The organism is Leucobacter sp. USCH14 (assembly GCF_037619215.1).
Taxonomy (GTDB): Bacteria; Actinomycetota; Actinomycetes; order Actinomycetales; family Microbacteriaceae; genus Leucobacter.
Genome location: NZ_JAQPZP010000006.1, coordinates 56,980 through 113,880, shown reverse-complemented (window position 1 = coordinate 113,880; position 56,901 = coordinate 56,980). Strand labels below are relative to the sequence as shown.

Annotated in this window: 54 protein-coding genes, 1 pseudogene and 1 riboswitch (2 of these 56 cut by a window edge); of the genes and pseudogenes, 30 read left to right on the top strand and 25 right to left on the bottom strand. The window is 68.8% G+C overall.

Annotation, left to right across the window (positions count from 1 at the left end):
* On the bottom strand, nt 1–393 hold the start of the coding sequence (locus PQI23_RS08140) for a trypsin-like serine protease (protein WP_339973355.1). 1,758 nt of this gene lie to the left of the window's left edge; the window shows 393 of its 2,151 coding nt (coding positions 1–393); the start codon lies at nt 391–393; the stop codon falls past the left edge of the window.
* A gap of 310 nt (nt 394–703) precedes the next feature.
* On the opposite strand from PQI23_RS08140, the gene PQI23_RS08135 reads away from it, so the two are divergent.
* Nucleotides 704–1,126, top strand: coding sequence for an META domain-containing protein (locus PQI23_RS08135; protein ID WP_339973353.1), 423 nt, complete (start codon nt 704–706; stop codon nt 1,124–1,126).
* Here PQI23_RS08135 and PQI23_RS08130 read toward each other — a convergent pair.
* Nucleotides 1,111–2,220, bottom strand: a complete 1,110-nt coding sequence (locus PQI23_RS08130) for an N-formylglutamate amidohydrolase (RefSeq protein ID WP_339973350.1) — start codon at nt 2,218–2,220, stop codon at nt 1,111–1,113. The genes PQI23_RS08135 and PQI23_RS08130 overlap by 16 nt on opposite strands.
* Before the next feature lie 54 nt (nt 2,221–2,274).
* Nucleotides 2,275–2,754: an ATP-dependent zinc protease family protein gene (locus PQI23_RS08125; protein WP_339973348.1), complete on the bottom strand. Its 480-nt coding sequence runs from the start codon at nt 2,752–2,754 to the stop codon at nt 2,275–2,277.
* 25 nt (nt 2,755–2,779) lie between these two features.
* Here PQI23_RS08125 and PQI23_RS08120 point away from each other — a divergent pair, with 25 nt between their 5' ends.
* Nucleotides 2,780–3,973, top strand: coding sequence for a RimK family alpha-L-glutamate ligase (locus PQI23_RS08120; protein ID WP_339973346.1), 1,194 nt, complete (start codon nt 2,780–2,782; stop codon nt 3,971–3,973).
* Between the two features lie 18 nt (nt 3,974–3,991).
* Here the strand turns inward: PQI23_RS08120 and PQI23_RS08115 are convergent, their stop codons facing one another.
* Together PQI23_RS08115 and PQI23_RS08110 are read right to left on the bottom strand one after the other, a co-directional pair.
* A complete protein-coding gene (locus PQI23_RS08115; RefSeq protein WP_339973344.1) occupies nt 3,992–4,723 on the bottom strand; it encodes a YceI family protein in 732 nt (243 codons plus the stop codon).
* A gap of 167 nt (nt 4,724–4,890) precedes the next feature.
* Nucleotides 4,891–5,481 (bottom strand): hypothetical protein, encoded by a 591-nt coding sequence (locus PQI23_RS08110; RefSeq protein ID WP_339973342.1) that lies wholly within the window; start codon nt 5,479–5,481, stop codon nt 4,891–4,893.
* 59 nt (nt 5,482–5,540) lie between these two features.
* Between PQI23_RS08110 and PQI23_RS08105 the strand changes: the two genes are divergently transcribed.
* Nucleotides 5,541–7,160, top strand: coding sequence for a deoxyguanosinetriphosphate triphosphohydrolase family protein (locus tag PQI23_RS08105; RefSeq protein ID WP_339973340.1), 1,620 nt, complete (start codon nt 5,541–5,543; stop codon nt 7,158–7,160).
* Nucleotides 7,153–7,791, top strand: coding sequence for a class II aldolase/adducin family protein (locus PQI23_RS08100; RefSeq protein ID WP_339973338.1), 639 nt, complete (start codon nt 7,153–7,155; stop codon nt 7,789–7,791). Before PQI23_RS08105 ends, PQI23_RS08100 begins: the two co-directional genes overlap by 8 nt.
* A 146-nt stretch (nt 7,792–7,937) precedes the next feature.
* On the opposite strand, the gene PQI23_RS08095 is transcribed toward PQI23_RS08100, so the two are convergent.
* The 7 genes from PQI23_RS08095 to PQI23_RS08065 all read right to left on the bottom strand — a co-directional run bounded on the left by PQI23_RS08095 (nt 7,938) and on the right by PQI23_RS08065 (nt 16,170).
* Complete coding sequence (locus tag PQI23_RS08095) at nt 7,938–8,927, bottom strand: hypothetical protein (RefSeq protein ID WP_339973336.1); 990 nt, start codon at nt 8,925–8,927, stop codon at nt 7,938–7,940.
* A gap of 195 nt (nt 8,928–9,122) precedes the next feature.
* A complete protein-coding gene (locus PQI23_RS08090) occupies nt 9,123–9,809 on the bottom strand; it encodes an NUDIX hydrolase (RefSeq protein WP_339973334.1) in 687 nt (228 codons plus the stop codon).
* Between the two features lie 24 nt (nt 9,810–9,833).
* On the bottom strand, nt 9,834–10,148 hold the full coding sequence (locus tag PQI23_RS08085) for a hypothetical protein (RefSeq protein WP_339973332.1): 315 nt from the start codon (nt 10,146–10,148) through the stop codon (nt 9,834–9,836).
* Between the two features lie 47 nt (nt 10,149–10,195).
* Nucleotides 10,196–11,788, bottom strand: coding sequence for an acyl-CoA carboxylase subunit beta (locus PQI23_RS08080; protein ID WP_339973330.1), 1,593 nt, complete (start codon nt 11,786–11,788; stop codon nt 10,196–10,198).
* A gap of 86 nt (nt 11,789–11,874) precedes the next feature.
* The gene (locus PQI23_RS08075) at nt 11,875–13,215 is read right to left on the bottom strand and encodes a hypothetical protein (protein ID WP_339973328.1); all 1,341 of its coding nucleotides are present in this window, start codon (nt 13,213–13,215) and stop codon (nt 11,875–11,877) included.
* 120 nt (nt 13,216–13,335) lie between these two features.
* A complete protein-coding gene (locus PQI23_RS08070; protein WP_339973325.1) occupies nt 13,336–14,070 on the bottom strand; it encodes a PspA/IM30 family protein in 735 nt (244 codons plus the stop codon).
* A gap of 75 nt (nt 14,071–14,145) precedes the next feature.
* Nucleotides 14,146–16,170, bottom strand: coding sequence for a TPM domain-containing protein (locus PQI23_RS08065; protein ID WP_339973323.1), 2,025 nt, complete (start codon nt 16,168–16,170; stop codon nt 14,146–14,148).
* A 65-nt stretch (nt 16,171–16,235) separates the two neighbouring features.
* On the opposite strand from PQI23_RS08065, the gene PQI23_RS08060 reads away from it, so the two are divergent.
* Nucleotides 16,236–17,120, top strand: coding sequence for a biotin--[acetyl-CoA-carboxylase] ligase (locus PQI23_RS08060; RefSeq protein WP_339973321.1), 885 nt, complete (start codon nt 16,236–16,238; stop codon nt 17,118–17,120).
* Nucleotides 17,121–17,134: 14 nt separating this feature from the next.
* On the opposite strand, the gene PQI23_RS08055 is transcribed toward PQI23_RS08060, so the two are convergent.
* Both PQI23_RS08055 and PQI23_RS08050 read right to left on the bottom strand, forming a co-directional pair.
* A complete protein-coding gene (locus tag PQI23_RS08055; protein WP_339973319.1) occupies nt 17,135–18,799 on the bottom strand; it encodes an amidohydrolase in 1,665 nt (554 codons plus the stop codon).
* 76 nt (nt 18,800–18,875) lie between these two features.
* Nucleotides 18,876–20,309, bottom strand: a complete 1,434-nt coding sequence (locus PQI23_RS08050) for an APC family permease (RefSeq protein WP_339973317.1) — start codon at nt 20,307–20,309, stop codon at nt 18,876–18,878.
* Between the two features lie 176 nt (nt 20,310–20,485).
* Between PQI23_RS08050 and PQI23_RS08045 the strand changes: the two genes are divergently transcribed.
* Nucleotides 20,486–21,217, top strand: a complete 732-nt coding sequence (locus PQI23_RS08045) for a TetR/AcrR family transcriptional regulator (RefSeq protein WP_445238415.1) — start codon at nt 20,486–20,488, stop codon at nt 21,215–21,217.
* Nucleotides 21,218–21,243: 26 nt separating this feature from the next.
* Here the strand turns inward: PQI23_RS08045 and PQI23_RS08040 are convergent, their stop codons facing one another.
* On the bottom strand, nt 21,244–22,656 hold the full coding sequence (locus PQI23_RS08040) for an APC family permease (RefSeq protein WP_339973313.1): 1,413 nt from the start codon (nt 22,654–22,656) through the stop codon (nt 21,244–21,246).
* 40 nt (nt 22,657–22,696) lie between these two features.
* Nucleotides 22,697–24,373 (bottom strand): amidohydrolase, encoded by a 1,677-nt coding sequence (locus PQI23_RS08035; RefSeq protein WP_339973310.1) that lies wholly within the window; start codon nt 24,371–24,373, stop codon nt 22,697–22,699.
* A 162-nt stretch (nt 24,374–24,535) separates the two neighbouring features.
* Here PQI23_RS08035 and PQI23_RS08030 point away from each other — a divergent pair, with 162 nt between their 5' ends.
* Nucleotides 24,536–25,222 carry a TetR/AcrR family transcriptional regulator gene (locus PQI23_RS08030; RefSeq protein WP_339973308.1) on the top strand — a complete coding sequence of 229 codons (687 nt, stop codon included), beginning with the start codon at nt 24,536–24,538 and terminating at the stop codon, nt 25,220–25,222.
* Between the two features lie 3 nt (nt 25,223–25,225).
* On the opposite strand, the gene purU is transcribed toward PQI23_RS08030, so the two are convergent.
* Nucleotides 25,226–26,113 (bottom strand): formyltetrahydrofolate deformylase, encoded by an 888-nt coding sequence (purU, locus tag PQI23_RS08025; protein WP_339973306.1) that lies wholly within the window; start codon nt 26,111–26,113, stop codon nt 25,226–25,228.
* Nucleotides 26,114–26,240: 127 nt separating this feature from the next.
* Here purU and PQI23_RS08020 point away from each other — a divergent pair, with 127 nt between their 5' ends.
* The 9 genes from PQI23_RS08020 to ccsB all read left to right on the top strand — a co-directional run bounded on the left by PQI23_RS08020 (nt 26,241) and on the right by ccsB (nt 35,185).
* Nucleotides 26,241–28,511 carry a carbon starvation CstA family protein gene (locus PQI23_RS08020; RefSeq protein ID WP_339973304.1) on the top strand — a complete coding sequence of 757 codons (2,271 nt, stop codon included), beginning with the start codon at nt 26,241–26,243 and terminating at the stop codon, nt 28,509–28,511.
* A gap of 9 nt (nt 28,512–28,520) precedes the next feature.
* Nucleotides 28,521–28,715: a YbdD/YjiX family protein gene (locus PQI23_RS08015; protein WP_339973303.1), complete on the top strand. Its 195-nt coding sequence runs from the start codon at nt 28,521–28,523 to the stop codon at nt 28,713–28,715.
* A gap of 72 nt (nt 28,716–28,787) precedes the next feature.
* Nucleotides 28,788–28,875: riboswitch (ZMP/ZTP riboswitch) on the top strand.
* A gap of 47 nt (nt 28,876–28,922) precedes the next feature.
* Nucleotides 28,923–30,206: a serine hydroxymethyltransferase gene (gene glyA / locus PQI23_RS08010; protein WP_339973301.1), complete on the top strand. Its 1,284-nt coding sequence runs from the start codon at nt 28,923–28,925 to the stop codon at nt 30,204–30,206.
* Nucleotides 30,207–30,209: 3 nt separating this feature from the next.
* On the top strand, nt 30,210–31,085 hold the full coding sequence (locus tag PQI23_RS08005) for a bifunctional methylenetetrahydrofolate dehydrogenase/methenyltetrahydrofolate cyclohydrolase (protein ID WP_339973299.1): 876 nt from the start codon (nt 30,210–30,212) through the stop codon (nt 31,083–31,085).
* A 115-nt stretch (nt 31,086–31,200) separates the two neighbouring features.
* The gene (locus PQI23_RS08000; protein WP_339973297.1) at nt 31,201–31,944 is read left to right on the top strand and encodes a DedA family protein; all 744 of its coding nucleotides are present in this window, start codon (nt 31,201–31,203) and stop codon (nt 31,942–31,944) included.
* A 7-nt stretch (nt 31,945–31,951) separates the two neighbouring features.
* Nucleotides 31,952–32,614 carry a DedA family protein gene (locus tag PQI23_RS07995; RefSeq protein WP_339973295.1) on the top strand — a complete coding sequence of 221 codons (663 nt, stop codon included), beginning with the start codon at nt 31,952–31,954 and terminating at the stop codon, nt 32,612–32,614.
* Between the two features lie 59 nt (nt 32,615–32,673).
* Complete coding sequence (locus PQI23_RS07990; protein WP_339973293.1) at nt 32,674–33,054, top strand: ArsR/SmtB family transcription factor; 381 nt, start codon at nt 32,674–32,676, stop codon at nt 33,052–33,054.
* A gap of 56 nt (nt 33,055–33,110) precedes the next feature.
* On the top strand, nt 33,111–34,103 hold the full coding sequence (locus tag PQI23_RS07985) for an SRPBCC family protein (RefSeq protein ID WP_339973291.1): 993 nt from the start codon (nt 33,111–33,113) through the stop codon (nt 34,101–34,103).
* A gap of 134 nt (nt 34,104–34,237) precedes the next feature.
* Nucleotides 34,238–35,185 (top strand): c-type cytochrome biogenesis protein CcsB, encoded by a 948-nt coding sequence (ccsB, locus tag PQI23_RS07980; protein WP_339973467.1) that lies wholly within the window; start codon nt 34,238–34,240, stop codon nt 35,183–35,185.
* 36 nt (nt 35,186–35,221) lie between these two features.
* On the opposite strand, the gene PQI23_RS07975 is transcribed toward ccsB, so the two are convergent.
* The 6 genes and pseudogenes from PQI23_RS07975 to PQI23_RS07950 form a co-directional block, all read right to left on the bottom strand.
* Nucleotides 35,222–35,869, bottom strand: coding sequence for a chlorite dismutase family protein (locus PQI23_RS07975; RefSeq protein WP_339973289.1), 648 nt, complete (start codon nt 35,867–35,869; stop codon nt 35,222–35,224).
* A gap of 46 nt (nt 35,870–35,915) precedes the next feature.
* Nucleotides 35,916–36,818: pseudogene (gene ppk2 / locus PQI23_RS07970) on the bottom strand (polyphosphate kinase 2); the annotation flags it as partial.
* Between the two features lie 148 nt (nt 36,819–36,966).
* Nucleotides 36,967–37,281 carry a metal-sensitive transcriptional regulator gene (locus tag PQI23_RS07965; protein WP_339973286.1) on the bottom strand — a complete coding sequence of 105 codons (315 nt, stop codon included), beginning with the start codon at nt 37,279–37,281 and terminating at the stop codon, nt 36,967–36,969.
* Nucleotides 37,282–37,300: 19 nt separating this feature from the next.
* Entirely contained in the window at nt 37,301–38,209 is a 909-nt protein-coding gene (gene rarD, locus PQI23_RS07960; protein WP_339973284.1) for an EamA family transporter RarD, read from the bottom strand.
* A gap of 3 nt (nt 38,210–38,212) precedes the next feature.
* Entirely contained in the window at nt 38,213–38,665 is a 453-nt protein-coding gene (locus PQI23_RS07955; RefSeq protein WP_339973283.1) for a GNAT family N-acetyltransferase, read from the bottom strand.
* Nucleotides 38,666–38,783: 118 nt separating this feature from the next.
* The gene (locus tag PQI23_RS07950) at nt 38,784–39,866 is read right to left on the bottom strand and encodes an ABC transporter ATP-binding protein (RefSeq protein WP_339973281.1); all 1,083 of its coding nucleotides are present in this window, start codon (nt 39,864–39,866) and stop codon (nt 38,784–38,786) included.
* Nucleotides 39,867–40,130: 264 nt separating this feature from the next.
* On the opposite strand from PQI23_RS07950, the gene PQI23_RS07945 reads away from it, so the two are divergent.
* Nucleotides 40,131–41,345, top strand: coding sequence for an NADP-dependent isocitrate dehydrogenase (locus tag PQI23_RS07945; protein WP_339973279.1), 1,215 nt, complete (start codon nt 40,131–40,133; stop codon nt 41,343–41,345).
* A 164-nt stretch (nt 41,346–41,509) separates the two neighbouring features.
* Here the strand turns inward: PQI23_RS07945 and PQI23_RS07940 are convergent, their stop codons facing one another.
* Entirely contained in the window at nt 41,510–42,559 is a 1,050-nt protein-coding gene (locus PQI23_RS07940; RefSeq protein WP_339973278.1) for a LacI family DNA-binding transcriptional regulator, read from the bottom strand.
* 172 nt (nt 42,560–42,731) lie between these two features.
* Here PQI23_RS07940 and PQI23_RS07935 point away from each other — a divergent pair, with 172 nt between their 5' ends.
* The 7 genes from PQI23_RS07935 (at nt 42,732) to PQI23_RS07905 (ending at nt 50,005) form a co-directional block, all read left to right on the top strand.
* Nucleotides 42,732–44,396, top strand: coding sequence for an ABC transporter substrate-binding protein (locus tag PQI23_RS07935; RefSeq protein WP_339973276.1), 1,665 nt, complete (start codon nt 42,732–42,734; stop codon nt 44,394–44,396).
* 29 nt (nt 44,397–44,425) lie between these two features.
* On the top strand, nt 44,426–45,376 hold the full coding sequence (locus tag PQI23_RS07930; protein WP_339973274.1) for an ABC transporter permease: 951 nt from the start codon (nt 44,426–44,428) through the stop codon (nt 45,374–45,376).
* Nucleotides 45,373–46,308, top strand: a complete 936-nt coding sequence (locus PQI23_RS07925; protein WP_339973272.1) for an ABC transporter permease — start codon at nt 45,373–45,375, stop codon at nt 46,306–46,308. The genes PQI23_RS07930 and PQI23_RS07925 overlap by 4 nt, the downstream gene beginning before the upstream one ends.
* Complete coding sequence (locus PQI23_RS07920) at nt 46,308–47,153, top strand: ABC transporter ATP-binding protein (protein ID WP_339973270.1); 846 nt, start codon at nt 46,308–46,310, stop codon at nt 47,151–47,153. Before PQI23_RS07925 ends, PQI23_RS07920 begins: the two co-directional genes overlap by 1 nt.
* Nucleotides 47,150–48,016 carry an ABC transporter ATP-binding protein gene (locus PQI23_RS07915; RefSeq protein WP_339973268.1) on the top strand — a complete coding sequence of 289 codons (867 nt, stop codon included), beginning with the start codon at nt 47,150–47,152 and terminating at the stop codon, nt 48,014–48,016. The genes PQI23_RS07920 and PQI23_RS07915 overlap by 4 nt, the downstream gene beginning before the upstream one ends.
* Nucleotides 48,017–48,077: 61 nt before the next feature.
* Nucleotides 48,078–49,142 carry a C45 family peptidase gene (locus PQI23_RS07910; protein WP_339973266.1) on the top strand — a complete coding sequence of 355 codons (1,065 nt, stop codon included), beginning with the start codon at nt 48,078–48,080 and terminating at the stop codon, nt 49,140–49,142.
* Nucleotides 49,143–49,351: 209 nt separating this feature from the next.
* A complete protein-coding gene (locus PQI23_RS07905; RefSeq protein WP_339973264.1) occupies nt 49,352–50,005 on the top strand; it encodes an FMN-binding negative transcriptional regulator in 654 nt (217 codons plus the stop codon).
* Nucleotides 50,006–50,011: 6 nt separating this feature from the next.
* Here the strand turns inward: PQI23_RS07905 and PQI23_RS07900 are convergent, their stop codons facing one another.
* Complete coding sequence (locus PQI23_RS07900) at nt 50,012–51,031, bottom strand: LacI family DNA-binding transcriptional regulator (protein WP_339973262.1); 1,020 nt, start codon at nt 51,029–51,031, stop codon at nt 50,012–50,014.
* A 207-nt stretch (nt 51,032–51,238) separates the two neighbouring features.
* Here PQI23_RS07900 and PQI23_RS07895 point away from each other — a divergent pair, with 207 nt between their 5' ends.
* The 6 genes in view from PQI23_RS07895 to PQI23_RS07870 are tightly spaced (at most 12 nt apart) and all read left to right on the top strand, a layout consistent with a single transcriptional unit that may run on beyond the window.
* Nucleotides 51,239–52,885, top strand: a complete 1,647-nt coding sequence (locus PQI23_RS07895; RefSeq protein WP_339973260.1) for an ABC transporter substrate-binding protein — start codon at nt 51,239–51,241, stop codon at nt 52,883–52,885.
* Between the two features lie 12 nt (nt 52,886–52,897).
* A complete protein-coding gene (locus PQI23_RS07890) occupies nt 52,898–53,869 on the top strand; it encodes an ABC transporter permease (RefSeq protein ID WP_339973257.1) in 972 nt (323 codons plus the stop codon).
* Entirely contained in the window at nt 53,866–54,738 is an 873-nt protein-coding gene (locus tag PQI23_RS07885) for an ABC transporter permease (RefSeq protein ID WP_339973255.1), read from the top strand. The genes PQI23_RS07890 and PQI23_RS07885 overlap by 4 nt, the downstream gene beginning before the upstream one ends.
* Nucleotides 54,735–55,559 carry an ABC transporter ATP-binding protein gene (locus PQI23_RS07880; protein WP_339973253.1) on the top strand — a complete coding sequence of 275 codons (825 nt, stop codon included), beginning with the start codon at nt 54,735–54,737 and terminating at the stop codon, nt 55,557–55,559. Before PQI23_RS07885 ends, PQI23_RS07880 begins: the two co-directional genes overlap by 4 nt.
* On the top strand, nt 55,556–56,326 hold the full coding sequence (locus PQI23_RS07875; protein ID WP_339973250.1) for an ABC transporter ATP-binding protein: 771 nt from the start codon (nt 55,556–55,558) through the stop codon (nt 56,324–56,326). The genes PQI23_RS07880 and PQI23_RS07875 overlap by 4 nt, the downstream gene beginning before the upstream one ends.
* A protein-coding gene (locus PQI23_RS07870; RefSeq protein ID WP_339973248.1) for an endo-type 6-aminohexanoate oligomer hydrolase crosses the window boundary here: on the top strand, nt 56,323–56,901 show its 5' portion. The gene runs 501 nt beyond the window's last position; the window shows 579 of its 1,080 coding nt (coding positions 1–579); it begins with the start codon at nt 56,323–56,325; the stop codon falls past the right edge of the window. Before PQI23_RS07875 ends, PQI23_RS07870 begins: the two co-directional genes overlap by 4 nt.

Below are 56,901 nucleotides of genomic sequence, written 5' to 3'. Positions count from 1 at the left end.
GCCGACCTTGCCCGGCTGGCCGGACACTGCGCCGAAGTAGCCCGCGCCGCCGACGATATCTGTGGATGCGTGAGGGACAATGTTGCCCACGATGGCAACGTTCTCAACGCCTTCAGCCTTTGCTAGATTCTCGATCGCGTCGACCTTTGCGTCGGGCGCTTCACTCACCAATACGATGGGCTCACCATTGCTCAAAGTGCCGGCGCCAACGGCGAGGTCATCGCCGATCTCCTTGTTGGAGTTGATGTTCTTGGCTGCAGCCATGGCTGAAGCAGTCGTGTCGATCTGTGCACCGGTGGTGCCGTCTTCTGCCATCGCCGGAGTGGCGACGAAGAGACTGCCGAGACCGAGCACCGCTGCCGCGCCGAGCGCGAGTGGGCGACGTTGTGTCACGTGTGTTCCCCTATGTGTTCGAATGGTCAAATAGGCCACTGGAGCAGGTCGAGGTGGAAGCCGGTCGGATGCACGCGCATTATCCCCGCGCGAGCACCCTGGTCCGACGCCAGGGGCCTCGGCAAACGTAACCTGATAATTAGCACCATGCAAGGGGCGAGACCCCTGAATGCGGGGGCGTTTCGCAAGAAAACCCAGATGCCCGATCGATTCGAGAAATTCGGATGGAGTCCGCATCTGATCTCGTTAGCATGGCCCCATGCGCAAGATGGCGGGCGCGACCAGCAACACCAGGTGATGGGGGAGAGCGATGAAGCGACGCACGAGTATTGCGGCAGGCATCTTCGCCCTGGCCGGCGGGATCGCTCTCTTGACGAGTTGCGCGTCTCTGAACGGCAGTGGATCCGGCACGGACGCGGGAACAGGGGACGCAGAGATGATGGAACAGGCCGAAGTAGTGGGAACGTGGGTCTCAGACGAGAAGGGCAAGCCGACGCTCACGTTCGACGAGTCGGGCAAGGTGTCGGGCACTGACGGCTGCAACGGCATCGGGTCGACCTACACGATCGACGGCGATCGGGTGCTCATCGAGAGCTTCGTCTCCACGATGATGGGATGCCCGGGCGTCGACGACTGGCTGCGCAAGGTGCGCGAAGTGCAGCCGAACGGCGATGAGCTGCGAATCTTCAACAGCTCGGGCGAAGAGATCGGCACGCTTCAGCGCGAAGCCTGAGCGCGATCGCGGAACGCGTCCCACGCGCGCTTGCACGCGTAGGCGAGGAAGTCGATGTGCTCCGGGTTCTCAGCGACCCAGACTCGACCAGACCCGCGCAGCTCGCGCATCGCTTCCGGGCCGAGGAGGTATTCGCGCGAGAACTCTACTTGTACGGCTGCCGGTGAGAAGCTCGCCGCGGCCGCTTCGTCGGCAATACTGCGGAATTGCGCAGCGGCGCCGAAGATCTCGTGGCTGCCGCGATACGGCTGATTCAACGTCACGGCCTCGGGCTGGGCGATCTCGAACTCCGTTCGGTGCGCCTCGGCCAGTTCGCGCAGGGCGGCGGGGAGCATCGTCACCGGCGAGGCGGGATCGCGCTTCTCTCCATCGGCATCGCCGCCGTTCGACAGCGTGACCACCGCGGGCATGTCGACCGACTTCGAGGGCTCCGTCTTCAGCGCGCCATCCGCGCGCATGGTCGTGCGCATCGAATCGTGGAACGAAAGACGGGTGAAGGCGCCGCCGTGCGCGAGTCCCTTCGTGATGAAGAGCTCGGTGAGCTCTTCGCGCATCGCCTCATACACGTCGAGGCCCTGCGCAGCGACCGCTTCGAGTGTGTTCACGAGTGCGTCGAGTCGCTCGCTCGTTGCGGGCCGCTCGAAGATCGGGATGTTCGAGTGCGTCACCGGTCGGATCGCGTCGACCCCCGAGAGATCTGCCTGCTGGTCCGGGCCCGCGGCGTGCACCCGCTCGAAGGCCTGCTGCAGCTCGGCACGGAGATCAGCGGGCCGATCCCGGTTCGGATCCCGCATCAACCGGGGGTGAGGGTTCACCAGAGCGACGACGCGCGGGTCGATCTGCGCCCACCGCTGCACCACGCTGGCCGCGGCGGCATCCGAGAAGTCGACCTGGAGACGCGGGGACAGCGCCGGGGAGAGGAACTCGGCAAGTTCCTCGGGGATCGCGGCGCCCGCGTGCGGAACGGTCACGAGCACGTCGGCCTCGGCGATCGCCTGCGCGAGATCTCGCATGTCGGGGTCGGCGTAGTGGATGATCTCGGACGGCGCGAACACCGTACCCGCCGGAATCACATCCAGATCATGCGCGCTCATGAAACCAGAGTACTGGCCCCGTGATGGGGCGAGAAGACGGTTGCGCGAGGGGGATCAGGCCCGGCCGCGATTGCGTCGCCTCGTGTCGCGGGGAGGCCTGCCCCCGAGATACGAGGCCGCTGAGTCCACGATGAACCCCTGTCGCAGCGCTTCGCGGCCGATGAGCATGCGGAAGACCATCTCCTCGCGATCCGTCAACGTGACTTCGGCCTCGATCTTGCGGCCCGCGAGCGAGATGGTCATGAGCACGACCGGACGCAGCTGAGCATGGCCCGACGAGCTGCGCACGGTGCGCCGATCGTGCACCGGAAGCTCGACCTCGACGGCGTCGTCGTCGGTCACCTGCCAGGGCTGCACGAGGAACCTGACCCACGGCGCGCCCGAGCGTTCGAACTCGGTGATCTCGGTCGCGTGCATCGCGGAAGTCTGGGCGCCGGTGTCGATCTTCGCCTTGATCCACGGCACGCCGATGCCATTCAGCTTCACCCATTCACGCCACCCCGTGAGAGTGCTTGAATGGTCGCGTACGGTCACGCATCTATTTTGGCAGGAAATCACGATGAAACTCGCGATTCTTTCGCGCGCCCCGCAGGCGTACTCGACTCAGCGCCTGCAGTCCGCGGCTCTTGAGCGCGGGCACACGGTGCGCGTGCTCAACACCCTGCGATTCGCGATCGACCTCGCGGGCGAGGACCCCGACCTGCTGTACCGCGGAAAGCAGTTGAGCGACTACGACGCGATCCTGCCGCGCATCGGGAGCTCGATCAGCTACTTCGGCACCGCGGTCGTGCGGCAGTTCGAGCAGATGGACGTCTACACCCCGAACACCTCGAACGGCATTGCGAACGCGCGCGACAAGCTGCGCGCGAACCAGATCCTCTCCCGCCACAACATCGAGATGCCGGCCACCGCGTTCGTGCGCAATCGTGCCGACGTGCGACCCGCGATCGAGAGCGTCGGCGGCGCGCCCGTGGTCATCAAGCTGCTCGAGGGGACGCAGGGCATCGGTGTGATCCTCGCTCCGCAGGTGAAGGTCGCCGAGGCGATCATCGAGACCCTGCACTCGACCCGGCAGAACGTGCTGATCCAGCGGTTCGTCTCGGAGAGCCGCGGCCGCGACGTGCGTGCGCTCGTCATCGGCGATCGAGTGGTCGCCGCCATGCGACGCACCGCGGGCGGTGACGAGTTCCGCTCGAACGTGCACCGCGGCGGAACCGTCGAGCCGGTGCAGCTCGATGCCGTCTACGAGCAGACCGCGGTGCGCGCCGCTCAGATCATGGGACTGCGCGTCGCCGGCGTCGACATGCTGGAGGGCGAAGAGGGCCCGCTCGTCATGGAGGTCAATTCCTCGCCGGGCCTGCAGGGCATCGAGAGCGCGACGGGGCTGGACATCGCGGGTGCGATCATCGACTTCATCGCGAACCAGGTCAACTTCCCCGAGATCGATCTGCGACAGCGGCTGAGCGTCTCGACCGCCTACGGTGTCGCGGAGCTCACCATGCACGGATCGGAATACGTCGGGAAGACGCTGGGGGAGCTCGGTCTCTGGGATCGGGACGTCACGGTGCTGACGCTGCATCGCGGCGTGCAGGTGATCCCGAACCCGCGCAAGAGCCTCGTGCTCGAGGCGGAGGATCGGCTGCTGTGCTTCGGCAAGCTCGAGGAGATGCGCTCGATGCTCCCCGAGCGTCGCCGACGCCGAGCCCGGGTGCGCAAGCTCTCGAAGGCCGCGCGCGAACTCGCCGACGGCTGAGCGGCTGAGCCGCGGCCGTTACGACTTCGACGCAGTCAACTGGAACTCGACTGCGCCGCTGTCTTCGACCGATACGAACCCGAGGTTGGGCGCTTCGACGCCGAAATCGGAGAACGTGATCGGGATCGAGCCCGCGATCTCGGCGGTCTCTCCGTCGCTGCGCACCTCGGTCTCCGCGGTGACGGTCTGCGTCTGCCCCGCGATCGTCAACTCGCCGGTCGCCTCGGTCTGCACGATGTCACCCGACGCCGGAGCGCTCTCGAGGGTGACCGGATCGCTGAGCACGAAGGTCGCCTCCGGGAACTCATCCGTGCGCAACGCCTCGCTGCGGAAGTACTCGTCCCGATTGCTGCTGTCCGTCTCGATGCTCGCGACGTCGACGGTGAGCTCAGCGGCCTCGAGCGTGAGCCCGGTGTCATCGATGGTGAACGAGCCGGTGACATCGTCGGTGCGCCCGGTGACCGTCACGTCCGTGCCGTTGAGCACCTCGTCGACGCGGTAGCCGGCTTCGGAACCGTCTGCCACACTCCAGTCGCCGACGAGGAAGCGGGGGTCGAGCTGTGCGACGGCGGCGTCGCTCTCGGAGTTCTCCTCGCCGCCGTCGCTCTCGTCGGATGCCAACGACGGAGCGTCGGCCGCAGGGGCGGCGATCACGTCCCGGTAGATCATGGGCCCGGCGATCGCCGCGACCGCTGCGAGTGCGAGCACTCCTGCGCCGGCTCCGATGAGGATCTTCTGGGACTTGTTCACGTCGTCTCCCTGGGGGTCGGAGCGGCGGGGAGGCCCGCGCTGCGGTCGGCGGAATCGCGCTCTCGCGGATGCCGCCCTGGTGAGACCCACTTTGGCAGCGCGGTCCATGAGGACCCCGGGGAAGACCGGGAAGAAGCTGGGAGCGGGGCGGAACGGCGGCGGCCGTGTCAGAGTGCGGCGAGCAGCGACTTCCAGTGCGCGCGCCACTCCTCGATGCGCTCACCGTCCGCGAGGCCATCCTGACTCACCGTGAGCGAGGTCTTCTCGCCCTTGGGCGTCGCCGATACCTCGACCTTGCCCGCGCCCTCGAGCTCGAAGCGCCAGAAGCTGCGCTTCTCCGTGCGCGACGGCCGGGCGGCGGAGGCAGCGTGTCCGAGGTGCTCCGAGCGGGAGCCGTGCGCCGAGCCCCAGGCGTCGATCGCGTCGTCGCGATCCAGCGGCAGCGTGCGACTCGCGCTCACACCGACGGTTCCCGCCGATGACTGGCCGGGCACGCGCAGGCCGGCATGCTGCTCATAGGCGATCGCGATCGCCTGCGCCCACCACTCCGGATTGCGGAGGTCGTCGGCGAGCGCGGCGCGGGCAATCTTCGCAATCGCGCGATGCTCGAGCGTCGGTGCGCCCTGAGCCTCGAAGAGGGCGACCCAGGCGCTCCACTCCCGCCCGGTCGCCCGCTCGATCGCGGGCACGTTCTCGGGTCGTGTGCGGTTCGTCCCCTCCGAGCCGCCCTGCGATGATCTCTTCGCTGCACCGGTCATGAGCCGCCTTTCGCCGTTGCGCACAGTGTAGCGGCGCGTCGCGTGCTTGAATAAGGTGCATGCAGGCATCTGGGGCAGGGCGCGAGGGGAGGCGCCACGTCGAGCATGTGTCGTCGCAGCACCGCTCCGCGGGCATCGCGGACTCGCAGTGGCCGGCCGACGTCGACGGCCCTTCGGCCGAACCGCAGGAGTATCGTGTCGACCTCGAACGCATCCGCTTCTCGTCGTACTTCGCCCGGCTCTCGGACGTGACTCAGGTCGTGCCGCAGTCGGGCGTCGGTCCCGTGATGCACAATCGACTCACCCATTCGCTCAAGGTGAGCGCCGTCGCCCGCGTGATCGCAGCGCAGCTGGCGGGGCGCGCGGCTCGGCACGCGGAATTCGTGCGGGGAGAGCGCGGAGAGGATGACCCGGTCGGAGCGATCATCGCGCGCCTGGGCGGCTGCGACACGATCGTCGCGCAGGCCGCGGCGCACGCCCACGACCTCGGGCACCCGCCGTTCGGGCACCTCGGCGAACGCGTGCTCGATCGCGTGGCCCGCGAGCGGCTCGGCTTGGCGGAGGGCTTCGAGGGGAACGCGCAGAGCTTCCGCATCCTCACTCAGCTCGATACGCTCGGGCGCGATTTCCCGGGCTTGAATCTCACGGCCGCGACGCGAGCGGCGACGCTGAAATATCCCTGGACCCGAGGAGCCTGGGTCGGGGTGTCGACGAGTGAACGACCGGCGCCGGATCGCCCACGCGGCGTCGGAGTCGACGCCGACGGCGGTGCTGAGAAGTTCTCGGTGTACTTGCTCGACGTCGTCGAGATGGAGACGGCGCTCGCTCCGTTTCCGCATATCGCGGACGGCGTGCAGACGGTGGAGTGCGCCGTCATGGACCTCGCAGACGACATCGCCTACGCCGTGCACGATCTCGACGACTTCACCCGAGCAGGGGTGCTGCAGCAGTCGTCGATCTCCGGCGAGTTCCGCGCGTGGCTGGATCACGCGGGGGCGCTGGCGACCGAAACGGACGATTCCGTGGCGGCGGAGTGGCGCACGCCCGGCCGCTCGCTCGAACTGCTCTGGCGCAGACTCCACGCGAAAGACGGCTGGATCGCGGATCGAGATGCGTTCCGCGCCGCCGTGCGCCGCGTGAGCGAGGAAGTGGGGCAGACCCTGCTCGCCGCTCCATATGACGGCGGCATCGACAGCGAGCGATCGGTCTCCGACTTCACCCGGCGCTGGATCGACCACCTGCGCACCTCGATCGTCGTCGAGGAGTACCCCCACGTGCGCAGCGGACACGTGCGCCTCAACACGCAGGCGTGGCACGAGGTGATGGTGCTCAAGTTCGTGCACGCGCACTTCGTACTCGAACGGCCCGAGCTCGCGCAGCCGCAGCGCGGGCGGGCGCGCGTCGTCGAGCAGCTCGCCCTCGGGTTCGACGCCTGGCTCGCCGACCCCGACGACGCCGGGCGCGCTCCCCGTCGCCTGCTCGAGTGGGCCGACGAGGCGACCGATGCGGCGTTCGCGGTACGGCGCGAACGCCCCGAGCTGCTGATGGGCGACACGAGCGAGGCCGGCATGCGTCGACAGGGGCGCAGTCGCGCGATCCTCGACTATGTCGCTTCGCTCAGCGACCAGCAGGCTGTGACGACGTACCGCGCCCTGACCGGAGGAGTGACCAGTGAGTGAGCACGAGCGAGACCGCGACCGGCTCGTCGCCGAACTGATCGAGGTCGGCCGCGACGCGGTCGGGCGCGGCCTGGTGCTCGCGAGCGCCGGCAATCTCTCTGCGCGCATCTCGGATCGCGAGTTCGTGGTGACCGGGTCGGGGACGTGGCTCGACCGGCTGACGCCCGACGACTTCGCGGTGCTCTCGCTCGACGAATCGGAGACGGGAGCGGCTCGCGGTGCGGGGCCTCGGCCGTCGAGCGAGTGGAAGCTGCACCACCGCGCCTATCGGGCGCGACCGGACGCGGAGTGCGTGCTGCACCTGCACCCCCGAACGGCGGTCGTGCTCGCGAGCGTCGGCACTCCCATCCGGCGCCTCACCCTCGATCACGCCTACTACCTCGGGCAGATCGCCGTCGTGCCGTTCTATCACAACGGCACGGACGAGCTCGCCGACACGGCTGCCGAGGCGCTGCGCGATCACAACTGCGTCGTGATGCAGCACCACGGCTGCTCGGTGGTCGCCGACACCGTGCAGATGGCGTATCGGCGGGCGCTCAATCTCGAGGACGCCGCGCAGGCGACCGCTCTCGCCGTGCAACTCGGCGACACGGGCACGGTCTTCCCCGACGACGCCGCCTCGCACGCGTAGGACGCTCGGCCTGCTCGACGTGCCGTTCTGCGAGGGGGCTGCTGAGATCCCTGTTGCCTGCCGAGTTCCCATCGACCGCGCGCTCAATGCATGGGATCTCGGCGATCGGATGGGAAGTCGGCGGGTCCCGCCCGTGCGTTCTCCAATCATGACTCGCGGCGGCGCAGCGGGACATGGACGCCGTACCGCCGCAGTACCTGCGCGAAGGTGTCCGTCGTGCGCACGTCGCGAGCGCCCCAGTGAATCATGCGACCGCGCGTGTAGCCGCTGATCCAGTCATCCCGGCGCTTCTCGCGCAGAACCGCCTCCCCCGGTGTGCGTGCTCCGAGCATCTGCGGATCCAGGTACTTCTGCGCCCCGTCGCACTCACCCAGTATGTTCTGCCCGAGAAGGCGGAAGTCGACGTAGTAGGTGCCGCCCCCTTCGTTCGGTATCTCGAATTGCGGCTCCACGTCGATGTCGAGGCGATGGAAGTGCAGTCGGCTCACGCTTTCGAGGGGAGAGTCAGCGCGTGGATCGGCGAGACCCACGATCCGCCGGAACTTCTGCACACCGCGCCTGCCACTCGACCGCTGCGCATGCTCGAGCATCTGTCCGCGCCAGTCCAGAACGACCGCCTCGTCCACGCGGCGCGCCGACCTCGCGAGACCTCGTACATGTGCGTCGGCGACTCCCACGAGGAGCTCCTCGCGCTCGCGCGCTGCCAGGTCGAACAGAGTGCGATCCGGCGCCGTGCAGCGAATGCCCGCGATCTCGACGAGCTCTGCCTCCGACACCGGCATGACGTGTCTCGCGAGTGCGCCAGTGCGCGCGTGCGTCGATCTCGCGAGGACATGCGGGACGCTTCCACGGAACCCCCAGAGAGGCAGTCCGAGCAGTGCGGCCGCGGAGACGTGAGAGAAGATCGGTGCGCTTCGGCTCTCGCGATGAGCGACGAGCACGGCGGCGAGGTGACGCTGCTGCGGGTGCCATTGGCTCCAGACCTCGGATTCGGCCAGACCGCTCCTTCCGATTCTGATCACGTGGCCGGTGCGGATGCGCTCGGCGAGGCGCCGTTTCGAGAGCTCGCCTCTGAGGCGATGCTCGGCGCGGTCGAGCGCGGTGATGATCGTCGCGATATGCGCAGGAAGGCTCATGAAACGAGGAGAGTCCATGAGGCGGCTCGGCGAGGCTGCAGAAGTTCGATCTGTGGATAACGTGCGAGCGCATCCGTGCGCACCGGAGTGGGGACGAGCACTGCAAGTGCGCCGAGATCCTACTTGGTGGCCGAGTTCCTATCGAGATCACGTTCGGGGGATGGGATCTCGCCAACCGAGTAGGAAGTCGGAGCGTCACGGCGCGACGGGGAACTCCTGCCGCGGGTTCCAGGGCACCGACCAGCCGAGCTCGTCGAAGAGGCTGGCGAGCGTCATGCCCGTGAACCCCCAGACGAGGTGCCCGCCGAGGTGCGGGCCGAGCGCGAACGCGGCGCCACGATAGGTGGTGCCTCCGTGCCGCAGCACCGAGGTTCCGCGGGCTGCGGGGTCGAGCATCTCGGCGACGGGTGCCCGGAACACCTCGACCGATTCCGCGTGGTCGGCGGCGACCGCGCTCGCACGCCGCCACCACCCCACGACCGGGGTGACGAGATTGTTGCTCACCGGAATGTGCACGGGCTGCAGCGACCCGAGCACGTCGACGCCGCGCGGGTCGACTCCCGTCTCCTCGGCCGCTTCGCGAAGCGCGGTGTCTGCGGCGTCGCGATCCGCGGGTTCCGCCCCTCCGCCGGGAAACGCGATCTGGCCCGCGTGATGCCGCATGCCGTCGGCCCGTCGAGTGAGCAGCACGTCGAGCTGCGGGGGTACGGTGTGCGCTCCATGCGCTGCGGGCTGCCGGTCGAGCGCGCCGAACAGGATCAGCACAGCTGAGCGACGCAGGGGCCGATCCGAACGCGGAGCCTGCGGCTCGAACGTCACCGAGACGCGGCCGCTCACGAGCGCTCGCAACTCGCGTTCGGCGTCGGCGACGGTTCGGGGCATACCCGACACCCTACAACCGGGCGCTCAGACCTCGGCGAGCAGGTCGAAGATGCTGTCGGGCACGCGCTGCGAGCGCGCCCACGGTTCCCGGTCGCGTCGTGCGACGCGCTTGACCTGCTCGGACTCCTCGGAGCGCACCTGCGTCAGCACCGCGACGACCGCGGCGCGCTCCGCATCGTCGACGCCCCGCGTGATGAAGCGGATGTCGTCTCCGCGCAGCACGTCGTCGTCGGCGATCGTCTCGCGCTTGGCCGCGTCGCGCGCCGCGGCGTCGGGGGGCAGGATCGCGCCTCCGGCGCCGTTCTCGACGTCGTCGGGCGCTGCTGCATGCTTGGCCACGGCGTGCTCGCTCTCGGTACTCGTACTCGTGCTTCGGGTCTCGCGGCTCACAGCGGGATGTTGCCGTGCTTCTTCGCGGGCTGCTCGGTGCGCTTGCCGCGCAGGCCGCGAAGCGCCTTGATCACGGCGAGGCGGCTGCCTGCGGGTTCGAGCACGTTGTCCAACTCGCCGCGTTCGGCGGCCAGGAACGGGGAGGTCACGTCGGCCGTGTACTTCGCGGTGAGCTCGGCGCGCAGCGCCTCGACGTCGTCGCCGCGCTCAGCGGCTGCGGCGAGCTCCTTGCGGTAGAGGATGTTGACCGCTCCAGCGCCGCCCATCACGGCGATCTCCGCGGTCGGCCACGCGATGTTGAAGTCGGCGCCCATCTGCTTCGACCCCATCACGATGTACGCGCCGCCGTAGGCCTTGCGGGTGATGATGGTGACGAGCGGCACCGTCGCCTCGGCGTAGGCGTAGAGCAGCTTGGCGCCGCGACGGATGACCCCCTGGAACTCCTGATCGGTGCCGGGCAGGTACCCGGGCACGTCGACGAGGGTGAGGATCGGGATGGAGAACGCGTCGCAGAATCGCACGAAGCGCGCGGCCTTCTCGCTCGCGTCGATGTTCAGGGTGCCGGCCATCTGGCTCGGCTGGTTCGCGACGATACCGACCGTGCGGCCCTCGACGCGGCCGAAGCCGATGAGCATGTTCGGTGCGAACAGCGGCTGGACCTCGAGGAAGTCGCCGCTGTCGAGAATCGCCTCGATGACGGTCTGCATGTCGTACGGCTGGTTCGGGCTGTCGGGAATCAGCGTGTTCAGGCGTCGATCCGCGTCGGTGATCTCGAGCGCCGTGTCGGTGTCGTAGATCGGCGCTTCCGCGAGGTTGTTGTCGGGAAGGTAGCTGATGAGCGCACGGGCGTAGTCGAGCGCGTCGTGCTCGTCGCTCGCGAGGTAGTGCGAGACGCCGCTGGTCTTGTTATGGGTGAGCGCGCCGCCGAGCTCCTCGAAGCCGACCTCCTCACCGGTCACGGTCTTGATCACGTCGGGTCCTGTGACGAACATGTGGCTCGTCTTGTCGACCATGATGACGAAGTCCGTGAGCGCGGGGGAGTACACGGCGCCGCCGGCCGACGGTCCCATCACGATGGAGATCTGCGGGATCACTCCCGAGCACATCGTGTTCAGCCGGAAGATGTTCGCGTACTTGGAGAGGGCGACGACGCCCTCCTGGATGCGCGCCCCGCCCGAGTCGAGGATGCCGAGCACCGGGGCTCCGGTCTTCAGCGCGAACTCCATCGCCTTCACGATCTTCTCGCCGGCCACCTCGCCGAGCGACCCGCCGAATGTGGTGAAGTCCTGCGAGTACACGACCACCTGACGGCCGTGGATCGTGCCCGCACCCGTCACGACAGAATCGCCGAAGGGGTGCGACTGCTCCATGCCGAAGCCCTGCGAGCGGTGCTTCACGAACTTGTCGAACTCGACGAACGAGCCGGCATCGAGCAGCGCAGCGATGCGCTCGCGGGCGGTCATCTTGCCCCGCGCGTGCTGCTTCGCTGCGGCTGCCGCGTCGCGATCGCCGACCGCTTCCTGGTACTTGCGGCGGTGATCCGCAATACGGTCGGCGGTCGTCGCGGGCGCGATGTTCTCTGCAGTCACGCCTGCCAGCCTAGCGCGGAGGGCATGCCATCACCCTCCGAACCTCTCCAACGGAATCGAAACTCCTTGGTGCGATTCCTACGAAATCAGTCGAAGATGTCGCCCAGCAGTCCGCCGAGCAGCACGCCCCCGATGACGGGTCCGAGCACGCCGCCTCCGCCGCCGCCCATGCCGCCGCGACCACGGCCGCCGCCGCCCCACGGGCCGCCGCCATTGCCACCGCCGCCCCACCCCCAGTCGTCGTCGTCGGGCCGCGATGAATCGATGTCGCGCTGTGCGAGCCGCAGTGATTCGTCTGCGAGCTCGGAGGCGCGGCGCGCGAGCTGCAGCACCTGCTCTCGCGAGTCCTCGGTCACGGGCATCGACGAGATCTCGCTGCGGTGGCGGCGCGCTTCGGCGAGCCGCGTGCGGGCGTCGGCACCGATCCAGCCGCGGTGGCCCTCGATGAGGCTGGCCGCGATGCCGATGGCGTGGTCCGCGGCCGAGATGCCGTGCTGCACCTGGGCGGCAGAGGGCACGGGCTTCGCGGCCCGAGCCCGGGCGGCGTCGAGCGCGGAGTTCGCCGAGGAGACCAGGGCGAGGTCGGCGAACGGATCCCGCTGCCGCCCGGCGCTCACCTCGGCGAGCGCGCTCTCGAGTCGTTCGACCGCGGCGTCGACCGCGTTGTTCCGCGGTTCGGTGCGGGCTGCCGCGATGTCGCTGCGCGAATCGTCGATGACATCCGCGAGCGTGTTCTGAGCGCGCAGCGCCTCGATCTCGAAGCTGTCGACGCCGTCGAGAATCGAGGCGGCGCGGCGTACCGTCTCAGTAGCCGTCTCGAGCGCGAGGTTCGCGTCGGCGAGGGCGCCGGCGGCGCGGCGGCGATCCGAGAGTTCGGCGGAGTGCTCTGCGAAGTCGAGCAGCTGCTCGACGTCCTCGGAGTGCAGGCGCACCCGCTGCAGCGCCGACGGGCTGTACCGTTCGGCGAGCCGCGCGGCGGCCTGCTGAGCCTCGGGTACGCGCTCGCGCAGCGCCGCGGCGTCGGCGCGCACGCGCTGCACCATCTCGGGCGCGCGACGGGCGCGCTCAACGCGCGCCTGCAACGCGGCTGTGCGCTCGTCGAGTACGGACTCCGCCCACTCGCACAGCTGCAGGATGCGCGCGTTACGGGTGCGCACCTCGTCGGGCGTATCGGGAATGTGGTCGTGGTTGAGCTGGTGCAGCTGGAATGCCTCGCTCATGTGCTGCCGCACGGAGTCGAGGCCCGCCTTCAGTTCCGCGGTGGCATCTTCGCCGAGCTCGGCTGTCGCGAACGCCAGCTCGTCACCGGTCGCGCGGATGCGCTCGTCTGCGGCGACGATCGCACTCCGCGCGCGCTGCGATTGCTGTGCGTCGGAGGCGTCCTGTCGCTCCTGCGACTCGCGGTCTCGGCGTCCCCAAAATGCCACGGTGTGTCCTGTCTGCTTCGTGCGATGCCTTCGCCCGAGGCCGCTGAGCGACGACCTGGTGCGATTCGATGGGAGAGCGGAGCGAACCCGTCTCGATTCGCTCCGCTCCGTGCTCCGAACTTACTGCTCGAGCGCCTGGGGCGAGCGGCCCGCCTTCAGCGCGGCGAGTCGCGCCTCGACCTCGGTGACCGCTTCGAAGTTCTCGAGCTCGTTGAACTGCGCGTCGAGCGTGGAGGCCGCGATCTCCTGCTTGCCGCGGGCCAGCGCCTCCTGGCGACGGATCTTGTCCTCGAACCGGCCGAGATCGCTCGTCGGGTCGAGCACATCGATCGACTTCACCGCGTCGGCGACGCGGTTCTGCGCTTCGGCGGTCTTGGCGCGCGCGACGAGCTCCGAGCGCTTCGTCTGCAGCTGCTGCAGCTTCTCGCGCATGCCGTTGAGGCCGTCCTTGAGCTTCGCGGTGACCTCGCGCTGCGAAGCGATCATGGGTTCGGCTGCGCGCGCCTCGTTCTCCTCGGTGATCTGGCGCTGCAGCGCCACCTTGGCGAGGTTGTCGAACTTGTCGGCGTCGACCGAGTTGCCCGCGGAGCGCAGCTCGTCGGCCTTCGCGCTCGCGGCGATCGCCTTGCGCTCCCACTCGCGCGCGGTGCGCACGTCCTCGTCGTAGTCCTGCTCGAGCAGTCGCAGGTTGCCGATGGTCTCAGCGATAGCTGCCTCGGCGTCGGAGATGTTCGAGGAGAAGTCGCGGATCAGCTGGTCGATCATCTTCTCGGGGTCTTCGGCCGAGTCGAGCATCGAGTTGACGTTTGCGCGGACGAGGGTGGTGATGCGCCCGAGGATGGACTGCTTCGACATGTGAGTTCCTTTCGGCGGAGCGGTTTGGATTGAGTGTAGGGATCGGTACTGGGGAAGCGCCGAGTCGGCGACGGGTCAGAAGCGACCTCCGCCGCGGCGCCCGGAGCGGCCGCCGCGCGAGCGCCGGGAGGATCCGCCCGAGCGGCGTGAAGACCGGCCCGAACTGCGCGAGAACCCGCCCGACCGGCTGGAGGATCGACGGGAGGATCCGCCGCCCCAGAACCCTCCGCCCGAGCCGCCGTAGCCGATGCCTCCCCCGCCATTGCCTCCGAGGATGCCTCCGAGCACGGCGGCGAGATCACCGGTGGACGACTGCCCGCCGCCGTACCCGAAGCCGGAGACATCGGACTGGGCCGCTGAGAGCGACTCGGCGGCGAGACTGTTCGCCCGCTGCGCCTCGGCGAGTGCGTTCTCGGGACTCGCGGCGCGCGCCGCCTCGGCGCGCGCGAGCGCCGCGCGGGCTTCCGCCGCGCGCGTGCGCGCCCGCGATCCGATCGCGCCGCGCCGCGCGTCGATGAACGCCTCCGCCTGCCGCACCTGGCCGTCCGCCTGGGCGATCTGGGCGTCGAGCAGCCGACGCGCTCGTTCTGCCTGTTGCGCGGACTGCACGACCCCGTCGATGTGCGTGTTGGCCGCTTCGAGGGCCTGCACTGCGCGCGACGGCCGCCGCACGCCGCCCGAGAGGTCGTGTCTCGCCTGCGCGATCCGCTCCTGGGTCGCCGTGACGGCCGCCGCGATCCTGCCGTCCGCATCCGGAAGGGCCTGGGCGCCCGCGATGTCGGCCTCCAGTTCGCCGATGAGTTCGGCGCACCGTGCTTCGATGCTCGCGAGTTCCGCGCCGCGCGATGCGATCGTGCGATGGATCTCCTCGGCCCCCGCAAGCGCCGCCTCCGCCTCGCGAATCGCCACTGCCGCAGCTCCGGAGTCGGGGGACGCAGTGCTGAGAGCACTCGCCGCGGCGCGCTCGCGCTCGGCGCCGAAGGCGAGCAGCGCCTCCGCCTGCTCGGCCGCTCCATCGAGGGCGCTCAGTTCGTCGGCGGCGTACGCCGCCGCGAGGCGATCGATCTCCGCCCTGCTCTGCGCACCCTGCGCCGCGACCTGCTCCCTGCGAGCGGCAGCGGCGGTGAGCGCTGCGGGGGCGTTCTGCTCGATCGCGCGCAGCCGTTCGAATGAGTCCGCCTGGGCGTCGAGAACGTCATCGACCGCGGCGCAGAGCTCGATGACGCGCTGCAGCCATTCCCGCCGCTGCGCCTCGGTATCGGGCGTCGCGTCGTCGAGCTGCTGGCGCAGGGTGAACGCCTCGAGCAGGCGAGCGCGAGCCGTCTCGATCGCGTCGGCGTACTCCGCGACCGCCGCATCGCCGAACTGCGCACGGGCGAATTCGAGTTCCTGAGTACTGCTCTTCACCGCATCATCGGCGGCGACGAGCGCCGACCCCGAAGCGCGTTCGAGCTGTTCGAGCTCCTGCTCGGCGGCTTCGGCGTCGCGACGTCTGCGCACCCAGCGCGTGACGCCGTACGCGGCTCCTCCCAGCGCCACGACGCCGACCCCGGCGCCGACGACGATCGCCGTACTCCTGCCGGGGGCCGCCTCCTCGGCCTCCAGTTGCTCCGCAGCCGCAGTGATCGTCCCCGCCCAATCCTCGTCGCGGAGTTCGGGGAGCAGGTGCTGCTCGATGCGGTCGAGCGCATCATCGCTCAGCGATCCGGCATCCGGCGACGAGATGTAGTACTGGCGCCCCTCGGTGGAGACCGCGAGCAGATACTGCGTGTCGCCGAGGCCGTTGAGCCGGGCGGTCTCGTCGGCCCAGGCGATGCGGTCGCCCGGGTCGGTGAACTCGTCCACGAACACGACGAAGAGGTCGAGGCCCGTCTCGTCGTACGCTTCGGCGAGGCGCGCGTTCGCGGCCTGCTCTTCGGCGGCGTCGAGCACGTCGACGGCGTCGGTGACGTACTCGCTGCCGAGGGTTCCCGGGCCGACCGCCGTCGCACTCGAGGCGCCGACCGCCAGGAGCCCCGCGCCCAGGGCGACGGCGAACCACCAGCGCGCGAATGGGCGCGGGCGCGTCGGCGAATCGGGGGACAGGCCTGAGTGCTCCACAATCGGAGTGTATTCGCGGGCGGGTACCCGGGTCCAATTGTTTTCCAAGCGCTAACGTGAAGCTCATGGAGCTCCCTCGCACACGCGCGCTGCTGCCCGACGTCAGATGGCGCGACTCCTCCCTTTCGACCAACGCCGAGCTGCGCGACCTCGTGGCGCACGAGGCGGGCGGCGCCGCGGGTGTCGCGGGCCGGCTGCCGCACGGCACGCTGGTGGCGACGAGCGACCAGACGGCGGGACGCGGGCGGCTCGATCGCGGGTGGGTGACGCCGCCCAGCAGCTCGATCGCGGCCTCTCTGCTGGTGCGGGGGTTCGGCGCCACCGGGCTGGGCGTCAGCTGGTTGCCCCTGCTCGCGGGGTCGGCGATAGCGACGGCACTGCAGCCCCACTTCTCGGCCGCCGCGGAGCGCGAGGGCGTCGAGGCGAAGCGAGTCGGGGTCAAATGGCCGAACGACGTGCACGTGCGCGACGAGCAGGACGCGATCGCGGGGCGGCCGGGCAAGAAGCTCTGCGGCATTCTGTGCGAGCTGCTGCCGGGCGGCGCGTCCGGTCACGACATCGTCGTGGGCACGGGAATCAATCTGCTGATTCCCGAATGGGAGCTTCCCACCGACCGGGCGTCGTCACTGCTCGCGGCGGGAGCCGACACGGGCGGCGCAGAGACCCTCGCCGATGAGGCCGGACGCGACCTCGCCGATCGTGTGCTCTCCGATTACGCGCGCGAGCTGCTCCGGCTCGTCCGTCTCGCCGGCGAGGACCCGGGTGCGGCGCGAGCACGGGTCGCTCGGCACTCCCTCACGCTCGGTACCGAGGTGCGGGTGCATCTCCCCGGCGGCGAGATCGTCGACGGCCGGGCGCGCGCCCTGGGAGACGACGGGTCGCTCGTCGTCGACCTGCCCACCGGCGGCGACCTCACGGTCTCGGCGGGAGACGTCGAGCACCTCCGGTAGCGGAGCGGGGAGGATCACCGCGCCCCGTGCAGCTCCTCGCCGCGCACGGTGGTGCTGCGCACCCGGGACTCGAGCAGCGCAGCCGGCGACGCCTCGAGCGGGTTCACGTCGAGCACGATGAAGTCGGCGTTCAGGCCCGGTCGGATCCGGCCCGTCGCGTCGTCCATCTCACCCGCGAACGCGCCGCCGGCCGTGAGCGCGGTGAGCGCGTCTGCGGGGGCGAACGCGCGCTCGGGGTGGTAGGGGGCGCGCTCGGGAGCGAGCACCGAGGCGCCGGTCAGCGCGATGTAGAGGTTCGGGATCGCCTCGTGCGGTGCCGTCGGAGCGTCGGTGCCGAGCGTGATGTCGACGCCGGCGGCGCGGAACTTCTGCCACGGGAAGCCGAGCTCCTGACGTTCATCTCCGAGCTGCGCCTTCCAGTTGTCGAGCACGGCCGGGTCGCAGTGCACCGGCTGCATCGAGGCGATCACTCCGAGGCCGCCCATGCGGGCGATCGTGTCGTCGGCGACGCTCTCCAGATGCTCGATGCGGTGCCGGCGCGGGCGCGGGCCGTTGGCGCGCACGCAGTGCTCGACGACGTCGAGGGCGATCTGGCTCGTGCGGTCGCCGATGGCGTGCATCGCGATCTGCAGGCCGGTGCGATCGGCGGCCTCGGCGACGGGGAGGATCCGCTCGGCCGTCCAGATCGGTTCGGCGTTGCTCCCGTCGGCGTAGGGTTCGATCATCGTGGCGGTGCACGCGTCGATGACGCCGTCCATGATGAACTTCACGCCGGCGACCCGCACCCAGTCGGCCAGCGGGCCGTCGGCGATATCGTGCTGCAGCTGCACGATGCGCTCGACTCCTTCGAGGTCGCGGGCGGCGTCTCCGGTCGGTTCGAGGATCCAGTGCGCGGTGATCGAGAAGGGGAGCCGGCCGTCGCGGGCGACGATCGCGCGCAGCCCGTCGACCTCCGCGGCGTTGAGCGACATCTCGGTGGCTCCGGTCACCCCGGCCTCGAGATACGCGGCGAAGGCGCGGTCGAGCGCGGCGACGACGTCTTCCTCAGTGGTCTGCGAGCGGAGGAACGCCCACGCGTACTGCGTGCCGGCGGTCTCGAGGAGCAGGCCGGTGGCATCTCCCGCGGCGTCGCGCACGATCTCGCCGCCCACCGGGTCCGGGGTCTCCCCGGTGATGCCGAGCTCGCGCAGCGCGGCGCTGTTCACCCAGGTCGAGTGGAAGTCGTTCGCGTCGAGGTAGACGGGCACGTCGGGCAGCACCTCGTCGAGCATGTCGGCGGTCGGCCGACCCTCGATCGCGTCGAAGAGCCAGCCGCTCCCGAGTACTCGCGGCGCCGTCGGGTCGGCTTCGCGCGCGGCGACGAGGCGCTGCTGCATCTCGGCGAGCGAGGCGCATTCGCGCAGCTGCACGCGCCCGAGCGATTCGCCGAACCCGACGAGGTGCGTGTGCGAATCGATGAAGCCGGGAGCGACGAATCGGCCCTCGAGGTCGACCTCGACGACCTCTTGCGATCCGGCACCACCCGCGATGCCGCCCACGGCGGTGCGCACGTCCTCGACCGAACCGACGGCCGCGAACCGCCCGTTCTCGACGGCGAACGCCTCGGCGATGGGGTTCGGCTGCTCGGGCGTCGGATCTGCGGTGAACACGACGGCGTTGCGGTACAGGGTGGTGGTCATGTCGATCTCCGGGGGTCGGATGCGAAAGGCGGGTCGGGCCCGGGGCGCCGCGATCGGGCGGCGCCCCGGGCAGTGATCACCGCGTCGAGCGGGCCTCTGCGGCGTCGAGCGGGTGCTCTGCGGAGAGCGCGTCGATCGACTCGGTCGAGGGGATCTCCTCCGAGAAGTTGAGCTTCGGCACCGGCTTGCGGAAGAACCCGGTCTTCAGCGCAAGGATGGCGACGCCGATGAGCATCCAGATGCCGCCGACGATCCAGGTGAGGCCCTCGAGCGACGTCCACAGCCAGATGGTGAGGCCGAAGCCCACGAGCGGGAGCACGCCGTAGCGGAACCAGCCCCAGGCCGAGACGGGCTCGGTACGGCCCCCCTTCGGGAAGAGGTAGGTGCGGATGACCGACAGGTTGACCATCGCGAACGCGGCGAGCGCGCCGAAGCTGATCATGAACGCCGCCTGATCGAGGCTCACGAAGAGGCTCGCGAGGGCCACGACCGAGACGGTGGTGGCGGCGACGATCGGGGTGCCGAAGCGCTTCGAGAGGATGCCGAGCGGCTTCGGGAGGATCCCGTCGCGGCCCATGGAGTAGAGGATGCGCGACACCGCGACCTGGCCCGCGAGCCCGGAGCCGAAGCAGCCGGCGACCGTGATGATGACGAAGATGGCGGCGAGAACGTCACCGCCGACGTGGGCGAAGAGCACAGCGCCGGCTGCGTCGAGCAGCTCGGTCGACGCGGTGCTCCAGTCGTCGAGGTAGTAGGCGCGCGCACCGACGTACGAGACGAAGGTGAAGATGAGACCGCCGATGATCGTCGTGAGCATGATGGCGCGAGGGATGTCGCGGCGCGGGTTCTTCGCCTCCTCGGAGAGCGTCGATACGGCGTCGAATCCGAGGAACGAGAGCGCGAGCACGGCCGCGCCCGTGAAGATCGGACTGTACCCGACGGAGCCGGGGATGAACGGGTCGAGCAGCGACGGAGCGTTCGGGTCGTTGATCGCGGTCTTGATGGCGAGGATCGCGAAGACGATCACCGCGGCGAGAGACACGACCACGATGACCGTGTTGATCTTGCCCACGAGCGAGATGCCCAGCACGTTGAAGACGAACACGGCGATGAGCGCGGCGAGGGTGAAGACCCAGGTCGGGACACTCGGGAACTGGGTGCTGACGTACAGGCCGAGGATCAGGAAGTTGATCATCGGGATGAAGAGGTAGTCGAGCATGAGCACCCAGCCGGTGAGGAAGCCGGTGGCGCCGCCGAAGGCCTGCTGCGAGTACGTGTAGGCCGATCCCGCGACCGGGTAGCGGCGCACCATCGCCGCGTAGCTGCCCGCCGTGAACAGCATGACGACGAGGGCGACGATGTACGAGTCGACGAGGTGGCCCTCGGTGAGTTGGTTCACGATCCCGTAGGTCGTGAACACGGTGCCGATGGCCATGTACGAAAGCCCGAACAGCGTGAGGGTGATGGGGCCGAGCGTGCGCTTGAGATGCGCCCCGGTTGCTTCGCTCACTGAATCTCCTGTGATGTGGCGGCTGATGCCGGTGTCGAGCGCCGATTCCGTCGGTGGAGCGGCGACCAAAATGAACAACGTTCTTTTTGACGTGACTAGAGTAGACGCAGATCGTCAGAATTGCGAGTCCGCGCGCGCGGCTCGCTGCCGACTGCGTCGACGAGGGAGTGATGCATGTGAGTGAACGGGAGCGGCGACGAGTGGGGCGACCCAGCGAACAGGTGCTCTCGCGCGTGAGGATCGTCGAAACCGCGCTCGATCTCCTCGACGAGCACGGCGAGGGGTTCGGCATGCGAGACCTGGCGCGCGAGCTCGGCGTGCGGCCGTCGGCGCTCTACAACCACGTGGAGAGCAAAGAGGACGTCTTCCGCGGCATTCGCGAGGTCATCGCGGGGCGGGTCTCGACGCGCGAGCTCGACCACGAGCCCTGGGACGTGGCCCTCGCCGCATGGGCGCGCTCCTACCGCGACGCGTTCGCCGCGCACCCGCCGTCGATCGCGTTGCTCGCGGTCATGCCGTTCGACCCGAGCTCCGACGTCTTCGCGTCGTACGACCGCATCCTGGGGCTGCTGATCTCGGAGGGATGGAGCCGGGCAGCGGCGCTCAACATCCTCGTGGCCTTCGAATCCTTCATCCTCGGTTCCGCGCTCGACGCGGCGGCGGCTCCGGACATGATGCACGCGCGCGATCGCGACGACGTGCCGACCTTCACCGCGGCGTACGAGGATCGGGAGCGGCGCGGCGCGGACACGGGCGTCGGCCCGGCGGATCAGGCCTTCGCGGCCGGGCTCGAACTGCTGCTCGGCGGGCTGCGGGCCGAGCAGCGCGAGCGCGAGGCGCGACGGGGCGCGCTCGGTCATGACGCAGAAGCGCCGCGCTCATCGGGGGAGGAGGCCTCTGTCCGGTGAGCGCGGCGCGCGTGCCGCGGCAGTGACTACCGCGGGTCGAGCGGGTAGTCCTCCGCCATCTGGTCGATCTGCTGCGTGCTCGGATCCTGCTCGGAGAAGTCCATCTTGGGCACCGGGCGACGGAAGCCGCCGGTGACGATCGCGATGATGACGACGCCGACGGCGAGCCAGATCGCACCGACGAGCCAGGTGAGCGCCTCGAGGGAGGTCCAGAGCCAGATGGTGAGCCCGAACCCGATCAGCGGCATGAGTCCGTACCGGATCCAGGCCCAGGCGCCCTCGGGGCGCGTGCCGTTCTTCGGGAAGAGGTACGAGCGGATGACCGAGAGGTTGACCATCGCGAACGCCGCGAGCGCGCCGAAGCTGATCATGAACGCCACGGTGTCGAGCGAGAGGAACAGTGCGGAGAGCGCGAAGACGGACACGACGACTGCGGCGACGACCGGCGTGCTGAAGCGCTGGTGCAGGCGGGCGAGCGGCTTCGGCAGCATGCCATCGCGACCCATCGCGTAGAGGATGCGCGAGACGGAGACCTGGCCGGTCATGCCCGAGCCGAACGCCCCCACGACGTAGATGGCGACGAAGAACGCCGTCAGCCAGCTCGTGCCGAAGCTGTCCATCACCGTCGTACCCGCGGCGTCGATCTGCTCGGGGCTGAGCGTCGCCCAGTCAGGGTTGAACGCGAGCGCGCCCGCCCACGACACGAGGATGAAGAAGAAGCCGCCGAGCAGAGTCGCGAGCACGATGGCGCGCGGAATATCGCGCCGCGGCTGCTTCGCCTCCTCCGAGAGCGTCGACACCGCGTCGAAGCCGAGGAAGGAGAGTGCCAGGATCGCGGCGCCGGACGCGATGGCGCCGATGCCGCCCTCGCCGAACGTGAACGGATCGATGAGGCCGACCGACTGATCGCCGCCGAGGTACTGCTTGAACGCGAGCGCGACGAAGACGACGACGAGCACGACCGAGAGCGCGATGATCACGAAGTTCGCCTTGTTCACCAGGTTGATGCCCAGAATGTTGAAGGCGAGCACCAGCAGCAGTGCGACGAGCGTGAAGACCCAGATCGGAATCGCCGGGAACTGCGTGTTGAGGTAGATGCCGATGAGCATGAAGTTGATCATCGGGATGAAGAGGTAGTCGAGCAGCATCACCCAGCCGGTCAGGAAGCCCGCCGCGCCGCCGAACGACTGCTGAGAATACGTGTAGGCGGATCCGGCCACCGGGTACTTGCGCACCATGGCGCCGTAGCTCGCCGCCGTGAAGAGCATGGTGATCACGGCGACGACGTACGCGGCGGGCAGATGACCGTCGGTCACCTGGTTCACGATGCCGTAGGTGGTGAAGACGGTGATGACCGTCATGTAGGTGACCCCGAACAGGGTCAGGCCGGTGAGGCCGAGCGCCCGCTGGAGGCGGGGTTTGGCTTGTGTATCGCTCACGGTGGTCTCCTTTGAGTCGTGCGATGTCGAGAGAGCGGTGTCAGTCGGTGGAAGTGGTGCCGGCAGAGCCGGACGTGTTCAGGAACGTCACGTCGCCCGCGAGCCAGGTGCCGTTCACGGTGAGATCGGCGATGGCCTCCGGAGCGATCTCCAGCGGATTCTCCGAGAGCCACGCGGCGTCGGCGACTCGGCCCAGCTCGAGGGTGCCGCGGTCGCTCGCGAGCGCCTGACGGGCGATTCCGCTGGTGTACGCGCCGAGCGCGACCGCCGCCGAGACCCGCTCCTCGGGCAGCCAGGCCTCGGCCTCCGGCTCGGCGTGACTGTGACGCGTGATCGCCGTCGAGAGCGCCGGCCGCCAGTCGCGGGTCGTCACCGGCCAGTCGCTTCCGAACGTGACCGTGGCGCCGCTGCGGTGCACCGAGCCGATGAGGTACTGCCAGCCCTCGCGGGAATGACCGAGGTGCGGGATGGTGAGGTCGCGCATCACCGCGTCGCACTGCGCCCAGTAGGGCTCGAAGTTGGCGATGACCCCGAGCTCGGCGAAGCGCTCCACGTCGGCGGGGTCGAGTACCGCGACATGGGCGACGACATGGTGGCGTTCACGGTCGGGATCGGCTGCGCGGGCCTGCTCGAGCGCATCGAGGGCGCTCCGATTGGCGGCGTCGCCGATCGCGTGGAGGTGCAGCTGGAACCCCTCGCCGTCGAACGCGCGCACCGCCTCTGCGAGCTCGGCATCACTCCAGTTCGGCAGCCCGCGATCGTCGGGTCGGTCGGCGTAGGGCTCGATGAGCGCGGCCGTGTGGCTCTCGATGACGCCGTCGAGGAAGAACTTGACGGTGTCCCCGCTCAGGCGGTCGTGCCCGAGAGACCTGACGCGATTGCGGTTCGCGACGAACTCGGCGACCTGCTCGCGCCAGCGAGCGGGGTCGGCGCGGAACGCGAGGTTGACGCGCGTGTGCAGGCGCTCCTGCTGAGCGGCCTCGAGGTAGAGGTCGACATCGGCGGGTTCGACCCAGGCATCCTGAATCCAGGTCGTGCCCTGCTCCGCATACCCGCGCGTCGCCCGTTCGATCGCGTCGAGGCGCTGCTCCAGGGCGAACGCGGGAACGATGTCGGCGATGAAGTCGTTGGCCGCGGCCTCCTGCAGCGTGCCGAGGGGCGAGCCGTCATCGCGGCGCACGATGCGGCCGAGCCGGGGGTCGGGAGTGTCGGCGGTGATGCCGCCGGCCGCGAGCGCGGCGCTGTTCACCCACACGGTGTGGTAGTCCCAGGCGCGCAGGATCGTCGGGGTATCGCCCGTGACCTCGTCGAGCCACCGCGCGTCGAACAGGCCGCCCTCGGAGAAGGTTGCGTCGTAGCTCGCGCCGACGATCCAGTCGGCATCGGGGTGAGCGGCCTTCCAGTCCGCGACCGCCGAGATGATGCCGGCCAGGTCGGCGGCCTGCCGCACCTGCGGGCCGAGCGCCTCGACACCGCCGAGCACGGGGTGGGCGTGGCCGTCGCCGATGCCCGGAACGAGCGTGCCGCCGGCGAGGTCGATCACCGTGGTCGCGTCTTCCGTTGCGGCTGCGGCGAGCGCGCGGGCGTCCTCGCCGAGAGCGGCGACCACGCCTGCGCGGAAGGCGATGGCGTCACTCGTCGCGTGCTCGGGGGCCTCGTTCGGATCGACGATCACGGTTCCGTTGATGAAGACGGTGACGGGAGAGGCATCGCTCATGCTGCATCCTTGCTGCTCGGCGCCGGAGGGCGGTGGGGCTACAGTGGTAAACGAACGGGGTTCGTTTACCGGCGGGACGAGAATAGTACGGATCGGCGGGCAGCGCGAGCGGACGAACGGATTCGCCCGCGGAATCCGCATCTTTGAGCACGAGGGAGTGACATGACAGCGGAAGGAGCGCCGAAGCGTCGGCGTGCGGGCCGCCCGAAGCAGAACGTGCTCTCGCCACGATTGATTCACGAGACCGCGCTCCGGCTCATCGACCGGCACGGCGTCGAGGGCGCGGGCATGCGAGCCATCGCGGCGGAGCTCGGAGTGCGGCCCTCCTCGCTCTACAACCACGTCGCAGGGCAGTCCGAACTCATCGCCGGCGTGCGCGACCTCGTGAGCGAGCGCATCCCCACCGCGCCCTTCGCCGAACTGCCGTGGGATGAGGCGCTCGAGCACTGGGCGCTCGGGTACCGGCTGGCATTCGCGTCGCACCCGCCCACCATCGCGCTGCTCGCCGTGCAACCGCTCACCCCGGAATCGGCGACGTCGTTCATGTACGACACCGTCGCCGCGGCGCTCGTACGAGCGGGGTGGCCGGAGGAGCGGGCGCTCTCCGTCATCGTGGCGTTCGAATGCTTCATCCTCGGTGCGGCACTCGACCTCGCGGCCGACCCGACGATGCTCGACCCGGGGCGACGCAGCGACGTCCCCGCATTCTCGGCCGCCTACCGCGCCCGGGGCGATGCGCTCGCCGCTTCGGGCGGCAGCCCCGCCGACGACGCGTTCGCGATCGGCCTGCGCGCGATGCTCCACGGACTGCGAGCCGAGTACGCGCGGTTGGGGGCGAGTGCCGCCTGAGGTCTAGAAGATGATCGTGCGGTCGCCGTCGACGAGTACGCGGTTCTCGGCGTAGGAGCGCACGGCGTGGCGCAGTACGCGGGCCTCCACGTCCTGTCCCAGCTGGGTCAGCGCGCGCACCGTGTACCCGTGATCCACGCGAATCGTGTCCTGCTCGATGATCGGTCCCTCGTCGAGGTCGGTCGTGACGAAGTGCGCCGTGGCTCCGATGAGCTTCACGCCCCGCTGATGCGCCTGCTTGTAGGGGTTCGCGCCCTTGAAGCCGGGCAGGAACGAGTGGTGGATGTTGATCGCCCGACCCTCGAGCTCGGCGCAGAGCTCGGGCGAGAGGATCTGCATGTACCGGGCGAGCACCACGAGCTCGATGTCGAGCTCTTCGACCGCCTCCATGACGCGCGCCTCGAACGCTGCTTTCTCCTCGGCACCCGCGATGGCGCGGTGCTCGAAGGGCACGTCGTAGAACTCGGCGATGTCGCGCACGGTCTCGTGGTTCGACAGCACGAGCGGCACGTCGATGGCCAGCTGCCCGGCGCGTCGCCGGTAGAGCAGATCGTTGACGCAGTGCGTCGCGGTCGAGGCGAGGATCAGCGTGCGCACGGGCCGGTCGGCGCGGTCGAGACGCCACGTCATGTGGTAGCGCTCGGTCACCGGCGCGAGCGCCTGGGCGAATCGTTCGTCGAAGGTCTCGGGCTGCGCGACGGCCTCCACCTGCAGTCGCATGAAGAAGCGCCCGGTGTCAGCCGATGCGAACTGCTGGCTCTCCACGATGTTGCCCCCGGCAGCGACGATGGCGCCGCTGATCGAGTGCACGATGCCCGGTCCGTCGATGCAGGAGAGGGTCAGCACCCACTGGGCGTCGGGTGCGGTGGAAGGTGCGGGGAGCGTAGTCACGGTGTCCAGGGTAGTGCGTGCGCCCCACCGGCCCAATTTTGCTACAGTGACGCCAGGGGGGGCGACGACCGGGGGACTCGAGCAGAGCATCACCCGGCGGCGAGCATCAGCGCAAAGGAGTGAATCGATGTCGCAGCACCGCACCGGAGAATCAGGTGGGCCGATTCCCGACGAGGACGCAGGGCTGCCGCCCGTCGCGCTCACCGATGCGGAGCGGGCGGAGGACGACGGCAGGCGACGCGGCCTGAAGATCGCGATCTGGATCGCGGTCGGGCTGCTGGGCGCGGTGGGCTGGACCATGCTCGCCCTCGCGCGCGGCGAGACGGTGAACGCGATCTGGTTCGTATTCGCCGGCGTGTGCACCTACCTCATCGGCTACCGCTTCTACTCGAAGTTCATCGAGTGGAAGATCGCGAGGCCCGACGATCGTCGCGCCACCCCCGCGGAGTACCGGGCGAACGGCAGTGATTACGTCGTGACGGATCGGCGTGTGCTCTACGGCCACCACTTCGCCGCCATCGCCGGCGCCGGTCCCCTCGTCGGGCCGATCCTCGCCGCTCAGTGGGGCTTCCTCCCGGGTACGATCTGGATCATCGTCGGCGTGATCGTCGCGGGAGCGGTCCAGGATTATCTCGTGCTGTACTTCTCGATGCGCCGCGGAGGCCGCTCGCTCGGGCAGATGGCGCGCGATCAACTCGGACGCATCGGGGGCACCGCCGCGATCCTCGCCACGCTCGTGATCATGGTGATCATCGTCGCGATTCTCGCGCTCGTCGTCGTCAACGCGCTGGCGGAGAGCCCGTGGGGCGTCTTCTCCGTCGGGCTCACGATCCCGATCGCCCTCTTCATGGGCGTCTACCTGCGCTACCTGCGCCCCGGCCGCATCACCGAGGTGTCGATCATCGGGTTCGTGCTGCTGATGGCCGCCATCATCTCGGGCGGGTGGGTCGCGGAAACCGAATGGGGTGCGGCGCTCTTCACACTGGACAAGACGACGCTCGCCTGGTGCATCATCATCTACGGATTCATCGCGGCAGTGCTGCCGGTGTGGCTGCTGCTCGCGCCGCGCGACTACCTCTCCACCTTTATGAAGATCGGCGTGATCCTGCTGCTCGCCGCGGCGGTGATCCTCGTCATGCCGAACGTCGAGGCGCCCGCGCTGAGCCAGTTCGCATTCACCGACACCGCTCCGGTGGTCACCGGCAGCATCTTCCCGTTCCTCTTCGTCACGATCGCGTGCGGCGCCCTCTCGGGCTTCCACGCGCTCATCTCGAGCGGCACGACCCCGAAGCTCGTGCAGAAGGAACGGCAGACGCGCGTCATCGGGTACGGCGGCATGCTCATGGAGTCGTTCGTCGCGCTGATGGCGCTCGTCGCCGCGGTCACTCTCGATCAGGGCATCTACTACGCGATGAACGGATCCGCCGCCGCGACGGGCGGTACGGTGCAGGGCGCGGTCGACTTCGTGATGGGGCTCGGGATCGCGGGGGTCGACGTGACCGCGCAGCAGCTGACCGATGTCGCGGCAGCCGTCGGCGAGGAGAGCATCGTCTCCCGCACCGGCGGCGCCCCGACGCTCGCGCTCGGCCTCGCGAACATCATGAAGGACCTCATCGGCGGTACGGCGATGATGGGCTTCTGGTACCACTTCGCGATCATGTTCGAGGCGCTCTTCATTCTCACCGCTGTCGACGCCGGCACCCGAGTCGCACGCTTCATGCTCCAGGATTCCATCGGCAACGTCGTGCCGAAGTTCGCGGACAATTCGTGGCGGCCGGGGGTGTGGATCACCACCGCCATCATGGTGGCGGCGTGGGGGTCGATCCTCATCATGGGGGTCACCGATCCGCTCGGAGGCATCAATACCCTCTTCCCGCTCTTCGGCATCGCGAACCAGCTGCTCGCGGCCATCGCGCTCGCGGTGGTCATGGCGATCGTCGCCGCGCAGAAGAACTTCCGGTACCTCTGGGTGGTGATCGTGCCCCTCGCCCTGACGGCCGTCGTCACGATCACCGCGTCGATGTACAAGATCTTCTCGCCGAACCCGGCGATCGGCTACTGGGCGAACCACTTCGCATTCCGCGACGCGCTCGCCGCGGGGGAGACGTCGCACGGCACCGCCGAGGGGGTCGAGGCGATGAGCGCGGTGGTGCGCAACACCGCGATCCAGGGCGCGCTGTCGATCCTCTTCGTCACGCTCGCGATCATCGTGATCGTCACCGCGGTCGTCGCCGTGCTGCGATCGCGCCGCAGCCCCGAGGCGGTCGACACGAGCGACCCGCCGGTGCCGTCTCGGACGTATGCGCCTGCGGGCATCTTCGCGACGGTGAACGAGCGCAGGCTCGAGCGCCGGTGGGCCGAGGAGCAGCCGGATGCGCTGCGCGCCCGGGGTCACTGAATGCACGCGATGATTCGTGCGATCGACGCTGGCGGCTCGCGTCTGCGCTGGTTCTGCCGTGAGCTCTTCGGCGACGCGAAGTACGAGCGCTACGTCGCGCACCTCCGTTCGGCGCATCCCGACGCTCCCGTACCCGACGAGCGCACCTTCTGGCGCGAGCACTACGCGGAGCAGGATCGCAACCCCGGCGCGCGGTGCTGCTGACTCCGCGAGCATCGGAGGAGGAGGGAACGGGCGAGGCGCATCGCTCGCCGCTCCCGCTCCCGCTTGCTAAGCTGAGCGCGTCGTGACTGGCGTACAGATGGTCACCATCGGGAAACGACACACTGCTTGCAAGGGACGGCCGCTCGCCTGGGTCGGATCCGGAAATGTTGCCGCGCTCAGGCGCGAATCACCACCGAGGAGCATTGCATGACCACCCAGTCAGCCTTTTTCAACGAGCCGCTCGAGACCGTCGATCCCGAGATCGCCGAGGTGCTCAAGAACGAGCTCAATCGTCAGCGCTCGACGCTGGAGATGATCGCCAGCGAGAACTTCGTGCCCCGCGCCGTGCTCGAGTCGCAGGGCTCCGTGCTCACGAACAAGTACGCCGAGGGCTACCCGGGCCGCCGCTACTACGGCGGGTGCGAGTTCGTCGATGTCGCCGAGGATCTGGCGCGCGAGCGCGCCAAGTCGCTCTTCGGAGCCGCTTACGCCAACGTGCAGCCCCACTCGGGCGCATCGGCCAACGCCGCCGTGCTCTCGGCGATCGCTGAACCGGGCGACACGATACTCGGCCTCGAGCTGTCGCACGGCGGCCACCTGACCCACGGCATGAAGCTCAACTTCTCGGGCAAGCTCTACAAGGTCGCCTCGTACGGCGTCGACCCCGAGACGTTCCTCATCGACATGGACGTGGTGCGCCAGCAGGCCCTCGAGCACCGGCCCAAGGTGATCATCGCCGGATGGTCGGCCTACCCGCGCACGCTCGACTTCGCAAAGTTCCGCGAGATCGCCGACGAGGTCGGCGCGACGCTGTGGGTCGACATGGCGCACTTCGCCGGCCTCGTGGCCGCGGGCCTCTACCCGAACCCGGTGCCTCACGCGCACGTGGTCTCGTCGACCGTGCACAAGACCATCGGCGGCCCGCGCTCGGGCTTCATCCTCACCAACGATCTCGAGCTGCACAAGAAGCTGAACTCGAACGTCTTCCCGGGCCATCAGGGCGGACCGCTCATGCACGTGATCGCCGCGAAGGCGACCGCGTTCAAGCTCGCAGCGACCGAGGAGTTCGCGGATCGCCAGGTGCGCACCCTCTCCGGTGCGAAGCTGCTCGCGGAGGCTCTGACGACCGACGCGTCGCGGAACGCGGGAGTGGACGTGCTCACCGGCGGCACCGACGTGCACCTGGTGCTCGCGGACCTGCGCAACTCGTCGCTCGACGGGCAGCAGGCCGAGGACGCGCTGCACGCGGTCGGTATCACCGTGAACCGCAATGCGGTGCCGTTCGACCCTCGCCCGCCGATGGTCACGTCGGGGCTGCGCATCGGCACCCCCGCGCTCGCGACCCGCGGTTTCGGCGAGACGGAGTTCGCCGAGGTGGCCGACATCATCGCGCTCACACTGCAGCAGTCGGGCGACGTCGACGCGCTCTCGGCTCGCGTCAAGGCGCTGGCCGACGCATTCCCGCTGTACCCCGGCCTCGAGGAGTGGTGACCCGTGGCCGCTGAGCTTCTGGACGGGAAGGCGGCTGCCGCAGCGATCAAGCGCGAGCTCTCGGGCCGCGTCGCCGCGCTGCGCGAACGCGGCGTCGTACCGGGGCTCGCGACGGTGCTCGTCGGCGATGATCCGGGTTCGCAGTGGTACGTCGCGGGCAAGCATCGCGATTGCGCGGAGGTCGGCATCGCCTCGATCAAGCGCGATCTCCCGGAGTCCGTGACGCAGGAGGAGCTCGAGGCCGTACTCGACGAGCTCAACGCCGACCCGGCGTGCACGGGGTACATCGTGCAGCTGCCGCTGCCGAAGCACATCGACACCGACCGGATTCTCGAGCGCATCGACCCGGACAAGGACGCGGACGGGCTGCACCCGACCAACCTCGGGAGACTCGTGCTCAATGCGAACCGGCCGATCGAGTCGCCGCTGCCGTGCACTCCGCGCGGCGTGATCGAGCTCGTCGAGCGCAACGGCCTCTCCTGGGAGGGCAAGCACGTCGTGGTCGTGGGTCGCGGCGTGACGGTCGGGCGCCCGATCGGCCCGCTGCTGACACGACGCGAGTTCAATGCGACCGTGACGCTCACGCACACCGGTACTCGCGATCTCGGTGCGATCCTACGGCAGGCGGACGTTATCGTCGCGGCGGCGGGCTCAGAGGGCATCGTGCGCGCCGAAGACGTGAAGCCGGGAGCGGTGGTGCTCGATGTCGGCGTCTCGCGGAAGATCGATCCGGAGACGGGGAAGAGCCGTGTCGTCGGTGACGTCGATCCGTCGGTCGCCGAGGTCGCGGCGTGGGTCTCACCGAATCCGGGCGGAGTCGGACCGATGACGCGTGCGCTCCTGCTGCAGAACGTCGTGGAGATGGCGGAACGGGCCTGACGCCGGTGCCGAAAGCTCCGCGCCGACCTCCGGGGGCGCCGAGCTTTCAGGCGGGCGCGGCATACTGAAGTGCGTCGTGCCCGCCGCCCATCCCGACGAAAGTTGAGCCCTGCACGTGACACCGACGACCACCGCACTCTCCACGATCGCGACCGTCCCCGCGCTGTTCGGCATCGACTGGCTCGACCCGGAGACGCTGCTGGAGGCGGGCGGCTGGATCGCCCTCGTGCTCGCGTGCGCCTTCGTCTTTCTCGAGACCGGCGTGCTCGTGCTGGCCTTCCTCCCGGGCGACTCGCTGCTGTTCACCGTGGGCCTGTTCAGTGCGACCGGCATCATCGGGGTGCCGATCTGGCTCACCTGCGCGCTGCTCTTCGTCTTCGCGTTCGCGGGCGACCAGATGGGCTTCATGATCGGGCGCAAACTCGGGCCGGCGATCTTCAATCGAGAGAAGAGCCGGCTGTTCAACCCCGAGAACGTCGCGCGCACCCACGTGTTCTTCGAGAAGCACGGGCCGAAGGCGATCATCATCGCCCGCTTCCTGCCGGTCTTCCGCGCCTTCGTGCCGGCGGCCGCGGGTGTCGGCAGGATGAACTACCGGCACTTCGTGCTCTACAACGCCATCGGCGCGCTGCTCTGGGGCGTCGGAGTCACGCTGCTCGGGTACTTCCTCGGTCAGATCCCCTTCGTGCGGGAGTACAGCGAGGTGTTCATCATCGTGCTCGTGCTCATCCCGGGCATCCCTATCCTCATCGAACTCTTCCGCGCGTTCTCCGCCTGGCGCGCCCGACGCAATGCGGCAGTGGCGGCCCCTCAGGCGCCCGCGGGGCCCGACACGCCCGTACGCGACGAGATCGGCTGACCCGCCCATGGGAATCACGCAGATGAACACGCACCCCGGCGGCGAGTACGAGGGGCTGGTCGGGTGGATCCTGACGCTGATGGAGACCATCGGCGAGGTGGGCGTCGGCCTCGCCGTCTTCCTCGAGACGTTCATCCCGCCCATTCCCTCGGAAGCGCTGCTGCCGGGCGCGGGGTTTCTCGCGTACGAGGGGCGACTGAACTTCTGGCTGGCGTGGGCGATGGCGACGCTCGGTGCTCTCGTCGGCGCCTGGGTCTGGTACGCCATCGGCGCGGCTTTCGGGCGGGAGCGAACCCGATGGGTCGTCGGCAGGATTCCGCTGATGGATCACGACGACTTCGATCGGGCGGAGGCGTTCTTCGGTCGCTGGGGCGGCACCGCGGTGCTCGTCGGCCGCTGCGTGCCGCTCGTGCGATCCTTCATCTCGATTCCCGCCGGTATCGAGCGCATGTCGATCGTGAAGTTCAGTCTGTACACGCTGCTCGGATCCGGCGTGTGGAACGCGATCTGGATCGGCCTGGGCTTCGCGTTCGGGCCCGCCATCAAGCCGATTCTCGAGCAGTGGAGCGGGGTGCTCTCCGATGCCGTGATCGTGATCGTCATCGCTCTCCTTTTGTGGTTCGTCATCGCCCGCCTCGTGCGCAATGCGCGCCGGAAGCGCGGCGCGTAGGCAGCCGATCGGCGGGCACACGTTGACGTGAGCGCGATCCCGCTCTAAAGTACAACCAAATGGTTGCACGAATCTCACCCCAGACCGCTGACGTCAGCGCATCACGCGCCGATGCGCTCTCCGACGAGCAGGTGAACCGCATATTCCGGGCTCTCGCCGATGCGACGCGTCGCGACATCGTGCGCCGCACGCTCACAGCCGAGGCGTCCATCTCCGAGCTGGCAGGCGCCTACGAGATGTCGTTCGCCGCGGTGCAGAAGCACGTCGCCGTGCTCGAAGCGGCAGACCTCGTCGCGCGCACGCCGAAGGGAAGGGAGCGCATCATCCGCGGCAACCCCGAGACCATCCGCCGGGCCCAGGAGCTTCTGGGCCGCTTCGAGCAGATCTGGCGTTCGCGCATCGACCGGCTCGACGCGTTCTTCGCCGAACACTCCGAATAATTCGAGGCGGGGCGGCATCGTCGCCGCACCCGCCGCTCACCGGAAAGGCCGACATCATGCCCATCACCTCCGTCACCACCGACCCCGACGCCTGCACACTGACCGTCGTCGCCGACTTCGCAGTGCCGTTGCGCAGACTCTGGGACGCGTATGCCGACCCCCGGCAGATCGAGCGCTTCTGGGGGCCGCCCGAGTACCCGGCGACCTTCACCCGGCACGACGCCGCAGCGGGCGGGCTGAGCACGTACACCATGACCGGGCCCGAGGGCGACAGCCACGGCGGCTACTGGGAATGGGAATCGGTCGAGGCGCCCCACTCCTTCGTGGTGCGCGACGGCTTCACGAACGACGACGGCACGCCGAACACCGAACTGCCCACCGTGCTCATGGAGTTCGCTTTCGCTGAGACGGCGCTCGGCTCGAGACTCACGACAACCTCCCGCTTCGGCTCGCTCGAAGCGCTCGAGCAGCTCACGGCGATGGGGATGGAAGAGGGCATGCGGGCGGCGATGGGGCAGATCGATGCGGTCGTCGAGGATCTCCAGTCGTTCGCCGCCGGTCGCGCGACCGAGGTGCAACTGCTGGGGGAGACGCGAGCGCGAGTGTCTCGCGTCATCCGCGGTTCCGTCGACGAGGTGTGGCGCGCCCACACCGACCCCGCACTGCTGCGGCGCTGGCAGCTCGGCCCTGACGGGTGGAGTATGCCGGTGTGCGAGTTCGGCGCCGCGATCGGCCAGTCGCTGCGCACCGAGTGGCAGAACGATGAGAGCGGAGAGCGCTTCGGGTTCGCCGGGGTCGTGGTCGAGTCGGCCGAGCCCCATCGTCTCGTGACGACGGAGCGCATGATCTCGCCGCAGGATCCGGATGGTGCGACCAGCCCCGAGACGCTGAACGAGATGACGCTCACTCCAGTCGAAGGCGGCACGCTGCTCGCGTACGTGATCACCTACCCCGATGCCGCGGTGCGCGAGGCCGTGCTCGCGACCGGCATGGCCGACGGCATGGAGACCGGCTACCAGCGCCTCGAGCGCGAGGTGCTCTCGGCGTGACCGCGCGGGAGGGGGAATCGCCCCCCCCTTTCCGGGCCGCGATCGGCTCCGATTCACAGGGGGAGCGGCTACTCTAGGGGACTGTGCTGCTGACGGATCTGGAAAACTATTCGACCATCGCCCTGTACTCGGCGATGATCGTCTACGCCATCGCCTTCGTGTTCTACGCGGTGGATCTCGCGAACCGCAGCGGCGATGCCGCCGCCGCCGCGAAAGCTCCCGTCGCCGAGACGGCATCGGCGGCGGCAGCAGCGGGCGGCGTCGCGACGCTGGTGCGCACGGCGCCACCGAGCCGTGTCTCGACCCCCGCTGCGAAGCCGCGGCGATCCCGCTCGCTGCGCATCGGATTCTCGCTCACCGTGCTCGGGTTCCTGCTGCACCTCGGCGCGACCGTGCTGCGCGGCATCGGTGCGGAACGCGTGCCCTGGGCCAACATGTACGAATTCGCGCTCACGGCGACCTGCGCGATCGTGCTGATCTTCCTCGTCGTGCAGTTCTTCGTCGACCTGCGATTCCTCGGAGCGCTCATCACCGGCCTGACGATCCTGTTCCTCGGGGTCACGAAGGTGAACTTCTACGTCGCGATCGTGCCGCTGCAGCCCGCGCTCGACTCCTACTGGCTCGTCATCCACATTCTCGTCGCCGTGCTGGCGGTCGGGTTCCTGACGCTCTCGTTCGGTCTCTCGGTGCTGCAGCTGCTGCAGGCCCGCCGCGAGTCGCGCGACGCGCAGGGCGGCGCTCCCACCATGCGCTTCCTCTCGACGTTCCCCACGGCCGTGCGCCTCGAGGATCTCGCGTACCGCCTCGCGATCATCGGCTTCGTGTTCTGGACCTTCACCCTCATCGCGGGCTCGATCTGGGCGGAAGCGGCCTGGAGCCGTTACTGGGGCTGGGACACGAAGGAGGTGTGGACCTTCGTGATCTGGGTGCTGTACGCCGGCTACATCCACGCCCGGGCCACGCGCGGTTGGCGCGGCACCCGGTCGGCGTGGCTGTCGGTCATCGCGTACACGGCGGTCATCTTCAACTTCACGATCGTCAACGTGTTCTTCAAGGGGCTGCACGCCTACTCGGGCCTGTAGGCGGCGACGCGCGCCAGCGGGTATCGCCCGGTTCGGCTACTGAAGCACCTCGACCATCTCCGCCGGATCGATCAGACGCCCGGCGAGGGTCGGCCCATGGGCACTCGAGCTGTCGGCCGTGCCTCCCGCGTCGCGCAGGTGATCGACGATCCAGGCGAGCTCATCCGCCTCGTGCGTCACGATCCACTCCGCATCGCCGAGACCGCACGCCGCGGCGGCCTGGATCGACACGGCGTTCGGCGCGTCCGCGAACGTCGGCCGCTCGGTCGCGCCGCTGACCGAGAGCCACTGCTTCGGGGCGTCGTCGCCGTCCGGCGCATCGACCACGACGCCGAGCGCGCTCCACGAGCGGATGAGCGGCTGCACGAGCGCCGTGCGACGCAGTTGGCGGAGCGACCACTGCAGGTCCTCGGGCGCCACGCCCTGCAGCCAGACGAGCACATCGGAGTCGGATCGAACGCCGCTCACGTCGTACCACCCGCGAACGAGCACACCCTCGTCGTCGATCTCGCGCGAGACGTCCTCGAGCTCCCGGACGATTCCGGGCACGTCGCGGCCGTCGAGCACGACCGGGTGCGAGGAGCTGACGCGGAACGCCGCGAACAGCGAGAAGTTCGTCTCCGGCACCCCGCCTTCGAGTGCGTCGGAGGGAATGGCCGCGGGTTCGATTCCGAGTTCGCTCATGCCTCCATCGTGGTGGGGCGAGCGGAGCGATGCAAGGGGCTGCCGGTCAGCGCCCGCCGACGACCGGGAAGCTCCCGGCCGGCGCCTCGCCCTCGTCGTACACCGTCGACGGGGGGCCGATGAGGCGCGAATCGGGCGTGCCGACGACCTGCTCATCCTTGTCGGGGTAGTCGAACCGCGACAGCACCCATCGCATCGCTTCGAGACGCGCCCGCTTCTTGTCGTTCGATTTGACCACGGTCCACGGAGCATGGGGCGTGTCCGTGTAGAAGAACATCGCCTCCTTCGCCTCGGTGTAGTCGTCCCACTTGTCGAGACTCGCGAGATCGGTCGGCGAGAGCTTCCACTGCTTCACCGGGTCCTCCGAACGCGACATGAAGTGATCGTGCTGCTCGGCCTTGCCCACGGAGAACCAGAACTTCACGAGGTGCACCCCGGAGTTCACGAGCATCTGCTCGAACTCCGGCGCGGACCGGGTGAACTCGAGGTACTGCTGGGGAGTGCAGTACCCCATGACGCGCTCGACCCCGGCGCGGTTGTACCACGATCGATCGAAGAGCACGATCTCGCCCGCCGACGGCAGATGCTGCACGTAGCGCTGGAAGTACCACTGCGTCCGTTCGCGCTCCGTCGGCACCTCGAGAGCGACGACGCGCGCCCCGCGCGGGTTGAGGTGCTCGGTGAAGCGCTTGATCGCGCCGCCCTTACCCGCGGCGTCGCGACCCTCGAAGAGGATCACGATCTTCTCCCCGGACTCCTTGACCCACGCCTGCAGCTTCAGGAGCTCGATCTGCAGCAGGCGCTTCTCGAGCTCGTACGCCCGTCGCGAGAGCTTGGTGTCGTACGGGTAGCCCTGTCGCCATGCCGCATCGGGTCCGTTCTGCGCCGGACGCCCGACCGAGAGGAGTTCGCCGATCTCGTCGATCTCCGGTGTGACGTCGACGTCTCCGGGGCGGCGAGCTGGAACTCGTGATCTCGCGACGGTGGGAACTCATCAGTCATACGGATCCTTTCGACGGGCGACGGTCGGCGGCCTCACCCAGTGTGGTCGTCGCCGGTGAACGGCGAGCGACGACCCGGGAAACGCGGGGTGACGTTCAGCGCACGAGGCGCGCGATCGCGGCCGATGCCTCATGCAGTTTGTCGGCGGCGACTGATCCGCCCTCGGCGGCGGCGGAGGCGACGCAGTGACGCAGATGATCGTCGAGGAGTTCGAGCGCGACCCGTTCGAGCGCCTTGGTCGCCGCAGAGACCTGCGTGAGGATGTCGATGCAGTACTCGTCCTCCTGCACCATGCGGTGCACACCGCGGACCTGGCCCTCGGCGCGGCGCAGTCGCTTCAGCAGCGCGTCCTTGTGCTCGATGTAGCCGTGCGAGTGCTCTTCGGCAGCCGCCTCCGTGACTTCGTTCATGCGAGAACTGTACCCGGGTTCACCCGTCCGTTCGCCGACGGCGGAGCAGGCCGACGATACCGCCGCCAATCAGTACGAGCACGGCGAGCCAGATCGCGATGTACAGCGGATACTCGCCCGGCGCGATGCGCTCGCCGTTGAGCATCGACGCGCCGACGAGGAGCGCGGGCTCGAGGTAGCCGAGCAGCCCGAACACGCTGATCGTCAGCAGGCGAGAGGCGAGGATGTAGCAGACGAGTGCGAAGCCGGTGCCGATGCCGAAGACGGGGCCGAGCCAGAGCAGCGTCGGATTCACGGCGAGCGCGGTGCCGACCACCAGCTCGCGCGCGAGCAGGATCGCCGCGATCGGGCTCATCGCGACGAACTCCCAGAACATGCCGCCCAGGTGTGCGAAGCCGAGCGTGCGCCGGAGCACGAAATAGACCGGGTACCCGATCGCGACGAGCAGCGTCTCCCACGAGACGCCGCCGGCCCGCACGAGTTCGAAGGCGACGCCGACGGCCGCGATCGCTGCTGCGGTCCACTGCCACCACAGCAGCCGATCGCGGTACACGAACTTACCGACGAGCACGAGCATGAGGGGAAGCAGGAAGTACCCGAGTGCCACCTGCAGCCCCCGCCCGTGGAGCGGCGCCCACGTGAACACCCAGAGCTGCACCGCGATCAAGGCGCCGCACGCGATCACGCCGAGCGCGAGTACGGGGGCCAGGCGGATCCTGCGCGCCAGCTCCGCGACGAGATACCACTGCCGTGCGGCGAGCAGCGCCAGCGCGATGATGGGGATGGCGCAGAGCGTCCGCAGGGCCCAGATCGCCTCCGCCGGAGCGGGCGCGAGGAGCGGCGTGATGAAGTAGATGCCCGCGAACAGCACCGAAGAAGCGACCGAGACGATCGCTCCTCGTGATTCGCGGCTCGGTGAGCCGGCCACTCCTTACAGGTCGATTGCGCCGATGACTTCGCCGTACGGCGTCTCGCCGATCGGGGTGAAGCCGATGTGGAGGAAGAAGCCCTCCGGCCCGTCTTCGCCGCGCTCCCACAGCACGGTGACGCGCGTGAAGCCCTGGCGGCGGGCCTCCTCGATGAGCGCGTTGACGGCGAAGGTGCCGACGCCGGTTCCCTGCGCCTCCGCGTCGACATTGATGCGCCAGAGCGCCGCCTTGAACTCCTCCTGCGAGGCATCGGGGTCGAAGTTCCCGTGCACGAAGCCGACGACCTCGTCACCGCGGAGCACGACGCGCTGCCATGCGGTGTGCGCCGGTGTCACGGCCGCCGCAGCCGCGTAGGAGACCGGCGTGATGAACTGCTCCTGACCCCGCTTCAAGCCCAACGTATTCACGGCGACGATGGTCGCTGCGGAAAGCTCTTCGAGTCTCAGGTCGCTCATGAATCAAGGCTAGCGCCTCGCGCCGTTCGCGCAAGGATCACCTGCAGGATCTTCGCTGCGGCCTGCCCTCGCGCCCGCTTCGCCCCACTGTGCGCGGGGCGAAGCGGGCGCGGGCTGCTCAGGAGAGGCGGGCGCCCGACTCCGCGTCGAAGACGTGCACCCGCTCGGGGTTCGGCGCGAGCGTGACCACATCGCCGGCTTCCGGGTGCACGCGTCCGTCGACGCGCGAGACGACGTCGGTGCGCACGCCGTCGATGTCGGCGTGACCGTACAGGTACCCGTCGGCACCGAGCTCCTCGACGAGATCGACCTCGACGCGGATGCCGGCGTGCTCATCCGATACGACGGACAGATCCTCCGGGCGCATGCCGATGGTGAGTGCGCCGCTCGCCGCGCTCCTGCGGATGGAGGTGGCGAGGGGAACGTCGAGCGATCCGGATCGCGCCGTTTCGCCCGTGACCGTCGCGGGGATCAGATTCATGGCGGGTGAGCCGATGAACCCCGCCACGAACACGTTGCTGGGCGTCTCGTACAGGTCGCGCGGCGTGCCGATCTGCTGCAGCACGCCCTCTTTGAGCACCGCGATGCGATCGCCCATCGTGAGGGCCTCGGTCTGATCGTGCGTCACGTAGACGGTGGTCACGCCGAGGCGACGCTGCAGCGAGGCGATCTGCGTGCGGGTCTGCACACGGAGTTTGGCATCGAGGTTCGAGAGCGGCTCGTCCATCAGGAAGACCTGGGGCTGGCGCACGATCGCGCGGCCCATCGCCACGCGCTGCCGCTGACCGCCGGAGAGCGCCTTCGGCTTGCGGTCGAGGAACTCCTCGAGATCGAGCATCCGCGCGGCTTCGCGCACGCGCTCCTCGCGCTCCGCCTTCGAGACGCCGGCGATCTTGAGCGCGAAGCCCATGTTGTCGGCGACCGTCATGTGCGGGTACAGCGCGTAATTCTGGAAGACCATCGCGATGTCGCGATCCTTCGGGGGCACATCGGTGACGTCGCGTTCGCCGATGAGGATGTGCCCGCCGTCGATCTCCTCGAGGCCGGCGAGCATGCGCAGGGTGGTCGACTTGCCGCAGCCCGAGGGGCCGACGAGCACGAGGAACTCCCCGTCGCCGATGTCGAGGTCGAGCGCATCGACCGATGGTCGCGATGCTCCCGGATAGACCCGGGTGACGCTGTCGAACGTAACTGTTGCCATGATGTACTCCTCTGCCGGCAGGCACGTGCCGGACGATCCGTTGCAGTGGAAGACGGCTGCATCGCCGTCGGTACCCGGTTCGGGTGATCCCACCCTAGGGGAGCGCGGGTGCGCGGCGCTACGGGTGATTCGCGAGCGAGGCTGCAGCGGCCCGGGCCGCCCATGGGGTCGCCGGTGACGGCGAGATATCTCGATGTCGAGATACTCAAACTGTCTCGGGTAGGATGAATCCCGGCTCATACACGACGAAAAACGGGAGAAGCGTTGGCGAAGATCAAGGTTGAAGGCACGGTCGTCGAACTCGACGGCGACGAGATGACCCGCATCATCTGGCAGTTCATCAAGGACCGCCTGATCCACCCCTACCTCGACGTCACCCTCGAGTACTACGACCTCGGCATGGAGCACCGCGACGCCACCGACGACCAGGTGACAATCGACGCTGCGAACGCGATCAAGAAGCACGGCGTCGGCGTCAAGTGCGCGACGATCACCCCCGATGAAGCGCGCGTCGAGGAGTTCGGCCTGAAGAAGATGTGGCGCAGCCCGAACGGCACGATCCGCAACATCCTCGGCGGCGTCGTCTTCCGCGAACCCATCATCATCTCGAACATCCCGCGCCTCGTGCCCGGCTGGAACAAGCCGATCATCATCGGCCGCCACGCGCACGGCGATCAGTACAAGGCCACCGACTTCAAGGCGGGCGCCGGCAAGGTCACGCTCACCTACGAACCCGCCGACGGCTCGGAGCCGCAGCAGTTCGAGGTCGTCACCCTGCCCGAGAGCGGCGGCGTGATCCAGGGCCAGTACAACTTCAACGATTCGATCCGCGACTTCGCGCGCGCCTCGTTCAAGTACGGCCTCTCGCGCGACTACCCGGTCTACCTCTCGACCAAGAACACGATCCTCAAGGCCTACGACGGCCAGTTCAAGGACATCTTCCAGGAGGTCTTCGACGCCGAGTTCAAGGAGCAGTTCGAAGAGCGCGGTCTGAGCTACGAGCACCGTCTCATCGACGACATGGTCGCATCGGCCATGAAGTGGGAGGGCGGCTACGTCTGGGCCTGCAAGAACTACGACGGCGACGTGCAGTCGGACACGGTCGCGCAGGGCTTCGGATCGCTCGGCCTCATGACCTCGGTGCTGATGACGCCGGACGGCCAGACGGTCGAGGCCGAGGCGGCGCACGGCACTGTCACGCGCCACTTCCGCCAGCACCAGCAGGGCAAGCCGACGTCGACGAACCCGATCGCCTCGATCTTCGCCTGGACGCGCGGCCTCGCGCACCGCGGCAAGCTCGACCAGAACCAGGAGCTGATCGACTTCTCGGAGACCCTCGAGGACGTCGTCATCAAGACCGTCGAGTCGGGCAAGATGACGAAGGACCTGGCACTGCTGGTCGGGCCGGATCAGGGGTACCAGACGACCGAGGAGTTCCTCGCGTCGATCGACGAGAACCTCGCGGCGCGTCTCGGCTGATACGTCGCGCGTCTGAGACGGGGATCGGGGCTTCGGCGCCGGTCCCCGTTTTCGTGCGCCCGGCAGGATGGGCGTGCGGTTTCGGGTGACGGGGCGCGGCGCTCCGCAGAGTGCTCGGCGTTCGGCAAGCCGGGTTCGCGTGATGCGGGCTTGCCGAATGCGGATCACTTGCGGATCGTCGACTCGCGGACGTCGAGGGTCGCTCGGGGCACCTCGAGCGGCACTGTCAACGGGATGCCCTCGGCGAGTTGCACGGCGACCTCGACCGCGCGCGCCGCGATGCCCTCCGGGTGAAGATCGAGCGTGGTGACGCTGGGGCGCGAGATGCGATTCTGCAGCGCGCCCGAACCTGCCGCGAGTAGCAGATCGTCGGGTACCCGGATGCCGTGCTCGCGCGCTGCAGCATTCAAGCCGGCGGCGTGGCGTCCGGTCAGGCAGAAGAGCCCGTCGGGGCGGGTGCCCGAGGCGGCGCCGAAGAATCGCTCGATGGCGGCCGGCCCGATCTGTTCGCCCTCGGCCTCGGGGAACGCCGCAATGTCGGGCACCTGCCCGCGATGTTCGCACCAGGACCGGTACGCCGCTTCCGATTCCCGATTCCACGCGTTCTCGTCCGTGCCGGTGAGGAGTGCGATCCGCTCGGCTCCGGCATCGACGAGGTGATCGAGTGCGAGCACGGTCTCCTCCCAATCACGTGTCGCAAGCTCGACGAACCGCCCGGGCCGTGCAGGGTCGGATCCCACCGATACGAAGGGGATGTGGCGTTCGGAGAGCATGGTGAGCACCGGGTCGTTCTCGAAGGGCTCCGACACGATGTAGGCATCGGCCGCGGTGGCGCTCACGGGCGCCCCCGGTCGTGTGGGGTCGTCGACGAGCATCATGCTGTACCCGCGCTCCATCGCTGCGAGCGAAGCTGCCCCCGCCATTCGGAGGAAGTAGTCGACGCCTTCGGGGAGGAAGGTGTCGAGCGATCGAAGCGGACGGATCACGAGAGCGAGAAGGCCGAGTCGCGAACTCTGCAGGCCCTGCGCGATCGGGCTCGGGCGGTATCCGATCTGCGCTGCCACGAGCGCGATGCGGTCGGCAGTCTCCTGGCGCACGACGCCCTTCCCGTTGAGGGCGTGCGAAACCGTCGTCGGAGAGACACCCGCGGCTTTCGCTACGTCTTTGATGGTCGGTCGCCCGCTCGATTGCACCTGGTCAGAATAGCGGGTCATAGGCGGGCGAAGCGGGCCGGAAAAACCTTGCCGATTCGAGCACCGTCACCGAACCGTAACAACCAAACCGTTTTTTACAAACCGTTTTGGGTGCTAGCATCACCGATGGGTCTTCGCCCGGCCGGCGCCGGGATGGGGAGCTTCAACGATGAAACTTCGAATGGAGAACAACGTGAAATTCGCACCGATTCGGGCGTCGATCGCCCTGCTCGCCGTAGGCGGACTGGCCCTCGCAGGTTGCGCGACAGGAAGCCGGGGAGGGGACGCGTCCTCGTCGACTGCAGGCGGCGAACTCCTGCAGACCACCCCGGAGGCGACGGCCGAGGCCGAGACGGTCACCTGGAACTCGACCTACGGCGAGCTCGCCAGCCTCGATCCGGTGAAGGCCTTCAACTACCCGGAGAACACCATCGTCTCGAACCTCTGCGAGCCGCTCTTCGAGATGCAGCCCGACTTCTCGGTGCAGCCCAACCTCGCCACCGAGTCGAACACCGACGACGGCAAGACCTGGACCTTCGGCATCCGCGACGACGTCACGTTCTGGGACGGCACGCCGATGATGGTGGACGATGTCGTCTACTCGATCAACCGTCATCTCGACCCCGCCGAGGGCAGCTACTGGGGCGGCGGCGTCGTCGCGAACATCGCGAGCGTCGAGGCAACCGGCGAGCACGAGGTGACCATCACGCTCAACACCCCCGATTACACGCTGCCGTCGTCGCTCAGCACGATCATCGGCGTCGTGGTGCAGCAGGCGCAGCGCGAGGCCGCGGGCGAGAACTACGGCAACCCCGAGACCGGCGTCATGTGCACCGGCCCCCTGAAGTTCACGCCGGGAGACTGGCAGCAGGGCCAGTCGATCACGCTCGAGCGCAACGACGACTACTGGGACGAGGAGGGGCGGGCGATGGCCAAGGCGGTCGAGATCGGCTTCGTCGTCGATCCGACCGCGATCGCGAACGGACTCGGCACCGGTGAGATCCAGGGTTCGTACGATGTGCCGCTGCCGGCGCTGAGCCAGCTGGAGACCAGTGAGTCCGGCGAGCTCTATGCGGGCCAGGGAATGCAGAACATGGCGATCATCTCGACGGGCGAGGGCGTCTTCGGCGACCCGGCGGTGCGTCGCGCGCTGACTCGCGCTACGGATCGCCAGGCGATCGCGGATACCGTTTACGAAGGCACGGGCACGCCCGCACGCTCCATCGTTCCGCAGTCCCCGTGGGATGCGGTCGAGGAGATGGCACCCGGCGTCGCCGAGCTGCGCGACGAGCAGCTGCCCGATCTGAGCTTCGACATCGAGGCGGCGAAGGCCGAGCTCGAGGAGGCCGAGGTCGACCTGACGCAGCCCATCAAGATCGCGTACCCGAGCGAGCGCAGCTTCTACGCCGACATCCTGAACGAGATGGCGAACGGGGCGAAGGAGCTCGGGATCACGCTCGAGCCGACGGGCGTGCCGAGCGCCCAGTTCGGCGCGTTCTTCTCCGATCCGCAGGCGCGGGCGGGCTTCGACGGGTTCGTCACGACCAACTACCTGAGCGCGCCCGATCCGCTGCTGCACCTCATCAGCATCGCCAAGACCGGGAGCGACCAGAACTACTCGGGCTTCTCCGATCCCGCGGTGGATGCGGCGCTCGACGCGGCCATCGGCGAGAGCGACGACGCGGAGCGGGCGAAGCTGACGGTTGAGGCCGAGGCGCTCATCATGCAGCAGCAGCCGTGGGTGCCGATCAACGATCTCGCGGTGCGCATGTACATGGACGAGAGCATCACGGGCGCCCCCGCCTCCTTCGTGTACCTCTACTACCCCTGGGCCGCCGACCTCGGCGCGGCTGCCTGAGCGGAGCTCTCCGCAGGAAGGGATCGTCCATGATCTACGTGTGCAAACGGCTCGGAGCGCTGATCGCGGTGCTCGTCGTCTCCAGCTTCATCGTGTTCTCGGGGATGTACCTGGCCCCGGGCAGCCCTGAGCAGTTCCTCGTGCAGGGGCGGACGGTGAGCCCCGAGGTGCTCGCCGCGATCCGGGCGCAGTACGGTCTCGACGATCCCTTCCTCATCAGGTACTGGCACTGGCTCACCGACGTGGTCCAGGGAGACCTGGGCCGGTCGCTGATCACCCAGCAGGACGTCACCACCCTCGTCGCGTCGCGCATCCCGACGACGCTGTACCTCGCCGCTTTCGCGGCACTGCTGATCATCGTGTTCGGGATCGGGCTCGGAGTGCTCGCCGCAACGCGCTCGGGAGTCTTCGAGAAGATCGTCGTGTTCGGCTCCAACCTCGGATTCGCGGTTCCCACGTTCTTCGCCGCTCTGGTGCTCATGTTCATCTTCGGCTCGAACCTCGGGTGGTTCCCCGTGTCGGGGTCGGGCCAGGGGTTCCTCGATCGGCTCTGGCACCTCACCCTGCCCGCGATCGCGCTCGCGTTCCCCGGCATCGCGGTGGTGGCGCGCATCACGCGCACCGCGGTGCGCGAGGAGCAGGGGTCGGAGCACGTGGTCATGGCGATCGCGCGCGGCGTGCCGAAGCAGCTCGTGCTGTGGCGGCACACCATCCGCAACTCCATGCTGCCGGTGACGACCGTCATCGGCACGCAGATCGCGGGCCTGCTCGCGAGCGCCTTCGTGATCGAGTACGCGTTCACGCTCGACGGCATCGGCTCCCTGCTCGTGAACTCGGTGCAGAAGAAGGACTTCGCGGTCGTGCAGGCGATCGCGCTGGTCATGGTGCTGGCGTTCGGCATCGTCAACCTGATCGTCGATCTGCTGTACTCCGTGATCGATCCCCGAGTCCGACTCAGCAAGGGAGTGGCGGCACGATGACCACCCAGAAGCCCGCGCGCGAACCGGGCACCGGCACCCGCGCGCAGAACACCATCGCCGTCCAACTGCTGCGCAAGCACCGGAACGACGTGCCCGTCTCGGGCTGGCGTCTGCTCTCCAGACGCCTCGGGCCGGTCGGCGTGGGCAGCCTCGTCGTGATCGCGCTGGTCGTGCTCATGGCGATCCTCGCCCCCGTGATCGCCCCCTACGACCCCTACGCAGGCGGCGTCACCGCGCGACACGAGGCCTGGAGCCTCGCGCACCTGATGGGCACCGACCAGTCGGGTCGGGACATCCTCTCCCGCATCATCTGGGGTGCGCGCACGAGCCTCATCGGTCCGGCGATCGTCGCAGTGGTGACCGCGGTGCTCGCGACCCTGCTGGCACTCACCGCGGTCTGGTTCGGCGGCCGCGTCGACGCGCTCATCAGCCGCGTGCTCGACATCCTCTTCGCCTTCCCGAACATGCTGCTCGCGATCCTCGCGGTCGCGATCTTCGGGCCCTCAATGCTCACTGCGTCGCTCGCGCTCGCGATCGGCTTCGTGCCGTACTCGGCGCGCGTGATCCGCTCGGTCGCACTCCGCGAGCGGAACCTGCCCTACGTCGCCTCGGCCCGTCTCCAGGGCATCTCGGGCTTCCTCATCACCGTGCGGCACATCCTGCCGAACGTGCGCACGCAGATTCTGACGGGCATGACGATCAACTTCGGCTACGCGATGATCGAGCTCGCGGCGCTCTCGTTCCTCGGCCTCGGGGTGCAGCCGCCGACGCCCGACTGGGGCCTCATGGTCTCGAACGGCCAGGCGTCGCTGCAGCAGGGGTACTGGGAGCAGAGCATCTTCGCGGGCCTCGCCATCGTGATCACCGTCGCCGCGTTCGGCTACGTCGGCGAGCAACTCGGCGGGCGCCGCGCCGCAGGAAGGATCCGCTGATGCTGAACGTCGAATCCCTCGTCCTCACCGTCACCGACCCCGACACGGGGCAGTCCACCGAGATCCTGCACGGCAACTCGTTCGCGCTCGGCGCCGGCGAGTCGCTCGGGCTCGTCGGCGAGTCGGGCTCGGGCAAGTCGATGACGCTGAAGTGCATCCTCGGCATCGAGCCGTCGGGCGCCCGCGTCGCGGGATCCATCACGCTCGATGGCACCGACCTGTTGAGCGCCGGCGGCGAAGAGCTTCGCCGAATCCGCGCGAATGATCTCGCCCTCATCGCGCAGAACCCGCATGGGTCGTTGAACCCCGTGCTGCCCGTCGGTCGCTTCCTGGTCGAGGGGATGAGCGACGCACGCTCGCTCCCGGCGGCGGAGGCGCGCACCCGTGCAGCCGATCTGCTGCGCCAGGTCGGCATCACCGACACGGAGCGCGTGCTGCGCTCGTACCCGCACCAGCTCTCGGGCGGCATGCTGCAACGCGTGGTCATCGCGGGGGCGATGTCGGGCGAGCCGAAGCTGCTGCTCGCCGACGAGCCGACCACCGCGCTCGACGTCACCACGCAGGCCGAGGTCGTCGCGATCCTCGATGAGAAGCGGCGCCAGCACGGGCTGTCGATGATCTACGTCACCCACGACCTGGACCTCGCCGCCGCCATCTGCGACCGTCTCGCGGTCATGAAGGACGGCGAGATTCTCGAGATCGGCACCCCCGAGGAGATTCGGGATCGGCCGAAGACCGACTACACGCGGGCGCTCATGTCGGCGCGCCCCCAGTTGTACCCCGAGGGGCGCAGCGCGCCGGCGCTCGACGACGAAGCCCACGCGAGCACGGAGGACCGCGCATGACCACGACGCCCCCAGACGCAGCCCCTCACGGTCGGGCGGAGCCGATGATCGAGGTCGAGCGCCTCGAACGGACCTTCCACCTGAGCCGCACGGCGCGCGTCACCGCGCTCGACGACGTCTCGTGCGCGCTCCGGCCCGGAACCTGCCTCGCAGTCGTCGGCGAGTCGGGGTCGGGCAAATCCACGCTGGCTCGCGTGATCGTCGGCCTCGAGACCGCCGACGCGGGCACGGTGCGGATCGCCGGAACTCCGGTGCACCCCACCACCTCCCGGCGGGCGCTGCACGAGCGAGCGAAGCTCGTGCAGATGGTCTTCCAGGATCCGCAGGGGTCGCTGAACCGTTCGCTGCCTGTCTCGGCGACGATCACCGAGATGCTCCTCGCGCACCGCCCCGACCTCGATCGTGCCGGGCGGCGGGCGCGCACCCTGGAGCTGTTCGCGGAGGTGGGGCTCACCGAGCGCCACGCCGACGCCAAGCCCGAGGCCCTCTCGGGCGGGCAGAAGCAGCGCGTCGCCATTGCACGCGCGCTCGCCGCGGAGCCGCGGGTGATCGTGCTCGACGAGGCGGTCTCGGCGCTCGACGTGTCGGTGCAAGCGCAGGTGCTCGCTCTGCTGAAACGGCTGCGCACAGAGCACGGCCTGTCGTACCTGTTCATCACCCACGATCTCTCGGTGGTGCGCGACATCGCCGACGACGTCGTGGTGATGCGCTCGGGCCGCATCATCGAGCGCGGCAGCGTCTCCGACATCCTCGATCGGCCGCACGATCCGTACACGCGGCTCCTCCTCGCCTCCGCTCCGCGGCCCGGCTGGAAGCCCCGGCGCGGCCTGCGCGACGCACTGGCCGCGGGCCCGTCTACGTGACCTGCGTCGTCGCACCCCACCTGGCGGGCGCCCGCCCGCCACACACAGAAAGCACCCCTGCATGACTCCACAGACCGACCGCCTCCACCTCGACGTCATCGGCGAGAACGCCCACGCGCTCGGGGTGAGCCGCGGTGCCGCGCTCCGCGGCACGCTGCCGACGGCATACGCGAAGTACGCGGAGCTGTTCCGCATTCTCGGGGTGACCGAGGCGATGGAACGCGATGGCGTCACCCGCGTCGTCACGGCGGTCGACGCGTGGCGGCCGGAGCTGATCGAGCAGCTCCGAGGCGTGGCCGAGGGGTCCGGCGTGCCGTTCGCGCACGTCGTGGCGCTGAACGCGCGCACGGAGCTGATCGCGCTCGGCACGCGGAGCGCGAGCGAGTGCTCGACGGTGACCGCCCGTGTCGGCGCGCACCGGCTCGGGGTGCAGACCTGGGACTGGCACGTCGAACTCGACGCGTACTGGCACACGCACACGGTGACCGGGCACGGCCTCCGCTACGCGGGCCTCACCGAGCAGGGCATTCTCTCGAAGATCGGCGTGAACGAGGCCGGCCTGGCGCTGCACTTCAACATTCTGGGGCACGCGAGCGACGGGCCCGACGGCGTGCCGATGCACCTGCTCTCGAGCACGGTGCTGTCGGAGTGCGCGACGGTCGACGAGGCGGTCGCCCTGGTGCGGGCCGCTCCGATCGCCTCATCCTCCGCCTTCACGATGCTCGACGCGAACCGCGCCGTCTCGCTCGAGATCAGCCCGGTCGGAGTGTTCGAGATCTCCGAGGTCGACGGGTCTGTGCAGCGCACGAACCACTTCCAGCACGCGGAGCCGCACGCGCAGCAGAAGACGGAGCTCTACGAGCCCGATTCGACCGACCGGCTCGAGCTCGTGCGCGAGCGGTTGTCGTCGGGCCCGCCGGAGTCGGCGGCCGAACTGGTGCGCCTGCTGCGTTCGGGGCCCGGCCAGCCGCCGCTCACCTGCGTGCCCGACATGACGAAGGAGTACGGAGACCGCTGGGCGACCCTCGCGACGATCGTCTCCGACCCCGACGCGCGTACCATCCGCATCTTCGACGGCATGCCCGAAGCGTCGGAGTCGGAGGAGTGGCGGGTGCTCACCGTGTGAGGTGCGGCGAACGGGGCGCGGCGCTCCGCGGAGTGATCGGCGTTCGGCAAGCCCGGTTCGCGTGATGCGGGCTTGCCGAACGCGGATCACTTGCGGAATGCAGGTGCTTGCGACGACGGAAAGCCGTGCTCGCTGGCATAAAACGTTTTACGTGCCTATGCTGGCGACTGCCCCGCACATGTCGGGCTGATCCTCGCAAGGAGACTCACATGCACACGTACCCGAGTTACGTCGCTCCATCGGGCCGAGCCATCACGGAATTCGTGAAGGATCATCCGTTCGCCGTGGTCGTCAGCTCCACGGAGGGGGCGCCCCTCGCCACCCACGCTCCCATCGTCTTCCCGCCGGGGCGCGAACCGGGGGACACCCTGGTCGGAACCCGTCTATGGGGGCACATCGGCCGGGCCAACCCGCACTGGAAGCACTTCGCAGACCGCCCCGAGGCGCTGCTCGTCTTCTCCTCTTCGCACGCGTACGTCTCGCCCAGCACCTACGAATTCACTCCGGCGGTACCGACACTGGACTACGCGGCGGTGCACCTCACCGGTCGTGTGACCGTGCTCGAGGAGCCGCACGAGAACCTCGCCGTGGTGGAGCAGACGGTCGCGCAGCTCGAAGCGGCGCGCGCCGAACCGTGGAATCCTGAGGGGTCGCGGCACGTGTTCGAGAAGATCCTCGACGGGGTCGTCTCGTTCACCATCGATATCGAGAGCGAAACGGCGATGTTCAAGCTGAGTCAGGATATGCCGGAGGACGTGCACGGGCGCGTGCGGCAAGATCTCGCGGAGGGCGACCGTCGTCACCCCGATGTGGCCGCGCTGATGGAGCGGGTCGGGGTCTGCCCTCACCAGGGGCGGGGCTGATGCGTCTCAGCGCTCCCGCTGAGACGACCGGCGCACGATGAGCTCGGATTCTACGAGGCGGCGGCCCTCGGGCGACTCGCCCCGCGTGATCTGAGCGAGGAGCGCCACGGTCTCCCTCGCGAGCACCTCGGGGCGCAGGTCGATCGCGGTGATGGGCGGCTCCGCCGTGCGCGTCTGCGCCGCATCCGTCCCGCACGCGAGCAGATAGTGCTCCGGTGCGATGTACCCCTGTTCGCGCATGGCCTCCTGGATGCCCGCGGCGTGGCGGCCGGTCAACGAGTAGATCGCGTCGGGCACGCCCGAGTCGAGGAGTCGGGGTACCAGGTCGCGTCCGCCGGCCTCGCCGAGACCCTCCGGACTGCGGAAGAGCCTCGGGGTGACGTCGCGCTCTGCGCACCACCCCAGGTACGCATCCTCGGCGTCGGCATTCCAGGAGTTGTCGTCGGTGCCTCCGACGAACGCGATGTCACGGGCCCCGTTCTCGGCCAGATGATCGAGCGCAGTTCGCGTGGCGGCAGCGTCGTCGGAGGCGACCCAGTTCGACGCGGTCGGCTTGCCGGGATCGCGTCCGAGCGTGACGTACGGGATCGACCGGCTCTCGAGCAGGTCGACCACCGGGTCGTCGCGCACGGGATCGGTGACGACGTAGCCGTCGAGCGAGAACGCCAACGGGGTGACCGGGCCCTTCACGAGGTCGGCGACCTGCATCAGGCTGAGCCCGTGATCGAGCGCGCTGACCGCGGCCGCGCCGGCGAACCGGAGGAAGTAGTCGACACCGGGCGGGCTGTAATCCGCCAGTGCGTCGAGCGGCCTGAGCACGATGCCGATCACACCGATCCTCGAGCGCCGCAGGCCGCGCGCGAGGGCGTCGGCCTGATAGCCCATCGCCGCCGCGATCTCCCGAATGCGCTCGCGGGTCTCCTCCGAGAGCGTGCCCTTCTCGTTCAGCGCGTGGGAGACGGCCGTGATCGAGACGCCCGCCCGCGCGGCGACATCTTTAATGGTGACGTTGCGGTGCGCGGCCACGTGACCTCCTTTGATCCTGTGATGAGCGTAGCGCTCCGTGCTCCCATAAATCGATATATGCAACGTTTGATGACAATTCGGTCACGCAATTGCATAAAACGATTTACCCAGCTAACTTGATCTCTCAAGGCTTCCCGCCCCGGCGCGGAGCCCCGGAATCGTAACGTTGCGATCCCGCTCACCACGGTTGTCGAAGGAGTCAGTACGGTGTTGAAACTTCCACGCAAGCGCGCCAGAGTCGCCTCGGGCGCTGCACTCGCACTCGGCCTTGCCTGTGTGCTCAGTTCGTGCGCGGCGCCCTCGGGCACCGGAGCCGGGGAGCAGGAGGAGGCGGCTCCCGGCTTCCTCGCCGTCGCCGACGACGCGCTCGACGGGCAGGGCGCACTGACCGTTCAGCTCGACTACGACACGAGCGAGGCGGACGGACTCGACCCGGCGACCGCGCAGACCGCGCGCTCCTGGAGCATCATGGGACTGGTCTACGAGACGCTCGTGACCGCCGACGAGAACTTCGAGATCACGCCCGAGCTCGCGACTTCATGGGAGCAGCCCGATGACACCACGTACGTGTTCACCATCGACACGACCGCGACCTTCTCGAACGGTCGCGCACTGACCGTCGACGACGTGGTCGGCAGCCTCCAGCGCCAGGTCGACAGCATGAGCGTCTGGTCGGGCCAGATGGGCCCGGTCGAATCGATCGAGGCCACCGGCGACGACCAGGTCACCGTGCGATTGAGCAGCCCGTACGCGCCGTTCCTCGCGGCGCTCGCGAACACCCCTGCAGCCATTCTTCCCATGCAGGAGGTCGAAGACGGAAGCCTCGACCTCACGACAACGATGCTCGGAACCGGCCCCTACACGGTCGACGCGCATCGTCAGGATGAATCGTGGACGTTCTCGGCGAACCCGAACTGGCGCGGGGGCGACGACCTCGCGGTGCAGACGCTCGAGTTGCAGATCGTCGATCAGGAGACCACTCGTCAGGCAGCGCTCCGCGAGGGCAGTGCGGGTCTCGCGAACTTCGGCAGCATCGATGCGCTCACCCAGCTCGCCGACGCGGGCGACGTGCGGGTCGTCAACCAGACCCAGAGCGACTTCTACTACGTCAACGTGAACTCGCAGGTCGAGGGGTCGCCGCTGCAGGACCAGGACGTGCGATTCGCGATCAACACGGCGATCGACCGTCAGGCGATCGCCGACATCGTCTTCGCGGGCGAATCCGCGCCGACCGGCGTGACCCCGTCCAATCTGCCGGGGGCGTGCGCCGTCGATGCCCTGCCATCGGAGCAGGCCAGCCTCGACGATGCACGACAGGTCATCGAGGACTCGGGGGCCGCCGGCACGACCCTCGACATGATCGTGTACACCTCCGAGCCGGTGATGGGGCAGATCGCCCAGCTGGTGCAGCAGCAGCTCGCCGAGATCGGAGTCACGGTCAACATCGAGCAGTTCGACACCGCCACGTACAACGCGCGCGTCTTCACCGCGCAACCGGGCGATTTCGATCTCTCGCTCGGCTGGTTCGCCGGGTACGTGGACCCTTCGATGGTGACGAAGTGGTGGAACCCCGAACAGGCCGGCTTCAACGTGGGCTTCACGGGCGTGCACGAGGACCTGAACGAATTGATCACCGCGGGAGCCGAGGCCACCGACCCCGACGAGCGTGCAACGGTGCTCGCCGATCTCTGCGCGACCGCCGACGAATACTCCGAGATCGTGCCGCTCGTCCACCGGCCCTCCATCATCGGGTACGACTCCGCTGAACTCAGCCCGACGATCCAGAGCAACGAGGGGTACGGCGACATCTTCCGGGACATCACCGCGTACCGCCTTCCCGCCGCCTCCGAGTAACGAAGGACGGGCATGCTGCAACAACTCCGATGGTCCGCCGGGCGGGTGGTGAGTGCGCTCATCACCCTGCTCGGGGTCTCGATCCTCATCTTCGCCGCGGTGAGGCTGATGCCGGGCAGCTACGAGGACATCATCCTCGGGCCCCTCGCATCGCCCGAGGAGCGCGCCGCGCTCGCCGCGGCATACGGACTCGATCGGCCGCTCGTGCTCCAGTACTTCTCCTGGATCGGCCAGATCTTCTCCGGCGACCTGGGGACCTCGTTCGTCACCCAGACCCCGGTCGCCGTCGAGCTCGGCGCGCGCATTCCGGTGACCGCCCTGCTCACGGTCGTGGCGCTGGTGATCACGGTGGCGGTCGGGATCCCGCTCGGAGTGTGGACCGGGGTGCGATCGGGCGCGAAGCAGGGCGGCGCCATCGGACGCGTCGTATCGGGACTCGGCATCAGCGTGCCCGAGTTCGTACTCGGCAGCGTCGTGGTGTTCGTGTTCTCCAGGCTCGCGCTCGGCATCCAGGTCGGCGGGTTCTCGCAGGTCGGGGCGGGCTTCGGCCCGACCGTCCAGGCGCTGCTGCTCCCGGCGATCGTGCTCTCGGTGTTCTGCGTCGCCGCGTCGGCGCGGACCACCCGCGACGCGGTCATGAACGTGCTCGTCGAGCCGCACATCGCGGCCGCGGTGGCCCGAGGCGAGACGCCGTGGCACATCGTTCGCCATCATGTGATGCGGAACGCCGGCATCCCGATCCTCACCCTCCTGGCGACCATCACGGCGTACCTCCTCGGAGGCGCGGTGATCGTCGAGACCATCTTCAACATCCCCGGCCTCGGCTCCTTCATGGTGACCGGCCTCGATCGACGCGACTTCGCCGTCGTGCAGGCATCGGTGCTCTTCGCCGCGACGGTGTTCATCGTCGTGAGTCTCGTCCTCGATCTGATCACGAGCGCTCTCGACCCACGTGTGGCCGTCACCGGGAAGGCAGGATCATGACGACGTACTCCCTTCCGCTCGTCCGTCGCAAGCGCGGGGCGACGACCCGCCGAGCCAGAGACGGGCTCTTCATCGCGTCGGTCGCGACGCTCGCGGTGATCGTCGGGATCGCGGTCGTGGCGGCAGTCGTGCCGTTCGCCGGCGATCCGGCCAAGATCGTCGGTCCGCGCCTGAGCGCGCCATCCGGTGCCGCTCTGCTGGGCACGGACGCGCTCGGCCGGTCGGTGCTCGCACGCCTCCTCGAGGGCATCGGCACCACGCTGGTGCTCTCGGCCATCGCCGTGCTCTGCACCGCCGTGATCAGCGTGATCCTCGGCATGGTCGCGGGGTACCTCGGCGGGTGGACCCGTGAGGGCGTGATGCGCTTCGTCGACGTGCTCTACTCCTTCCCGTCGATCGTGCTCGCGATTCTGATCGCCGCTGTCGTCGGCCCCGGGCAGATCGCGGCCCTGGCGAGCATCGTGCTCGTCACCGTTCCGCTCATGACGCGTATGGTGAGTGCGGCCTCGATGGCGGTTGCGAAACGCGACTTCGTGACCACCGCCCGGATCAGCGGCGTCTCGGGCCCGGTGATCCTCTTCCGGCACGTGCTCCCCAACATCAGCGGCACGATCGCCGTGCAGGGCACGTACGCGCTGTCGGTCGGCATCCTGGTCGAGGGCGGCCTGAGCTTCCTCGGATACGGGGTGCAGCTGCCGCAGTCGTCGCTGGGGCTGCTGATCCAGGAGGGGTCGAGCTACATGGTGCAGGCGCCGTGGCTCCTGTTCTCGCCCGCCGTCGTGCTGGTGCTCGCCATCCTCGCCATCAATCTCGTCGGCGACACGCTGCGAGATCGCCTCGATCCTCGCGAGACAAGGAGCCTCGTATGAACGCGCTCGCCCCCGTTCCATCCGTCTCGATCACGGGCCTCAGCGCCGAGTATCGCTCGCGACTCGGAGTGAACCGCGCGCTCGACGAGGTGTCACTCGACGTCGCGAGCGGCGAGCTGGTCGCGATCGTCGGGGAATCCGGATCCGGCAAGACGACGATATCCCAGGCGATCGGGCGGATGCTGCCGCGCGCATGCCGGATCACTGCGGGCGAGGTGCGCGTGCACGGACACGACCTCGCGACGCTCTCGCCCGACGAGGTGCGCCGAGTGCGTCGCGAATCGCTCGGATTCATTCCGCAGGATCCGATCGCCTCACTCGACCCGACGATGCGCATTCGTCGGCAACTCGAGCTCGCTCTGAAGCCCCTGGACCGGCCGACCGACGCGGCCTCGCTCACCGCGCTGCTCAGCAGCGTCAAGATTCTCGAACCCGAGCGCGTGCTGCGCTTGTTCCCGCACGAGGTCTCGGGGGGCATGGCGCAGCGCATCGCGATCGCCCTCACCATCGCCCGCGAACCGAGCATTCTCATCGCCGACGAACCGACGGCGTCGCTCGACGCCCAGGTGCGCGACGAGATTCTCGAACTGATCGTCGACTTCGTGCGGCGATCGGGTGCGAGCCTCATCTGGATCAGTCACGACCTGGGCGCGGTGCGCAAGTGGTGCGATCGCGTGGTCGTCATGCATCGGGGCGCGATCGTGGAATCGGGGCCGACCGTTCGAGTGCTCGATGCTCCCGAAGCCGACTACACGCGCACGCTCGTGGCGGCCATACCGGCCCGAACGCGCGCGCCCCGCGAACGGGAGGACCACGCATGACCGCGGAATCGAGTGCCGTGCTGGAGATGCGCGATGTCAGCGTCGCCTTCACGAGCGGTGCCGGCGCCAAGCGGCGCACGGTGCGGGCGATGAACGAGGTGAGTCTCGGCGTCGCGCCCGGGGAGACGCTGGGGCTCGTCGGCGAATCCGGCTCGGGCAAGACGACGACGGCCGCCGTGGCGCTCGGATTGCGCACCCCCGACAGCGGTGAGGTGCGTCTGCTCGGTCAGCCGCTGAGCCGCTCGCGCAGAGCCACCGCCGGCAAGATCCAAGCCGTGCTGCAGCATCCGCACTGGTCGCTCAACCCGCGGAGGCGCGTCGGCGAATCCGTCCGAGAACCGCTCACGGTGGCGCGACGCGATCTCAGTCGCGAGCAGCAGCGCGCGCGGGTCGGCGACATGCTGGAGCAGGTCGGCCTGAATCCCGGCTTCGCCGAGCGCTACCCCCACGAGCTCTCGGGTGGTCAGCGTCAACGGGTGTCGGTCGCTCGGGCGCTCGTCACGGAGCCGCGCTTCATCGTCTTCGACGAGGCCGTCAGCGCTCTCGACGTCGCCGTCCAGATGCAGATCCTCGCTCTGATCCGAGAGCTGCAGCAGGAGCACCGCTTCGGTGCGCTCTTCATCTCCCACGATCTCGGCGCCGTGCAGCGCGTGGCCGACCGCGTCGCGGTGCTGTTTCGAGGCGACCTCGTCGAAACCGCTGGCACCGAGCACTTCTTCGCCGCCCCGGCACATCCCTACTCGCAACGACTCCTGGAGACCCTGTGAACAGCACACCGCATGCACCGCACGAGCACGCGCTCGCCGAGTTCGACCCCGGCATCACCGTCGACCCCGCCCCGCGTCTGGCGGGAACCCCCGTCTTCGGAGGGCCGGGCAACGGCGATTTCGATCTCGTCCCGGTGCGCAGCGACGGGCGCGAACGGCTCGCCTTCGACTTCCCGGGCGTGCGCATCGGGTCGGCGCACTACGCGGAGGGGCCCACCGGGGCGACCGTGATTCACGTACCGGCCGGGGCGCGCACCGCTGTCGACGCGCGCGGAGGGGCGGTCGGGCTCTCCGGCGGGTACGACTTCAACCACGCCGTCTGCCTCGCGGGCGGATCGGTGTACGGCCTCGAAGCCGGTGCCGGCGTGAGCGATGCGCTGCTCGAGCGCTTCGAGAACCGCACGGGGTTCGCCGACCTGCAGCTCGTCTCCTCGGCGATCATCTACGACTTCTCAGCACGCTCCACATCCGTGCACCCCGATCGCGAGCTCGGTCGGGCCGCCCTCGACTTCGCGGTCGAGGGCGAGTTCGCGCAGGGTCGAGCCGGCGCCGGCATGAGCGCGTCGTCGGGCAAG

Excerpts from the sequence above, each read along its gene's own strand:
- PQI23_RS08015 (WP_339973303.1), top strand. The coding sequence starts at position 28,521 with ATGATTCGTGCGATCGACGCTGGCGGCTCGCGTCTGCGCTGGTTCTGC.
- PQI23_RS08055 (WP_339973319.1), bottom strand. The coding sequence starts at position 18,799 with ATGACCACCACCCTGTACCGCAACGCCGTCGTGTTCACCGCAGATCCG.
- PQI23_RS08120 (WP_339973346.1), top strand. The coding sequence starts at position 2,780 with ATGAAACTCGCGATTCTTTCGCGCGCCCCGCAGGCGTACTCGACTCAG.
- PQI23_RS07940 (WP_339973278.1), bottom strand. The coding sequence starts at position 42,559 with ATGACCCGCTATTCTGACCAGGTGCAATCGAGCGGGCGACCGACCATC.
- PQI23_RS07890 (WP_339973257.1), top strand. The coding sequence starts at position 52,898 with ATGCTGCAACAACTCCGATGGTCCGCCGGGCGGGTGGTGAGTGCGCTC.
- PQI23_RS07930 (WP_339973274.1), top strand. The coding sequence starts at position 44,426 with ATGATCTACGTGTGCAAACGGCTCGGAGCGCTGATCGCGGTGCTCGTC.
- PQI23_RS08090 (WP_339973334.1), bottom strand. The coding sequence starts at position 9,809 with ATGCCCCGAACCGTCGCCGACGCCGAACGCGAGTTGCGAGCGCTCGTG.
- PQI23_RS07885 (WP_339973255.1), top strand. The coding sequence starts at position 53,866 with ATGACGACGTACTCCCTTCCGCTCGTCCGTCGCAAGCGCGGGGCGACG.
- ccsB (WP_339973467.1), top strand. The coding sequence starts at position 34,238 with ATGATCGTCTACGCCATCGCCTTCGTGTTCTACGCGGTGGATCTCGCG.
- PQI23_RS07990 (WP_339973293.1), top strand. The coding sequence starts at position 32,674 with ATGGTTGCACGAATCTCACCCCAGACCGCTGACGTCAGCGCATCACGC.
- PQI23_RS07915 (WP_339973268.1), top strand. The coding sequence starts at position 47,150 with ATGACCACGACGCCCCCAGACGCAGCCCCTCACGGTCGGGCGGAGCCG.
- PQI23_RS07975 (WP_339973289.1), bottom strand. The coding sequence starts at position 35,869 with ATGAGCGAACTCGGAATCGAACCCGCGGCCATTCCCTCCGACGCACTC.
- PQI23_RS08035 (WP_339973310.1), bottom strand. The coding sequence starts at position 24,373 with ATGAGCGATGCCTCTCCCGTCACCGTCTTCATCAACGGAACCGTGATC.
- PQI23_RS07910 (WP_339973266.1), top strand. The coding sequence starts at position 48,078 with ATGACTCCACAGACCGACCGCCTCCACCTCGACGTCATCGGCGAGAAC.
- PQI23_RS07920 (WP_339973270.1), top strand. The coding sequence starts at position 46,308 with ATGCTGAACGTCGAATCCCTCGTCCTCACCGTCACCGACCCCGACACG.
- PQI23_RS08135 (WP_339973353.1), top strand. The coding sequence starts at position 704 with ATGAAGCGACGCACGAGTATTGCGGCAGGCATCTTCGCCCTGGCCGGC.
- PQI23_RS07950 (WP_339973281.1), bottom strand. The coding sequence starts at position 39,866 with ATGGCAACAGTTACGTTCGACAGCGTCACCCGGGTCTATCCGGGAGCA.
- PQI23_RS07880 (WP_339973253.1), top strand. The coding sequence starts at position 54,735 with ATGAACGCGCTCGCCCCCGTTCCATCCGTCTCGATCACGGGCCTCAGC.
- PQI23_RS08095 (WP_339973336.1), bottom strand. The coding sequence starts at position 8,927 with ATGAGCCTTCCTGCGCATATCGCGACGATCATCACCGCGCTCGACCGC.
- PQI23_RS07985 (WP_339973291.1), top strand. The coding sequence starts at position 33,111 with ATGCCCATCACCTCCGTCACCACCGACCCCGACGCCTGCACACTGACC.
- PQI23_RS08110 (WP_339973342.1), bottom strand. The coding sequence starts at position 5,481 with ATGACCGGTGCAGCGAAGAGATCATCGCAGGGCGGCTCGGAGGGGACG.
- PQI23_RS07925 (WP_339973272.1), top strand. The coding sequence starts at position 45,373 with ATGACCACCCAGAAGCCCGCGCGCGAACCGGGCACCGGCACCCGCGCG.
- PQI23_RS07905 (WP_339973264.1), top strand. The coding sequence starts at position 49,352 with ATGCACACGTACCCGAGTTACGTCGCTCCATCGGGCCGAGCCATCACG.
- PQI23_RS07875 (WP_339973250.1), top strand. The coding sequence starts at position 55,556 with ATGACCGCGGAATCGAGTGCCGTGCTGGAGATGCGCGATGTCAGCGTC.
- PQI23_RS08030 (WP_339973308.1), top strand. The coding sequence starts at position 24,536 with ATGACAGCGGAAGGAGCGCCGAAGCGTCGGCGTGCGGGCCGCCCGAAG.
- PQI23_RS07995 (WP_339973295.1), top strand. The coding sequence starts at position 31,952 with ATGGGAATCACGCAGATGAACACGCACCCCGGCGGCGAGTACGAGGGG.
- PQI23_RS08060 (WP_339973321.1), top strand. The coding sequence starts at position 16,236 with ATGGAGCTCCCTCGCACACGCGCGCTGCTGCCCGACGTCAGATGGCGC.
- PQI23_RS07955 (WP_339973283.1), bottom strand. The coding sequence starts at position 38,665 with ATGAGCGACCTGAGACTCGAAGAGCTTTCCGCAGCGACCATCGTCGCC.
- PQI23_RS08130 (WP_339973350.1), bottom strand. The coding sequence starts at position 2,220 with ATGAGCGCGCATGATCTGGATGTGATTCCGGCGGGTACGGTGTTCGCG.
- PQI23_RS08020 (WP_339973304.1), top strand. The coding sequence starts at position 26,241 with ATGTCGCAGCACCGCACCGGAGAATCAGGTGGGCCGATTCCCGACGAG.
- PQI23_RS08070 (WP_339973325.1), bottom strand. The coding sequence starts at position 14,070 with ATGTCGAAGCAGTCCATCCTCGGGCGCATCACCACCCTCGTCCGCGCA.
- PQI23_RS08105 (WP_339973340.1), top strand. The coding sequence starts at position 5,541 with ATGCAGGCATCTGGGGCAGGGCGCGAGGGGAGGCGCCACGTCGAGCAT.
- glyA (WP_339973301.1), top strand. The coding sequence starts at position 28,923 with ATGACCACCCAGTCAGCCTTTTTCAACGAGCCGCTCGAGACCGTCGAT.
- PQI23_RS07965 (WP_339973286.1), bottom strand. The coding sequence starts at position 37,281 with ATGAACGAAGTCACGGAGGCGGCTGCCGAAGAGCACTCGCACGGCTAC.